Source organism: Nitrosomonas oligotropha, from assembly GCF_009833085.1.
Classification (GTDB): Bacteria; Pseudomonadota; Gammaproteobacteria; order Burkholderiales; family Nitrosomonadaceae; genus Nitrosomonas; species Nitrosomonas oligotropha.
On sequence record NZ_QRBZ01000030.1, the window covers coordinates 1 to 40,583 of the forward strand.

Genomic DNA, 40,583 nt, shown 5'->3' on the forward strand with positions numbered 1-40,583 from the left:
CCCTGAGATTTCTTACAAATAAAGCCAACTTTATGTGAAGTTTGTTTTGGTGTGGACATGGATTAAGAATCAAATGGAAGTGTAAGCGTTCTGCACAGCAGCGAAGCGGGAGGCCTGAAAAATGAGAACGATAAGTGTATTAAGCAGTTACGGTAAAACGCGCGGCATCGATGATAGACCACAGATGAAAAATCCCGGCAATGACGGCAGGAATGATCAGTACCCAGAAAAAATAGCCGACAGCGGTGATCAAAAAAAACAGCAGCGCCGGGAGCACGCGCCCTTGAACCAATTGTCCCAATCCCGGTATAAAAAAGCTGCATACAGCCGCAACGACATTTCCACCCGATCCTTGCCCCGTCATTATTTTTCCTTTGTTATATTTTCATTCGGCTCGACGCGCTGTATTGTAGCTTCATTTTTTAAAGAATGCTCGTATTCGATACCGATCATGTCGCCCGCCATTTTCTTTTCGCGGACCTCTTCCAAATCACCCAATTTACTTAAACGTTGCGATGTATCGTGAATAAGTTCATCCAGTTTGACGGCAGACTCGGGAGTCAAGGTGTTATTTTTTTCGATTTCCAGTTTAAAGAAATACAAATTGTTGAGAAAATTACCGGTGATGTCCTGCACCGTGCGCATCGTCGCTTTCAGCACTCTTAATTTTTCTTCCCGCATTTCGATCTCTTTAACCGATTGCAGATACTTTAATCGCGCTTGATGCAATGCCGCCGTTTTATCCCGCTGTTTCAGCGCTAATATTGCGGTTAGCCAAATCACAAACAATGCCAGAAAACGATTGGTAAAAACTTGATAGAGCGGAATTTCACTGGGCGGCGATCCTAAATAACCGATGCCAACCAATACTGTACAGATGAAAGCGATGATGAGGGTAAAGCGTTTCTCGGGGGATCTTAAAGAAATCAGCACAACAATGACGTAAAGAATACCGTTGGCAATACCGAGCGGAGTCGCAAAATCGATCAATAAAATGATCAGGGCAACCACTCCGCATTCCAGATAAACATTCCATTCGGTTGAATTAATGTTGTCTGACTGTTTTTCATCGCAGCGATTAAGATCTGACATTGAATATCTCAACTTAAGAATGTAATCATATTCTTACATTGCATAGTAAGCTAGAAATTAACCCTTATCAACCACAATATTAATTCTTCGATTCGTCCAGCAATTTAGCTGCCTCTTTCAATAAAAATTCCCTGAAAGCATTGGCGACACTCGATAAGCGCTTATTTTTCCTATTTACGACATGCCAATAGCGGATAATCGGAAAACCTTGCACTTCAAGGATTTTTAAGCGGCCGGTCTCCAGCTCCAATTCTGCGGTATGCTGCGACATGATGCCCAATCCCATACCCGCTTGAACGGCTTGTTTGATCGCTTCCGTGGTATCCGTTTCCATCCCTTTATTAATGTTGATTTTATGCGCGGCAAAAAACCGTTCCATAGCGCTGCGCGTTCCCGAGCCCGATTCACGCACGAGAAAAGTCTCGTTGGCTAGGCGCTTAACCGGAATATTGTGCTCCTGGCATAATGGATGACTTGGCGGAGCCACAACCACCAGCGGGTTCTCCATGAAAGATTCGCTATCGATATCGAGATTCTCGGGCGGTTGCCCCATAATCGCAAGGTCGATCAAGTTATCGGTCAATTGTTTTAGGACGGTTTCCCGGTTGGAAACATTCAAACTGACGGTCACACCGCGAAAGCGCTGACAGAACTTCGCCAATAAATGCGGCGCGAAATAATTGGCAGTGGTTACCACCGAGATATTCAACTTCCCGCGTTCCATGCCTTTCAATTCGTCCAGCGCCACTTCCATGTCGGTCAATTGCTGCGAAATTGCCCGGCTGTATTGATACAGCTCGCGCCCTGCCTCGGTCAGATAAATTCGTTTACCCAAGTGCTCAAAAAGCGGTAAACTGATGTTGTCTTCCAGTTGTTTAATTTGCATGGAAACAGCGGGTTGAGTCAGATGTAGTTCCTCAGCGGCGCGCGAATAACTCAAATGCCGGGCAACCGATTCAAATACCTTTAGTTGTCGCAAAGTAAGATGCAGCATATGTCAGCTCAGTAAGTTTATTATAAGTATAACCTTATTATAAACATCAAAATTACTGATTTGTTCTTATGGATAAATAGCGCTATAGTGCGTTCCATAGATTTGAGTAGTCATGTTTGTTGTTTGTAACGCAATCTCCTCTCGTTTCTGTCTGTACTGTTGGCCGAAGTTGAGTGGAATTTAACTGGAGAAAAATTATGGCCGTAAAAATATATAACGCTGGTGTAAAAGAATATCGCCAAACTTACTGGACCCCTGATTACACGCCACTGGATACCGATCTTTTGGCATGTTTCAAAATTACACCACAACCCGGCGTGCCACGTGAAGAAGTTGCTGCAGCAGTAGCGGCAGAATCTTCCACAGGTACCTGGACCACAGTATGGACAGATCTGTTGACCGATCTGGATTACTACAAAGGACGTGCTTATAAGATTGAAGACGTACCTGGCGATGACACCTGCTTCTATGCTTTCGTAGCTTACCCGATCGATCTTTTCGAAGAAGGTTCTGTAGTCAACGTATTGACCTCGCTGGTTGGTAACGTGTTTGGTTTTAAAGCATTGCGCGCACTGCGTCTGGAAGATGTCCGCTTCCCGATTGCCTACGTCAAAACCTGCGGCGGACCTCCAACCGGTATTCAAGTAGAACGCGATCGCTTGAACAAATATGGCCGCGCATTGTTAGGTTGCACCATTAAGCCTAAGCTGGGTCTGTCTGCTAAAAATTATGGCCGTGCTGTATACGAATGTCTGCGCGGCGGTCTGGATCTGACCAAGGACGATGAAAACGTTAACAGCCAGCCGTTCATGCGTTGGCGCGATCGTTTCCAATTCGTAGTGGAAGCTTGCCAAAAAGCTGAACGCGAAACCGGAGAACGTAAAGGTCACTACCTGAACGTGACAGCACCAACCCCGGAAGAAATGTACAAACGTGCAGAGTTCGCTAAAGAATTAGGCGCGCCGATCATTATGCATGACTACTTGACCGGTGGTTTAACAGCTAATACGGGACTGGCCAACTGGTGCCGCAACAACGGAATGTTGCTGCACATCCATCGTGCAATGCACGCCGTGCTCGACCGTAACCCGCACCATGGTATTCATTTCCGCGTTTTAACCAAAGTGCTGCGTTTGTCGGGTGGTGATCACCTGCACTCCGGTACCGTGGTAGGTAAACTGGAAGGCGATCGTGCAGCAACACTGGGCTGGATCGATACCATGCGCGACAAATTCATCAAAGAAGACCGCAGCCGCGGCCTGTTCTTCGATCAAGATTGGGGTTCTATGCCAGGCGTATTCCCTGTAGCTTCCGGTGGTATTCACGTTTGGCATATGCCAGCACTGGTCGCAATCTTCGGTGACGATGCTTGCTTGCAATTCGGTGGTGGTACTTTAGGCCATCCATGGGGTAACGCTGCTGGCGCCGCTGCTAACCGTGTGGCATTGGAAGCTTGCGTTGAAGCGCGTAACCAAGGCGTTGAAATCGAGAAAGAAGGCAAAGCGATCTTGACCAAGGCAGCGAAAAGCAGTCCAGAACTGAAAATCGCCATGGAAACATGGAAAGAGATCAAGTTCGAGTTTGATACCGTTGATAAACTGGACATAGCCCACAAGTAAGCACTCTATAGCCAAGGAGAAAGGCTGATGATTAAATGCTGCTTTTCTCCTTCATCTCACTAAAGTTAAGGAAAAATAATGAGCGAAGTAATTGATTACAAATCACGTGTTAGTGATCCAGCAAGCCGTAAATTTGAAACATTTTCCTATCTGCCTGCAATGGCCGACAAGGATATCAAGAAACAAGTGCAATATTTAATCAGCAAAGGCTGGAACCCAGCGATCGAACATACCGAACCTGAGTATGTTATGGATTCCTACTGGTATATGTGGAAACTGCCTATGTTTGGTGAAACTGATGTAGAACGCGTGCTGGCAGAAGCCGCCGCTTGTCATAAAGCGAATCCGAACAATCACGTCCGTTTGATTGGTTACAACAACTTTAACCAATCCCAAGGCACAGCCATGGTGATATACCGCGGCAAGACTGTTTAAGTAACAACGGGGTTCGAACCCGCAAGACCCCCTTCACCCTTATTAGGGCAGGGGGTTTTTTTTCACCGGAATTTATTGTGCAAATTTTCGATAAAGATAGTTCTCACAGGAGTTTGTCATGAGCGATATCATCGACCAGTATCGTATTAAAAAAGAACCTTATTACCATTCCGTTGCAGATGAAGTAAAACTCTATGAAGCCGCCTATTCGGTACGCATGCCGATGATGCTGAAAGGCCCGACCGGCTGCGGCAAAACGCGCTTTGTCGAATACATGGCATGGAAACTGAAAAAACCACTGATCACCGTTGCTTGTAACGAAGACATGACCGCGTCCGATCTGGTCGGCCGTTTTCTGCTGGACGCCAACGGCACGCGCTGGCAAGACGGCCCGCTCGCCGTTGCCGCACGTTATGGCGCGATCTGCTATCTGGATGAAGTTGTAGAAGCACGCCAGGACACCACCGTGGTGATTCACCCGTTGACCGATAACCGCCGCGTATTGCCGCTGGAGAAAAAAGGCGAATTGATTCAAGCGCACGAGGATTTTCAGATCGTCATTTCATACAACCCCGGCTATCAAAGTTTGATGAAGGATTTGAAGCAATCGACCAAACAGCGTTTCGGTGCGCTCGATTTCAATTACCCAAGTCATGACATCGAAAGCGAAATCGTTGCCCACGAATCCGGTGTAGCCGTCGACATCGCCGAAAAACTGGTATCGATCGCGGAACGCGCGCGTAACCTCAAGGGACATGGCCTGGATGAAGGGATTTCAACCCGTATGCTGATCTACGCCGGCAGCCTGATCGCCAAGAAAGTCGATGCGCATGCGGCTTGCCGCGTAGCTTTGGTGCGTCCGATCACTGACGATCCGGATATGCGCGATGCGCTGGATGCGGCTGTCAGCACGTTTTTTAATTAAAAACTGCTATCAGCAAATAGGTTGACTGTTCTGAAACGTAAATAGGTGCTGCCATGAGTATCAATCTGGACGATTACAAAGAATTGCTCGAGGATCTGGAGCCGGAATCGATTGAGCTACTCAATCATGCTTGGCCCGAAGTGGTTAAAACTTTTTCAGCGCGTGGATTGGATAATTATCTGAAAGGTGCATCGGCGATTCGCGGATTAGGGCGCGGGCGCAGCTTAGTGGATTGCTGGATCGACGAAATCCCATTAGTCGCTAAAGAAATTGGTGAAGATATTATCAGTGATCTGGCGACCACCGTGCTTTCGCTCGCCTCAAGAACTTCGGGCGCTGTCATTGAATTGGTGTTAGCCACTGCCCCGACTGCCGCCAAGCGTTTGGGCGATACACAGTTGTTCCAGAATTACCTGCAATTCCTGAATACGTTGATCGCCCAGGCACCGCGCGGCATGCGTCCCATGCTTAACAAACTGGATATTCTATTCGGCCAGCTGACCCTCGGCGGCCTGCGCCGCTGGGCCATGTGGGGCGCGCACGCGCATCGCACCGACTACGAAGAGCAAATTCGTTATTTCGGACTCGAATCGAAGGAATCGCTCGCGGTATTGCAGAAAGAACGCAAAGGCACGCTGTTCGTTGATGTGCAACGGCGTATCAATATGTATCTACGCGCCTTGTGGGCACGTGATTTCTTTATGAAACCGACTTCCGGCGACTTTGAAACACGCGAAGGCTACAAACCGTTCATCGAAAACTATTTTATTCACCTGCCCGATGCTTACGATAGCTTCGGCGATATTTCCGCTACCGAAGTCTACCGCGCCGCTGCCGCCCATGCCGCCGCGCATCTGGTCGAAACCAAGGAGCCGATTTCCGCGGAAAGTTTGAATCCGCTGCAAATGGCGGTGATTTCCGTTATTGAAGACGCGCGCATCGAAGAATTATCGATCCGCCGTTTTCCAGGACTGCGCAAAACTTGGTCGGTGTTGCACGACGCAAACCCGGACATGAACGCCACCATGGGCGATTATCTGAACCGTCTGGCACGCGCCCTGCTCGACCCGGATTACAAAGACAAGGATCCGTGGATCGCGGAAGGCCGCAAACTGTTCAAAGCCGCGCACGATAAGCTCAATAGCCACAAAACTTCGTGGGACATCGGCGTGCAGCTCGCACACAGTTTCATGGACAAAAAAATTCCCTACAACCCACGTACCGACGTGCTCACCGCGCCGTACCGCGACGACAACCGGTATTTCTGGGAATTCGAGGAATTCGACTTCAACAAATCGCTGTCCGCCGGATACGATGCGCCGAAACAAATACGCAAATACGTCAATGTGATGGAATTCGCCAACGAACTCGACGTGGAAACCGCCGGTGATGACGCCGAAGAAATCTGGGTCATGGGCACCGAATTCTTCCCGTATGAAGACATGGGTGTATCGTACAACGATATGGAAGGCAAGGAGCCGGTCTCGGCACCCTATCACTATTCCGAATGGGATTACCAGATTCAACTGGAACGCCCGGATTGGGCGACGGTGCAGGAAAAACGCGCCAAAATGGGCGACATGCAATGCATCGACGACATCGCCAACCAGTACAAACGCGAAATCGCGCGCATGAAGTTCCTGTTGGACGCCATGCAACCGCAAGGCACGCGCCGTATCCGCAAACTGGAAGACGGCGATGAAATCGACATCAACGCCGCGATCCGTTCAATGATCGACATCCGCATGGGCATGCAACCCGATCCACGCATCATGATGCGCTCGGTGCGCAAAGTGCGCGACATCTCGGTGCTGGTATTGCTCGATTTATCCGAATCGACCAACGAGAAAGTCGCTGGGCATGATTACTCGGTGCTCGACCTGACGCGCCAAGCGACGGTATTGCTTGCCAACGCCATCAATAAAATCGGCGACCCGTTTGCCATTCACGGCTTCTGTTCGGATGGACGGCACGATGTCGAATATTTCCGCTTCAAGGATTTCGATCAACCCTACGACGAAACCCCGAAAGCCCGGCTCGCCGGCATGACAGGACAACTTTCAACCCGCATGGGTGCCGCGATGCGCCACGCCACGCATTACCTGAAATTGCAAAAATCGGCGAAAAAACTGCTGCTCGTCATCACCGACGGCGAACCGGCCGACGTTGATGTGCGCGACCCGCAATACCTGCGTCACGACACCAAAAAAGCGGTGGAAGAAGCCGGCCGCTCCGGCATCCTCACCTATTGTATGAGTCTGGATCCGCGCGCAGACCAATACGTCTCGCGCATTTTTGGCGAACGCAATTATCTGGTGGTGGATCATGTGGAGCGGTTGCCGGAAAAACTGCCGGTGTTGTATGCGGGCTTAACACGGTAAGGCGTTAGCAGGTTTTAAACATTCATGCGGCGCATTAATGGTACGATTAGGAATATTTAAATCGCCCGTAGCGGCTTTTAAATTAAAAACAATAACGTACCCTATCTTATATAAGAAGTGAGACAACAATGAAAAATAATAAAATTTACTCATCCGTCATATTTGCATTGATACTTTCCGCGGGTATATCGAAAACCCATGCAGGCCCTGAAGAAATACCCGGAACAAACTTAACGGTCGATTTTGCAGAATCAGTGCTTTCCGGCGCCGGCCGCTTGATTCGTGCAACAAACATTCCGGTGCAATCCGCGGGAACCACCGTTTACTACGATGTAGAAATGGATTTCAGTACGTTAGCTGATGGCTCGTTCGGGGCAAAGCTTATTTCAGCGACACCGTCGACCGGCCCTGTTGCTCCGACTTCCGTCAGCACAATGAATTTCTTGCCTGGTACATATGCCGGCATTGTCTCAGGCGCACCAGCCGCGGCACTGCCTTGCTTTTTCTCACTAGAAGCCCCGTCGATCGGTGCGGATGGCCGCCGCACTTACCTACTGACCATTACGTCCAGCGGAACCGGCTGTCCGGCGGGTGTCACTTCATACAGCTGGCAAACTGGCCCTGCAGCTAACAATAGTATTATCAGTTCAGGTTTTTCAAGAGAAGGCAGCAATTTTGAAACACAAAGCTCGCTGACCTATTCTTACGGCACGGAAATAAGCTCGGCAGGAGCGACCGTCAGAACACAGCAAATTGGCAGCACATTAACAATTGAGCAAGTGAATAGCGTCGCATCAACTTTTTCCGGAGCAAAAAAACTTACCCTGATCAAGCAATAATGCGTTGCAAGTCTGCTTGGCATTAGCACGATAGAGTGCACCGACGCCTGAAAGCGCAGCAATCCTGTTAATCGTGCACATCTATATACATTATAGATTCCCGTCTTCGCGGGAATAACGATAGGCACGATAGGTCAATGGAGTAACACCTAAATCGGCGAAAAAACTGCTGCTGTTGATTACCAACGGCGAACCGGCGGATGTCGACGTACACAGCCCTCCAATACCTGCGCTGCGCCACGACACCAAAAAGGCAGTGAAGGAAGTCGGCCGCTCCGGCATTCTGACCTACTGCATAAACCTTGACCCGCGCGCCGATCAGCATGTTTCACGCATTTTCAGCGAATGCAATTATCTGGTGGTCGATCATGTGGAACAGCTGCCGGAGAAATTGCCGGTATTGTATGCGGGGTTGACGAGATAGACTGTGCTTACTGTAACTTATTGGGAGACTTGATATAAAATTGGTGTATGTCAAATTCACAATATATTCCAATACATGACAAATAGTCTCGCAGAGGATCATCCTGAGCTTTTTCATTACACCAATGCCAAAGGTTTAATTGGTATTGTCGAAAGCCAAAGCATTTGGGCTACGCATTATGCATACCTGAATGACTCTGAGGAAATAAGACATTTCTTAAAGCACCGCTTACCTGCTATCTTGCGAACTAACGTCAATCAATATCTTGATAAATTGCTTGAGAAAGGTTCCATTAAACAATCCGATATTGATCGAAAAGGCGGTAGAAAAAAAGTAGTTGATTCATTTATCCAAGAAACCCGTAATGTGAATGAAAAAATTCTTCTTAAAGATGCTCTCGCAGAGCCTTATATTGCTTCATTTTGCACAACATCAGGACTAGAAAAAGAAGTTTGTGTTCAAGTCGCAAAGCACGGTTTATTAAGCCAGTGGCGCGGATATGGACGTGAAGATGGCTATGCGATAGTTTTCGATACTAAACAATTTTTTGAATTGCTAAAAGATGTTGGCAAGAAAATGAAAAATAGCATGTATGCATTCTTTGCAGATGTGGTTTATTCGTCCGATTCTGATTTTAAGTTTATTGAAGAATTTGAAGAAGATTTAATTGTCATTAAGAATTTCTTCGATGCTCATTTAAGTGGAAGAGAGAAAAATTTAGATAAAATTTATTTTTCGCTAATGCATTGTGCATGTAGGTATAAGCATTGGGGGTTCAGAGAAGAGAGTGAAGTTCGTGTTATTGCTTTACCTTATCCCCTGCACCATGAAAAATTTGATGAAGATATGAAAGCGGAAGGAATTACTTTAAATGAAATTTCAAGAAAATATTTTTCCCGCGCTGGAGCGTTGGTACCTTATATCGATCTATTTGATGGAGTAACATCAATACCCAATAAAACTCTGCCAATCAAACGTATCATCGTTGGTCCTACCAAAAACACGCAAGAAAAAAACAGAAGAATCAATGCTGTCAAAATGCTTATCAATCAGCATGGTATTAAAGCGGATGTAACAGCTTCAGATATACCTTTTGTGGGTTAACAATCAGTTTCAGCATGGCAAGTAGTAGCAAGTAGGGTGTGATAAGCGTAGCGTCATCCACCATTAGTCATAGTTCATCATGAATGATTTCGGTGGATGGCGTTTCACTTATCCATCCTACAGTTTAGTTCTATTATCAGGTGTGTGAAAAATCGATCATCATTTTTTTGATACCTGCACATCAAGCGCAATGTTTTCTAATAATTTTACCCACCGCACCAATAATCAACGCCATCGAAACAGCGCCCGGATCCGGTGTGCCGATACTTTTTCCCGCGTGCGGACGCGCACGGCCTATTTTGGGGGTGAGATTTTTGGTCGCTTCGGCGGATTGTCCGGCAATTTCCGCAGCCGCTGTCCAGGCTTCGGTGATTGAAAGACCTTGTGTGGCGCTTTGAGTCAGGGCTGCGGAGAATGGATACAGCACGTCGACCAAGGTTTTGTCGTTCAATTGCGCTTTACCCAAACTGATGACCGCTTCCAATGCAGCTGTTACGCCCGTTGCAAGCGTTACGGCGTCCGGTTTGACTTCATCGCCAATGGCATTGCCAAGGTTACGTAGAATGACACCCCACAACATCCCGGATGTGCCGCCCGCGCGATCGGACCAGGCATCGCCGGCTACCGTCAGCATTGTGCCTGCGCCGGTTTGAGCATCCAATGCCGCTTTGGCGGTTTCAACAGCTGCGGTAAGTCCGCGCTGCATGCCGATGCCGTGATCGCCGTCTCCCGCAATGGCATCCAAACGGCCAAGCGCTTCCTGTTGCAGTGCAATCGCATCCCGGGCCGCTTCAAGTGCGGCTACCACGACTTTTGCAGCAGCTCGTGAATCAATGGAACCGGTTCTTAACGGCTGCTGATCTTGGATAGGTTGAATGGCTACGGCGATATTTTCTTCGGATTGCTCTGCTGGCATGATAGTGCCGCGATGAAACGCGGGTGTATCCGCTGCTGCAATCCAGGTCTGCTCAAGTTCATCGTTAAGCCAGAATAACGTCAGTGAAACGCCGGCCATATCGAAGCTGGTAATCAACTCATCCACCACCGGCTCGACGATGATCAGTCCGTACTGGGATAGCAATTGATCAATTTTGCGGTAAATAACAAACAATTCTTCGTACTTAACCGCACCCAAACCGTTCAGGATCACACTCACGCGCGCACCGGCAGGACTATTAATCGGCGGCGGAATTTCGGCGAGCAATTTCTCCACCAGCATTTCCGCCAAGCCATCGGCAGAAGGCGCATCGATGCGATACAAACCGGGTTCGCCGTGGATGCCCATACCGACTTCCATTTTTCCACTGGCAACTTTGAACAACGGCTTATTAGCGCCCGGCAGGGTGCAACCGGAAAAGGCGACACCCAACGAACGCACACGCTCTTTGGCTGCTGTGGCAATGCGAACCACGTCATCAAGCGGCTTGCCCGCATCGGCGGCAACAGCGGCGGCTTTGAATACCGGTAAAGTACCGGCAATGCCGCGGCGTTTATGTTGCTCAGCAACCGCGGCCGATGCGATGTCATCGGCCACCACCACCGAACGCACATCGATACCTTGCGCACGAAGCTGTGCTTGCGCTTGCTCGAAATTGAGTACGTCACCAGCGTAATTGGCGTAGCAAAACAGAATGCCACCGCCTGCATTCACCGCTTGCGCCACTTGGCAGATTTGCTGTGCCGAGGGTGCGGCAAAAACATTTCCTAACGCAGCACCGTGCGCCAATCCTTGACCGACAAACCCGCCAAAAGCGGGGTAATGACCCGATCCGCCGCCGATGATCATGACGGCCTGTCCCGGTTTGGCTTTATGTCGGCGAATTACGCCACCATTGACACGTTGTATTGTATTCCGGTGCACGGCGGCAAAGCCTTCGACCAGTTCGTCGGCAAATTGCGCCGGATTATTGAATAAGTAAGTCATTTATGCCTTGCCATTTTCATCAAATGTGATCCTGGCAAATCATATAACTACTTCGTGGCGCAGAACAACTATTTAGGAATCGAAAAGGAAGTGAAAGTGATAACAGCTTTTATCATTAACCAAAACGGCTACTGATTGAGTGTAGTGGCGAAATCCAGAACTTCTTGAACGTGACCCGGCACTTTCACGCCGCGCCACTCTTTTCTTAAAATCCCTTGCGCATCGATGACAAATGTACTGCGTTCGATGCCGCGAACTTGCTTGCCGTACATGTTTTTCATTTTCATGACATCAAACAAATTGCAGACTTTTTCGTCTTCATCGCTTAATAATTCAAAGGGAAACTGCATTTTTTCTTTAAAATTCTGATGCGACTTAACGCTATCCCGTGAAACACCCGCAACGATACAATTTTTCTCAGTAAACTCATGCCAGCGATCACGAAAATCCTGACCCTCCAAGGTACATCCCGGCGTATCGTCTTTGGGGTAAAAATAAATAATCACATGTTTTCCTCTATGAGCTGACAACGAGAATTCTTTATTGTCAGTCGAAGGTAGAACAAAATCTTCAACCGGGTGATTAATCGCTAACATTTTTTATGGAACCTGTTTATTGATGACGATCGATATATTATTGTGGCCCAATTTAACGGGTTCGCTGAATCCTTGCAGATCTCCGCTGGCAGTGAATGCCTGCCCGGACTTCGATACTCTGGCTTCGATCACGACTTCCGGAAAGCTCGACATTTTCATGGTTGGCGTCATCGCCATATCATCCGTCAGCGTGAATGTTGCCGGAAGATCGCTGGCTTTCAACCGCAAGATAGCCAGTGGCATTTTCGGCCCCGATTTGGCTCGAGCGTATATGAACAAAGTGTCATTCGCCGAGATTTTCGCTACCAGATCACTGCTAATCGATACCTGACCGGACACTGAAAGCGATGTTGCCGCAGGTGAATCCGAGCTCATGGCTTTTTCCACGGGCTGTGTGCTGGCTTCTTGTTTCGATTCCGCAACTTTAACCGCTTGTTCCGGCGCTGCGGGCTTGCCGCCTGAAGCAAGTAATTTAGCTTCGGCGATACTTTCTTTCACTGATTGGGCTAGTGGGGAATCCGCAGGAATTCCTTCCAGCAATTTTTCCCAATATTCCGCTGCTTGTGCATATCTTTCTTGTTCGAATTCAGCCGTGCCCGCTAAAGCCAACGCTTTAGGATATTTAGGATCAATGCGTAATGCTTCGTAAATCAATTCGGCCGGTTTACCCGACAAATTGCCTTGATTCTTCATTGCCAGAACATCGGCATAATCGCTCAATATCTGCGGACTGTCGGGAATCAGCTCCACCAGCTTGGCATAGGTACTGCCGGCTTCCGCGTACCGTCCCATGATTGCATAGGTACGACCGAGCATAATCCAGCCTTCGATGTCTTCCGGATTGTTATTCAGCCGCGCAATCAAATTATCCAATACGGATGAGAAATTATCATGGCCTGCCGGAGCGCCTCCACCATCGCGATTCATTTGCTGGGTCGCACTGGCAAGTTGCGCTTGCGGCAGCAAACCGCGCGTATCGCCGATCACAAGATACAAACTGATAGCCGCCAATGGCAGCGTCAATGCAATAAAAGTCGACAGTACGACATTGCGGATTTTCTTATTTTTCCCTATTACCAGTTTATCGCGCTCAGTCACATCCTGCAGCATCCGCTGTTGCAGCTCCTGCTTACTTCTGTCGTACTGTTCCCGGCTGAGAATATCGTTCTCCAAGTCGCGATCAAGTTCGGCAATTTGATCGCGATACACGGTAATATTGACTGCATCGTGCTCTAAATTTTTTAACTGATTGTCCCTACTCCGCAGCAATGTTGGGATAATGAACAACAGTGCGGTGACAATAAAAATCCCAGAAATAACCCAAAAAGCCGTCATACGTTTTTACCTTTTTTATCTTCATTCAGTAACGCTTCCGCTTCTTCAAGCTGTGCTTGTGAAAGCGATACATCCTCTATTTGTATACGTCGGCGTCTTAAATAAACAATCAGTGAACCCAATCCAACCACAAACAAAATGACCGGACCAAACCATAACAGGAATGTAGTAGGTTTGATGGGCGGATCATAAAGCACAAAATCTCCATATCGATCTACCAGAAATTGGACAATTTCCTGATCGGTTTTATTGGCTTTTATCTGCTCGCGAATTTCACGTCTGATATCGTTTGAAAAATCCGCACGGGAATCCGCAATGGTCTCATTTTGACAAACCAGGCAACGCAAATTTTCCGTCAGCAACAGCATCCTTTTTTCGATCTCGGGATTTTCCGCAACCGGTACTGCTTCTTTCGACCACCCGGTTAATGGAGCCAGTAGAAATAAAACAAAAACAAGCACTGCGGCTTTCATTACACCATTAAATTGACGTAGCATGACAAAACCAACCTTTATTTATGTGATTCGTACAATCTGTTTATGCTTGTTGCTGCAGTTCTTTGATGAGTGGAATAATGGTTTTTTCAAGCGAATCTACCGTGACAGGTCCAATTTGTTTATGCCGGATGATACCCTTTTTATCAATCACATAAGTCTCAGGAACACCATAAACACCGTAATCGATTCCAACCTTGCCGTCAGAATCGACGATACTAATGGCGTAAGGATCACCGTAGCGTTTTAGCCATTGCAAAGCAGTAGTACGTTCATCTTTGTAATTGAGTCCATAGATTGGAACAATCCCAGTTCTTGCCAATTGTACTAACAGAGGATGTTCATCACGGCACGCAACACACCACGATGCCCATACATTTAACATCCAAACCTTACCCAGATTTTCGTCTGAAGACATTATCTGTTCGGGTTGGTGCAAATGATTTAACTGGAATTTCGGTGCCGGCTTGTCTATCAACGGCGAAGGCACTTGCCGCGGATTCAATGTCAGGCCGACCAGCAAAAATGCTGCCAGCACCATAAAAGCAAATAGTGGAATTAAATAGCGCATCATACTTTGGTTGTTTCCGTTGCCAATTCAACTTTATTCACGGATGGCGCAACAGCCACTGGAGATTCTGCTACTGGACTTTCCGGTTCTTTTTCTTCAACTGTGGCAGCGCCTTTTTTGGTAATTTTCAGTCGATAGCGGCGATCAGTAATTGAGGTAATACCACCGATAGCCATTAATAGACACCCTAACCAAATCCAATCGACAAAGGGCTTATGATAAACGCGAACCACCCAGGCGCCATTAGTCAACGGTTCACCTAAAGCCACATAAAGATCGCGTAAAAAGCCGGTATCGATCGCTGCTTCCGTCATCGCCATACCGGATGCGTTATAAGTGCGCTTTTCCGGATACATATTACGGACAAATTGTTCATCCTTAATAACAGCAATATCGCCGATCACAGCTTTATAATTCGGTCCTACATCATTACGGGTGCCGTTAAACTGAAAAGTATAGCCACCGACGGTTACTTTGCTGCCAACCTCCATACGCACATCTTTTTCGGTTTCGTAACCGTTCACCATAGTAACGCCAATAATGAATACAGCCACGCCGATATGTGCACAGTGCATACCGTAATAACTTCTGGATTGTCTGGCTAACTTGACGAATAAATTGCCTTCGCCGCTATTACTGATACGGTGTTTTAAATTAACGAATGCGCAGACTATGATCCAGAAGGCCAACAATAAACCGAAGCTAATCATCGGTTTCCATTCACCCATATAATAAGGTGCGATCAAAGCAGAAACCACACTTACGGCAAACGCCCAGCGCAAGCGGATCGCCAATGTCGGCAAACTCATTTGCTTCCAGCGTGAAATGGGACCAACGCCGATCAGAAAAATTGCCGGGGTCATCACAGGCACAAAAATCGCCTCAAAATAAGGAGGGCCTACCGACAATTTGCCCAGCCCCAATGCATCGATAATCAATGGATAGAGTGTTCCCAGTAAAACGCTTGCCGCTGCAACCAGTAACAAGATATTGTTTGCTAACAGCATGGATTCGCGCGAAAGCAGATCGAATTTGCCACCCAAACCCACCTTGGGCGCACGCCATGCGAACAATAACAGTGAACTGCTAATCACGATAACCAGAAAAGCAAGGATAAATACACCGCGTGCAGGATCGGTTGCAAACGCATGTACCGAAGTTAAAACACCTGAACGTACCAAGAACGTACCTAATAAACTTAAAGCAAATGCGCAAATCGCCAGCAAAACCGTCCAGCTTTTGAAACTACCGCGTTTCTCGGTCACCGCCAGTGAGTGAACCAAAGCCGTACCGACCAGCCACGGCATAAATGACGCATTCTCGACCGGATCCCAGAACCACCAGCCGCCCCAGCCCAGTTCATAATAAGCCCACCAGCTACCGAGCATGATTCCACAGGTCAAAAACACCCATGCGACAATCGTCCATGGACGCGACCAACGCGCCCAAGTAGCATCCAGTCTTCCGCTTAACAATGCCGCGATAGCAAAAGCAAAAGCGACAGAAAATCCCACATATCCCATATACAACATCGGTGGATGTATCACCATACCGGCATCCTGCAGCAGCGGATTTAAATCGCTCCCTTCAAATGCGGCAGGTAACAGGCGATCGAATGGATTCGAAGTGAATAACATAAACACCAGAAAACCGATGCTGACCAATCCTAAAACCCCGAGAACCCGGGCAACGATATCATCCGGTAATTGCTTGCTAAAGACACTGACCGCAACTGACCAGCCCGCCAGCATCAAAACCCATAATAATAAAGAACCCTCATGCGAGCCCCAGGTTGCCGCCAAGCGGAAATGAAAAGGCAACTCCGTATTTGAGTTCTTCGCCACATTCATGACTGAGAAGTCACTGCTGACAAAGGAGTAAGCCAAACACACGAATGCAATCAGTACGAACACGAATTGTCCTTGTACCACCGGTCTTGCGAGTGCAATCCACGAGGGAATACCGCGAGCCGCACCGATAATCGGCAGTGTTCCTTGGATAGTGGCTAATAATAAGGCAAGAATTAAAGAAAAATTACCAATTTCTGGGATCATGATTTTTTCTTACAAATGAATGGTTATTAAGAATTTGGAAATGATATGCTCAGGCTACATCAGAAAAACCGGGAAAAATTTACTGTGTTAAGGATGCCTTCTGTGCTTTGGCAGCTTGTTCCAAAGCCTCGGCTGCTTCCGGCGGCATATAGTTTTCATCGTGCTTGGCCAGCACTTCATCCGCTACAAAAATGCCATCCGAGGATATTTTCCCTTGCGCAACAACACCCTTACCTTCTCTGAATAAATCAGGCAGTATGCCGGTATACACAACCGGTATTGCTTGGGCGGTATCCGTTACCGAAAAGCGAACCGTCGTCGTGCTGTCATCACGTTTAACACTGCCCTCTTCAACTAATCCGCCAATCCGGAAACTTTTTCCAATCGGAGCTTCTTTTGCGACGACTTGAGATGGGCTGAAGAAGAAAACCAGATTACTTTGAAATGCATTTAATACGAGTACGGCGGCAACGCCTAATGCCGCAACGCCGGACACTATCACTACAAGTTTTTTATGACGTGGTTTCATTTTTTATCTCTTCTTTATTGATGCCGTAAATGAGACTGTATTGTTTTTCCAAAGTTCGGTGGCGTCTTGAAATTAATAAAATCTCACCCACGATACAAATCAGCGTCACAACGTATGAACCCCACACATAAAGTCCATACCCACCCATTGAAAAAAACTCCGACCAGCTTGACCAAATCATCATATCGCTCCGTTCTTATGTAACTCAGCCACCCATGCTGTATGGCTCTCGCGTTCCAGAATGATCACGCGCGTACGCTTCAATATTACTGCAATGGAATACATCCAGCTTGCAAATACCATAATCAGCATGCCTGTCAGCATGGTGCTCGCCATCGCGGGTGCTTGATTGACACTGACGGATGCGCCTTGATGCAAGGTATTCCACCATTGCACTGAGAAATAAATGATCGGAACATTCACCACGCCAACCAAGGCAATAATCGCACCCGCTTTATCTGCGCGACGCGGGTCATCAATGGCTGCTTGCAATGACATGAAACCGATATAGAGAAAAAACAGGATTAATTCGGAAGTCAGCCGGGCATCCCATACCCACCAGGTTCCCCACATCGGTTTGCCCCATAATGCACCCGTCCAAAGCGCTATAAAGGTAAACATCGCACCAGTTGGAGCAATGGCTGTTGCAAACATGGAGGAAAGCCGGGTATTAAACGCCAAGCCAATGCCCGCCCAGAACGCCATCACGACATACAGAAACATCGACATCCACGCTGCGGGGACATGAATGAAAATAATCCGGTAAGCTTCACCTTGCTGAAAATCCGTAGGCGCAACAAAAAAACCGACATACAGTCCCGCGCCTAAAAGTGCTACCGCAGCAAAAACGAATATCGGAATCATTTTCCCCGCCAGTGAATAAAAACTGGCTGGAGAAGAATATTTGAACCAATTAATAGCCATATTTAAATTTTATAATTCTTCACGTTAAATTTCAGTCCCGATTCAGCCCTAAATTTTTAGCCGCCAATTCTATACCAAATCGATACGAAAATGACAAAATCCAGAATTGACTTTCAAGAAGTGATTTCGATATCTTGAGTGATCTTGCAGAAAAATTTGCACAGATAATGCAAAAACTTGCTGAAATTATCTTCTGCGAGTTAAATCAACTTCACTACTGCCAGCGTTTGTTCTACTCCAGTGAAACACGCAAGGCTGAAGCAGCTGCCCAGGGTGCGAAAACAACAGACACTAAAAGAAATGCACCAATTAAGGACAAGTGCGCATCAAATTCCATTCCGGACATATTCGCTTCCACCGCACCCGCGCCAAAAATCAACACTGGAATATAGAGTGGCAGCACCAGTAACGAAACCAATACACCACCACCGCGCAGCCCTAAAGTCAGTGCCGCGCCAATAGCGCCTATTAAACTCAGCACCGGGGTACCGAGTAATAAAGCCGCAGTTAAAACAAGCAATGCTTCCCCCGGCAAGTCATATTGAATACCCAGAACCGGCGCCATCAATACCAGCGGCACACCGGTTACCAGCCAATGCGCAGCGGCTTTTCCCAGCACTAACAGCGATAGCGACTGCGGCGACAGCAGCATTTGCTCCAACGTGCCATCCAAATAATCATTAGAAAACATCCGGCCCAGCGACAACATCGAAGCCAATAATGCCGCAACCCATACCACACCCGGCGCCATGGTACGCAGCATATTCATTTCCGGCCCGACGCTAAGTGGAAACAGGCTCACCACGATAATGAAAAAAAACAGCGTAGTCAGCACATCGGCTTGACGCCGCACCGCCAGTAAAAGATCACGTTTAATTATCCACATAAACATATCAGGCCAGATGCAATTGCGTTGTTGATGTTGCTGTAATATCAATCTCTTGGTGTGTCGTCATGACCACCATACCGCCTTCCCGCAAATGCTGTTCGAGCAGCTCCTGAATCAATTTAACTGCTGCCACATCCAATGCAACCAAGGGTTCATCCAGAATCCACAAAGGGGTTTTACATACCAGCAAACGGGCCAATGCAACACGGCGCCGCTGGCCTTGCGATAATACCTTTACCGGCAATGCTTCCCTGCCCCGTAAACCAATATGTCCGAGCGCGTCTTTCGCTTGATCAACGCCGATGTCAAAACCCGCTAACGCGCTTGAAATACGCAAATTCTCAATTACCGTTAAATCATCTTTCGTGCCGCTTAAATGCCCGATATAAGTCATTGCACCATAATATTCGCCATCCAGCGCGCGAATCGAAGTCCCGCTCCAGCGAATCTCACCGGCGGCGGGGTTGGACAACCCGCACAGCATGCGTAATAAACTGGTCTTACCGCTGCCATTGGGACCGCGCACTTGCATCAGGCCACCCGCCTCAAGTGAAAAATTGACATCTCTAAAAAGCTCGCGATCACCGCGAACACACGCGAGATTGATACCTTGTAGCATTATTTTATCGATCGATGGAATAGACTGCTGATTATAACGCATTGAGGATACCTATGGCACCGTAGATCATTTAGCGAGTTATTCTGCGATTCCCGATAACTTTATCAAAAACATCAAACCTGACCGGCGAAATTTTAATCAGATCTCTTCATTTCCAATATACTTTATCGAATCTCAGATCCGGGAATTGCAATAAAGGAGAGTGATTTGTTTTTTACGCGCGATGATCGAAAAATCAGCATTATAGGTGGTTTATTATTGCTGGGACTTACGCTGACGACGGGCATTACCGTATACACTGCCATGCGACAGGAGATCGAGTCGGTGCTGGGTAGAGGATTGGCTGTCGCCTTGCAGGGGAAGTCATTTTTGCTGGAGTCTCAAATTGAAAAAGGCTTGGCGGATGCTCGCGCACTATCGCTGCGCCCTTTTATTGTTCAATCGATGCAGCAACTCACCGCCGAACCAGGCAATCTCAGTGCGTTACACGATCTGATGCGAAATGTTAACTCGCTGCCCGAAGCGGGCTTCTCAGCAGCCATCGTTCACGATATGCACGGTAAAACGCTGTCACAGGTAGGTGAATTCTCCAAAAGTAAAGAAGCGCTCCGGTTAAACAAAGATACATTCCTCATATGGGATAAACAACTCATTCTTCACACCACGAATGATGTGCTCGATCAAGATAAACACCGCATTGGCAGTATCACAACACAAGTTATATTGCCGCAGCTCACGAAGCGATTCATAGGTATGAGATCGATCGGTGAAACCGGTGAATTCGTTTTGTGCGCAAAACCGGAGGAAGGAAAATATGAAGTGGCATGTCTGATGAGCCAGATAAATGGCGTCCAATTCAAGCATCTACTTCCGAATGAAAGTGTACCATCCAAATTTCTGACGATTTACAGGAAAAGCGGTGTTGCCGCCACCATGGATTATCGCCAGGTACCCGTCATAGAAACCTATGCTTCTTTGGATTCCATCGGTCTTAACATGATTCTCAAGCTGGATGAAGAAGAATTATTTAAACCGGTTACTGAAAAGCTGCAAGATATCAGCATTTATCTTGCGGCACTGATTATCGCTGAAATATTGTTATTAAACTGGTTTGTACGCAAGCTTATCAAATCGGAAAGAGAAGCCCGGAAAGCCAAAGAAACAGCTGAGCAATTTTCCATTGAATTAAGCCGCAAAGAAAGTGAGTTACGGGAACGCTTAAAAGAAATCACGTGTCTTTATGAAATTCGCCGCAGTATCGGATTGGAGTTATCGATAGAAGCAGTCTGCCAGAATATCATTAAGTTTTTAATTCCCGCAATGCAGCATCCGGAACATACATCGATTACGATTGAATTGGATGGAAAGCGTATTTCTTCCTCGCTTCAGGCTGAGGATTCCACACATGAATTAACCTCGGATATCTGTATTAATGGTGAGAATCATGGCCAATTAAGTGTTCTTTACCCTGAAAAAAAACCTTTCTTAGTCATAGAAGAACAAAGGCTTATTAATGCGATTACAAGTGATTTGGCGCTATGGCTTGAACGAAAACAAGTTGACGAGCTATTGCACGCACGCCTTAAAGAAATCACATGCCTGTATGAAATCCGCCGTAGTATGGGAATGGAGCTTTCGCTGGAAGATGTTTGCTTCAGCATATTCAAATACCTAATACCTGCTTTGCAGTATCCGGAAATTGCTACTGCTGTTATCGATATCAATGGCAAAAATTTCACTTCTCTCCATGAGGATTCCAGTCATACCAACCAACTTCAGTCTATTAGCAAAATAGATACTAACGATTCCGACGTTGAGCCCCCTCATAAAATGGATGAAAATAAATCTGCTTTGCAATCGAAAATCCGTGTCAATGGAAAAGAATGCGGGCATTTAATTATTTTTTACTCTGAAAACAAACCATTCCGGTTGCCGGAAGAACAGAAGCTTGTTAATGCCATCGCCAATGATTTAGGCAGCTGGCTTGAACTTAGAAGATTAGAGCAAGCATTGGTATCCGTGGCTGAAGAGCAGGCGCATACAATCGGACAGGAATTACACGATAATGTCGGACAACAAATCGCTGCGATTGGTTATCAGGCCAGAGTACTCGAAAAGAAAATTTCCGCGTCGACGATCGGAAATGAAAATTTGACCGCATTGGCAGCCTCGATTGCTTCACAAACACAAACTGCGGTGATTCATATCAAGCAGCTTGCACAAGGATTACTGCCATTTGAATTGGAAGCCAATGGCTTGATTCAAGCATTACAAACCTTGGCCACCAGAATCTCAACAACGTATAATATCGACTGTAATTTCTCGTGGCATAACATTAGTATAATCAATGACAATAGCGTAGCGCTCAATTTGTACCGAATTACGCAGGAAGCTGCAAATAATGCCATCCGGCATGGTAAGGCGCAGCATATAACCATTACCTTAACATCGGATGAAAAAACGCTTCGCTTATCAATCTGTGATGATGGGTGTGGCTTTACTGGAATTGATATCAATCATCCGTCGACGCCGGGAATGGGCATTAAAATCATGCAATACCGTGCGAAGCAATTGGGCGCGAAGATGGAAATTTTAGCCCGCAAAGAAGGCGGCACGGAAGTTCGTTTAAAAACACAATTAACTAAGAATGTCGATAATGAAAGCAAAAGTAATGCTCGTTGATGATCATGCCATGTTACGGCATGGCCTTGCAATGCTCATCAATATGGAACCGGATATGGAAGTATTTGCTGAAGCGGGTGATGGCGCTGAGGCAATGGAAATACTCAAGAAAAATAATTCGATCGATATTATTTTATTGGATGTAACACTCAAAACGGTATCGGGACTTGAAGTCATCAAGAGTATCCATGCATTGGTTCCGGATTTACCGGTGCTTTTTATATCCATGCATGATGAATCGGTTTATGCTGAACGCGCACTTCGTTCCGGTGCCCTGGGTTATGTCATGAAACACGAACCGGGTGAAGTACTGCTTGAAGCTATCCGTGAGGTTTTAAAAGGCAATGTTTATCTCAGCAAACAGATGCACAAAAAGCTTTTAAAACGAATGGTCATGAAAAGCTCTGAACCAGAGCATCTCATTAATACGCTGACGTCTAGTGAACTGGAAGTTTTGCACTTAATAGGACAAGGGCATAATAGTCACGAAATTTCTCAGATGCTGTGCCGCAGCATTAAAACCATCGACACACACCGCTTTAATATCCGATCGAAATTAAACCTGAAAGATGGCGCCGATTTGATTCGCTACGCCACACGCTGGATCTCTCAGCAACAGTAATAATTCAAATGCTATGAAGCATTTCCGGGAAGAAGTCTGGACAAAGACAATACCTGCTTCTCTCAAGAGCCCTGCGGCTAAAAATAAATCATGCGATGAGCGTTCCGTTTGGCCGTTCTGCCACTTGTATCAGTAAGAAATAGTAATAAAACCAATAATCCAGTTGAAATAATCAACGCGCATGATTCAAAAATAACCCCGCTGATTACAGCGGGGCTTTCAATTTTCTCAAAGCTGAAGTGTGATGTTTCTTGAAGGGTGGCAATTCATTTTTTGAGATATTTCTAGTGCACATCTCAAATCGAATAATAAAGAAAAAATAACTGCAGAAATTTAAACATAGAACCCAATTCAACACGCCCATGACCTCCAGGATCATTGTGACATTCTTAAGAAATATTTTCTTAAGAGTGCTTGGGTTAAGCGGTACATTTACAATAAATAGGGATTGTAAATACTTAAAGATGAGGCAAAATATATTGTTTAAATCAAAATGTAAGTTAAAAGCCCGTAAAATAAAATTACGATAAAAAACTTAATTTCTGTTTAAAGATGTTTCATACCCATTGACGTATTTCTTTTTGCTTGCCGTCTTTCCGAATTTTAAAGCGATCACGATGTAAGCGACAAAAAAAGCTAATCCCAATTGGCCATCGGTAATAATCCAGTTAAAGATATACTGGGTTAGTTCAAACATCGATAGCAGGCTAGCTCCTATAGCGATAATTGCAATAGTAAATATCTGTTTTGTTGACATGATAATTTCCTTTGTAATAAAAATAATTGTTTAGAAGATTCTGCGCTTACTTCATCGACTCTCGTTAGGCGCGCTACCTATCACTCCAAAATAAACATACAGATTTAATTTCCTGTTTTATTTTGAGCGTACCAATAATATTGAAGAGTCGACTTTAGCAACCAACTGCTCGGCAACGGAACCTACATAGAAACGTTCCAATCCACGACGATTGGACGTTCCCACTACGATCAGATCCGCTTTCCAGTCATAAACAGCGGCAGCAATAGCATCGGCGATACCATTTAATCCATATTCAGCTTCGGCATTGAGGAGGCGTGTTTCGACACTTAAAACATCAGTGTCGGATTTAGCTTTCTCAAGAATTTCATTGCCTTTGTTCTTATCGGTGTCATTTTCACCACCGATGCAATGAACAATGCACAAAGTTGCGTTATAAGTGTTAGCAATATTGATTCCTTCCGCTAACGCTTGCTGAGCTATCTCGCTACCATCGACTGCCACCATAATTCTTTTGTACATACACTATTCTCTTAATGAATTCCTGCTGGGTTTGTTAACCAAGTAATAATACTTTTAGTTCTTAAACACCATCGGATTACGACAAATTATGCGACGGCAATTTGTCTTGCAGATTATTGCTGTGCATTTTTTTCAAATAAACAAAATACTGTTTAATTACAGAGACTAATAATTTTTTAAACATGACAAATTCTCCTTAATGTATTTCAATACGTTTTTACGGTAATGCTTTGATTCATTTACTTATGAATGACTAACAGTTTACAAAAAGTCATACATTCAACATGTTTACTGCAAATTACTATTATCTTTTCTCAGGCTATCGAAATAACGTTTGATAACTGATTTCCCAGGCATATTCTCGTGTTTGGTATAAACCAGATAGTGCACTACACCATGGATCACCATTGCAACCAACAGACCTTCAAAAATACCTACTTTATAAACCAAGCCCGCTGTCAAGAAAGCCAATATCAGCGCATAAGGACCATAATGTGTGACGTGTACCAACCCGGCAATCATCTTATAACCGGTAAACAACATGATGGCCGCCAAAGCAAATTTCGGTAAATAGTCGAGGTAATGCGTATTGAACGTAAAGAAGCACACCACGGAACCAATAACCAAGACCGAGAATTTGGTCATCGCGCCAGCAAGCTTATTGGTCGTGCTCTTAGCTAAGCCATCCAAATTCGTCATACCACCGAAGAAACTCGAACCTAAATTAGCAATCCAGATTGCAAGCAAACTATTATTACTATTGGTTTTACGTTTTAACGGGTCAATTTTCTCGATGGCCGCATTACTCATCACCTGTTCAATCACATCCACGATTGCCAGCATGGCGCAGAAAAATATCATATAAGCCAGCATCAAAACTGTTGTGTCTTCACTCGGTAATGGCAATTTCAATTGCAGCTCAATATCTTCTACAGAAATCATGGGGACAGTCATAAACTGCGCCAAGATCACACCACCGATGATAATCGCAAAATACGGAACTGCCGGTTGTGTATCTTTAAACTTAGCAAATAGGAGTAGAAACAGACCAAGACCGCCAGCTGAAATCGCCGCCATCTGAATGCGTGCTTCATTCCAGAAATCTTCTGTTACCAGTTCAGCAGGTATCTCGTAGGTAAATTCCGAGAATTTCAGCAAAATCTTCAATCCGACACCAGCCAGTAAGCCTTCAACCAGATATACCGGAACCGCAACCAGCAAATAGCGTTGCCAATTAAATTTCCAAATAATGGCTTGCATAATGGCAGTCATACATATACAGAATGCCATATTCTGAATACCAAAAGCAGCCACACCCATCGCCAACACTGGGGCCAACCCGGCCGCAATACCCGGTGATCCAATAAAATTGCCCGGCTTGAACCAGGCATTTATCCATCCAATCAAGGAAGCAAAGGCTACTGTAGCCAAGCCTACTTTGATCGGATAATTCGACATAATTGCAATACCAATCGTTAATGGAATCGCCATTGCGCCAGTGATTAAACCCGCAGCAGTATCACGAAAAACATACTGCGACTGAAAAGCAGCTGAGCCCTCTTTTTTAACAGTCTCTACTTTCTTTTGCTGCGAGACTATCGATTCATCATCTGACCGTGTTGCCATAAAAATACCTCTCTCGTAAACTGTTAGTGATAAACTTTATAAAATCTTTTTGTTCAACTAAAAGTAAATTTAATCTTCATAGTCAAACAGCTTGTTGAAGAATTTTTCGTCGTTGAAATAAACCGGCATCCTGCGATCCGTCATTTTTCTGCAACGTATACTTCCAAGATCACAAAACTTCTTTATCTCAGCTTTCGAGATAGCGATTCTTCAAAAAATAAGCTTAGGCAAATCGTATCGCGCCGGGATTGCCTTGTATATTAGTAAAACCATTATTATTTAATGGGAAAAAATGCCAATCGTTGCAGATAATTTCATTACAATTCAATAGCAAATGGATTGTATTTTTAAAGACAAAAAACTTACTTAGATTAAGTAAATTACTTACATTAAATAAGTAAAAGCTTTAGATTTTTCCTAATTTAGTTTCCGCATAAATTCACTCAAGATAGCTTTATATTTGAATTTAATTTAACATATTCAATAAATTAGACGACTCTAAAAAACCTAATCGATAAAAATCCAATAAAGCTTATTTTCAATGAAGAGAATAGATATAAAAAAAGAGATCGGCTGCTGAACCGCTTACGGATAGCTACAACAAGCCGAGGTAGGAAAAGTGATAAGAAATCGCTATGGGTAAAACGGAGATAAGTGACACAACATTTTACTTATATCGTTCTAAGTATCCGCTTGATATACGGATTAGACTGCAAGTTATTGAAAAATTATAATAATACAGAAATAATTACAGATTGAATCGATTTTTGATACCGGAGCAAGACTGCGAAGTAATGGCAAAAACCGCACTCCGCTACATTAGTATCACATCATACTGCTCTTGCGTATACGATTCCTCGACCTGCAAGCTGATCGGTTTCGCAATGAAATCACCGAGTTGAGCTAAGCTTTGCGATTCTTCATCCAAGAACAAATCGATGACTTGCTGTGATGCCAGAATACGGAATTCATTGGCTTCAAATTGTCTGGCCTCGCGCAGCAGTTCACGCAATATTTCGTAACAAATGGTTTGCGCGGTTCTGATTTCCCCCCGCCCCTGACAAGTCGAACAGGTTTCGCATAGCACGTGCGCAAGACTTTCCCGGGTTCGCTTGCGTGTCATTTCAACCAACCCCAGCGCACTGAATCCATTGACGGTTATGCGCGTGCGATCCTTGGATAGTGCTTTGTTGAATTCCGCCAGAACAGCCTGCTTATGTTCCTCGGAATCCATATCGATGAAATCGATAATGATAATGCCACCGAGATTACGCAGACGTAGCTGTCTGGCAATGACCTGAGCGGCTTCCAGGTTGGTTTTAAAAATAGTGTCGTCAAAATTGCGTACACCGACAAATCCGCCAGTATTGACATCCATTGTGGTCAGTGCTTCGGTCTGATCGATGATCAAATATCCACCGGACTTTAGATTGACACGTTTGGCCAACGACTTTTCGATTTCTTCTTCCACACCGTACAAATCGAATAACGGACGATCTCCTGTATACAGCACGATACGTTCGGCGATGTAAGTCATGTAACTGTGTGCAAAGCGAATCAGCCGTTGATAATTCTCCCGCGAATCCACAAGAATCCGGGTGGAATCTTCATCTACAAAATCACGCAATACCCGGTGACTAAGATCCAGATCCTGATAAAGCAAAACAGGCGCTGCGATCGTCACCGACTTCTGTTGAATGTCGCGCCATAAGCGGTGCAGATACTCCAGATCGGCACGCAAATCGGCCTCGTCAGCAGTTTCCGCCATGGTGCGGATAATATATCCACCTTTTTCTTCCGCCGGTAAAATCTGCTGCAGCTTTTCGCGCAACAACTCGCGTTCACCTTCAATACGTTGAGAAATACCGATATGAGATTCTTGTGGCAGGTACACCAGCAAACGGCCCGCCAGGCTTATTTGCGTGGACAACCGCGCGCCTTTGGTGCCAATCGCGTCCTTGATCACCTGCACCAGGATGCTGTTCCCTTCGTATAACAGTTTTTCAATGGGCTTGGCCGCATCGCCTTCCGGATTGGAATCACGGATATCCGCCACATGTAAGAAAGCAGCGCGATCCAAACCAATATCGACAAAAGCCGATTGCATCCCCGGCAAAACGCGGCTGACACGGCCGTTATAGATATTCCCGACAATGCCTCGGCCGCTTGTCCGTTCAATGTGAAGTTCCTGCGTCACTCCTTGCTCTAAGATTGCTACCCGGGTTTCTTGCGGCGTGATATTAACAAGAATCTCATTGCTCATAGTCAATACAATTAGCTCTCAAACAAATCAGACTTAAGATCGTGCTGCAACAATCTTATTGGAAAATTTCTATACCGGCTTCTGCCAGCAACTGCGCTGTTTCATAGAGCGGCAAACCCATAATACCGCTATAACTGCCTGACATCTCAACAATAAAGGCGGCCGCCATACCTTGAATGGCATATGCGCCTGCCTTATCCAGCGCATTATTATTCGCTAAATAACTACGAATCTCCCGTTCGCTGATTTCACGAAACCGTACCGTTGACGCCGACAACCGCATTTGCACATCATCCTTCACGCCGACACCGATCGCCGTCAGAACCTGGTGCGTGCGGCCTGACAAGATTTTCAGCATTTCTTCGGCATGTGCATTGTTCTTTGGTTTCCCGAGAATACATCCGTCAATTGTCACAATGGTATCAGCCACCAATACCGGCAGAACCGGTAAGTGGCGTTGCATAATCCGCTTCCAGCCGGCATTCGCTTTGGCCCGCGCCACCCGGTAGATATAATCGGACGGAGCTTCATCCGCCAGCGGCTGTTCATCGATATCGATGGCGCGCCCTAGTGTTTCGCGCATCATCAATAAATTGAACTTCACCCCAATTTGCCTTAACAATTCACGTCGTCTGGGACTTCTCGATGCAAGATAAATCTGGTTCTCAGTGAGCATTACAGTCAACCATCGCTTTCAATCGGAATTTCATCATTTCGTTCATTGTATTTTAAAACCTGATCACCATGCAGCACGCGTTCACATTGCCGTGATCCAGTTCATGCGCGATGGTAAGGATGGTTTTTGTTAATCGACACGGCGCGATAGATCTGTTCCGCCAGCAGCACACGAACCAGACCATGCGGTAATGTAAACTTCGACAATGCGATCAGTTCATGTGCGGTTCGCTTGATATCACCATGCAATCCATCGGCGCCGCCAATGACGAATGCAATGGCTTCACCTGCTGCCATCCATGTGTTGATCACATTGGCGAATTGCACTGTTGTCCACTGCTGGCCCCGTTCATCAAGAGCCACAATGTGGCAGTGCGGCGGTAAAACGGCTCGAATCCGTTGGGCTTCCGCTTGCAGAAGCTGTTCGACCGGTTTTCCGCCACCCCGCTTTTCCGGCTTAATCTCGATTAAGTTGACATTAATTTCATGCGGCAAGCGTTTGGCATATTCGGCATAACCTGCTTCTACCCAATCCGGCATTTTGTTTCCAACCGCGAGTATAAAAAATTTCATGACTCGAAGAAATCGATTGATCGTGCTTTAGCGCGTTAATTGCGCTCAGACCATAGTGCTTTCAGATTGTAATATTCGCGTACAGCGGGCAGCATGATATGCACAATCACATCGCCCAAATCAACAAGCAACCACTCCCCGGTCTGCTCCCCTTCCATGCTGTAAACCTTTCCCCCGGCGGCTTTAACTTTTTCTTGCACATTATGGGCCAGCGCTTTGGTCTGACGGGACGAATCGGCACTGGCGATAATGATATATCCAAACATTGAAGTGATTTTGGATACATTGAGCACATCAATATCGTGTGCTTTGATTTCCTCCAAAGCATCGACAATGACAGGTACCAGTTTCTCTGAATTCATAGGTTCCCAGTGTATAAACGATTGAATTTAATATACTCAGCAACGTTATCGGGCAGCAGGTAGCGTATGCTTTTCCCGGCGCCGATCAACAGCCGTATTTGTGAAGCCGATATTTCCAGCAGCGATGTTTGCGCCATATAAATAAAACCGCAGGATTGCGATTCCAAGTCGCTGACATCGTTGACGCAGCGGGAAGACAACACCTTCCGCACCTCGTCGGGCAAATTCTGATCTTCCTGGATGGCAACAAAGCCTGGCCGGGTAACCACGATGAAATGACACAAATCGAATAACTCATGCCATTCAGACCATTGATTAATCTTAGCAAAGGCATCGATTCCCAATACGAAGCAAAGCGCGGTGTTATCTCCCAACTCGCGCCGGTATTCCCGCATCGATTGCACCGTTGTGCTGACTCCGGGCCGGTTGATTTCCCGTTCATCGAGCGAAAACCGGTTGTTATCCTGGATGGCCAGCCGCACCATGGCTGTGCGATGCCCTCTCGATGCCGTGGGCGCAGTACGTAACCGGGGCGCGCCCGAAGGAACAAAAATCATGCGCTTTAAACCGGCGATATCCAGCAGTTCTTCAGCGACGCGTAAATGTCCGTAATGGATAGGATCAAATGTCCCGCCATAAATGCCAATCAGAGGAAACTTATCGGTAACAGCCATGGTTGTGAATAAAGAAATTAACGATACGGATCATAGCAACGCCAAACGCATATCGGTCAACACTTCCGACAGATGCGTCGTGAAACGGGCCGCCGTTGCGCCATCGATGACACGATGGTCATAGGACAGCGACAAAGGCAGCATTAAGCGGGGCACAAATTGGTGATCGCGATAAACCGGTTTGATACTGGCCTTGGAAATACCCAAAATGGCCACTTCCGGTGCATTGATGATGGGTGTAAAAGCTGTCCCGCCAATACCACCCAGGCTGGAGATGGTAAAGCTCGCGCCTTGCATGTCAGTGGGTTTTAACTTGCCATCGCGCGCCAGTGCCGACAATCTCGCCAATTCTTCGGCGATGACGATGATTCCTTTCTGATCGACATCCTTAATGACCGGCACCACCAATCCATTGGCGGTATCCACGGCAAAGCCAAGATGGTAATAATGCTTGACGATTAGATTAGCTTCACCATTGCTATCGTTATCCAGTGACGCGTTGAATTCGGGAAATTTCTTCAAAGGCGCGATTAACGCTTTCATCAAGAAAGCCAGTAAGGTCAGTTTGACTCTATTTTCTTTACCGCTATCGTTGGATTCTTTCCGCAATGCTTCTAAATCGGTGATATCCGCTTCGTCAAACTGCGTCACGTGCGGAATCATCACCCAGTTGCGGTGTAAATTCGCGCCGGAAATTTGTTTAATACGCGTTAACGGTTTTAGCTCAACCGGACCAAACTTGGCAAAATTCACCTGCGGCCAAGGCAGCAGATTCAATGCCGCACCCGTTCCGGCGCCACGGGATTTTGACAATTCGGCTTTTACATACGCCTGCACATCCTCTTTGAGAATGCGGTGTTTGGGGCCGCTGCCGGTAATCAAATCGAGATTGACGCCGAGTTCCCGTGCAAAGCGGCGGATCGACGGACTGGCATGCGCTTTGGATGGAGCATTGCTCACTGTGGATACGATTTGCGGCAGGTTCTGCGGTGGCTGGTTTACAACCGGTTTGGCGTCGTGTTGCGGCTGCGGTGCGATTTCCTTTTGAACTGAGGCAGTCTCAGCAACATCAAAGTGTGTTTCCGCTCGATTGTCATCGGAAACTTCCAGGGTCAACACGGTGCTGCCTTGCGATACCTTGTCACCCGCTTTGACCAATATTTCCTTCACCAAACCGGGATAAGGCGCTGGAATTTCAATCGTCGCTTTGTCGGATTCGAGCGTGATCAGGGAATCTTCGGCCTTTACCCTATCGCCCGCTTTAACCAGCACTTCGATAACCGGCACTTCTTTAAAGTCGCCGATATCCGGAATGAGCACTTTTTTTAATTCAGCCACACGCTTTCCTCACACACCTTCGAATGGGAGAATGCAATGACGCACATTCATTGTTGTTGATCCATCACCGGTCTAGCTGGTCGCCGGATTGGATTTTTCCGGATCGATACCATACTTCTCAATGGCTTGAGTGACTTGCTGCTGGGTGATTTTTCCTTCTTCCGATAATGCCTTGAGTGCCGCCACGGTAATATAGAACCGGTCCACTTCAAAGAAATGGCGCAGTTTCTGGCGCGTATCCGAGCGGCCGAAACCATCGGTTCCTAACACGCGATACCTGCCCGGCACAAATTCACGAATCTGATCCGCATAGATTTTCATATAATCCGTCGCGGCCACTACGGGGCCTTTTCTGCCGTTAAGACAATTTTCCACGTGCGATTCTTTTGCCGGTTGTTGCGGATGCAGCATATTCCAGCGGGTGACAGCCAGGGCCTCGCGTCTTAATTCATTGAAACTGGTCACACTCCAGACATCGGCGTGCACGGCATAGTCTTGTTTCAGTATTTCCGCAGCGGCAATCACTTCGCGCAGGATTGTCCCGGCGCCGAGCAATTGCACACGCAGCGTTTCAGCATTCGCATCCGCTGCACTGAATAAATACATGCCTTTTAAAATGTCTTTTTCGGCACCGGCCGGCATCTCGGGGTGAGTGTAGTTTTCATTCATCACCGTGATGTAATAATAGATATCTTCCTGTTCCTGATACATCCGGCGCAGTCCATCCTGGATAATCACAGCTAGCTCATACGCAAATGCCGGATCGTACGCTACACAGTTGGGAATCGTCGAAGCAACGACATGACTGTGCCCGTCCTCGTGCTGTAACCCCTCGCCATTCAATGTCGTACGCCCTGCCGTTCCGCCCAGTAAAAAACCGCGGCAACGCATGTCACCGGCGGCCCACGCCAAATCACCGATACGCTGAAACCCGAACATGGAATAAAAAATAAAAAACGGGATCATTTGGATCCCATGCGTGCTATAGGCTGTCGCTGCGGCGATCCAGGATGACATGGCGCCCGCTTCGCAGATACCTTCCTGCAAAATTTGCCCATGCTTGTCTTCCTTGTAATACATCAGCTGATCCGCATCCTGCGGTGTATACAATTGACCGCTCGAAGACCAGATACCCAATTGCCGGAACATTCCCTCCATGCCAAACGTACGCGATTCATCCGCGACAATCGGTACGATATGCCGGCCGATTTGCTTGTCTTTCACCAGAATATTCAAGATGCGCACAAACGCCATCGTGGTCGACGATTCGTGCCCTTCGCCGCTGGCCTTCAACAGCGCTTGAAAAGCGGACAACGGTGGCACCTGCAATGCTTCCGCGCGCGTTTTACGGCGGTGAAAAGTGCCGCCCAACGCCTTGCGCCGCTCGCGCATATAGATGAATTCCGGCGAATCCTCGGCAAACGTCAAATAAGGGATTTCGTCGATCTTGTCGTCGGGAATATCCAAACCAAAACGATTGCGGAACGCTTTTAACGAAGTCGTTCCCATTTTTTTCTGTTGATGGGTAATATTCTGCGCCTCACCGGCTTCGCCCATGCCATACCCTTTGATCGTTTTGGCCAGAATGACGGTCGGTTGCCCGGTATGTTTGGCCGCAGCCGCATACGCCGCGTAGACTTTATAAGGATCATGCCCGCCACGATTCAACCGCCAGATATCGTCGTCCGACATATTGGCGACCATTTCCAGCAATTCCGGGTATTTGCCGAAGAAGTGCTCACGCACATACGCACCGTCTCTGGCCTTGAAGTTCTGGTATTCGCCATCGACGCACTCCATCATGCGTTTTTGCAATAAACCCTTGGTATCTTTAGCTAATAATGGATCCCAATACGACCCCCAGATCACCTTGATGACATTCCAACCGGCGCCGCGAAAAGCGCCTTCCAGTTCCTGGATGACTTTGCCGTTACCGCGCACCGGCCCATCCAGACGTTGCAGATTGCAATTGACGACAAAAATCAAATTATCCAATTTCTCGCGCGATGCCAATGGAATAGCGCCGAGCGACTCAGGTTCATCCATCTCGCCGTCGCCCATGAAAGCCCAGATTTTACGGCCGTCGGTATTGACCAACCCGCGACTGCCCAGGTATTTCATGAAGCGCGCCTGATAAATCGCCATTAACGGTCCAAGCCCCATGGAAACGGTGGGAAACTGCCAGAAATCAGGCATCAGCCATGGATGCGGATACGAAGACAAACCATTTCCACCGGTTTCCTGGCGGAAATTATCCAGTTGCTCCTGGCTTAATTCGCCGGATAAAAACGCATAGGCATAAGCACCAGGGGAAGAGTGCCCCTGCACGTAAACCAAATCGCCGCCGTGCGTTTCACACGGCGCATGCCAGAAATGATTGTAACCCACGTCGTAAAGCGTCGCGGCCGAGGCAAAACTGGCGATGTGTCCGCCGACATTGGTATTTTTGTTGGCGCGCAACACCATCGCCATCGCATTCCAGCGGACATACGAGCGAATCCGGTGTTCAATTGCTGTATTGCCCGGCAAATGCTCTTCTTTACCAGGCGGTATGGTGTTGATATATGCAGTCTTTGCGCTATAAGGCAAGTAAGCCCCGGAACGGCGCGCCTTTTCGATCAGTTTTTCCAGCAGAAAATGAGCACGTTCACCACCGGCATTTGCGATGACGGAATCCAGCGCATCCAGCCATTCCTGTGTTTCCTGCGGATCAATGTCCGGTTGCTGTTCCATGTGCATGCACGCTCATTTAAGTTTTTTAACTTGCTTACCCGATTTTAAGACCGGCCTGGGTCCGTTCCGCCGCCAGTATGGTATTACATAGCAGCATGGTGATGGTCATAGGCCCGACACCTCCCGGAACGGGTGTAATAAAACCCGCTACTTCCTTGACGGTGTCGTAATCGACATCACCGCAGAGCTTCCCATCCGGCAATCGGTTGATACCGACATCAATGACAACAGCACCGGGCTTTACCATCTCCGCAGTAACCATGCGCGGTTTTCCGGTCGCCACAACCAGAATATCCGCATTCTTGGTAAATTGCTGCAAATTACGTGTTTTTGAAGTGCAGATGGTCACCGTAGCGCCTTGCTCCAGCAACATGAACGCCATTGGCTTACCTACAATGTTACTGCGCCCGATCACGACCGCATGCTGTCCTTCAATCGGAATCCGGTTTCTTTCCAGCATTACCATCACGCCGTACGGTGTACAAGGAGAAAAAATGGTATTACCGGTAACCAATGCGCCGACGTTATACAGATGAAAACCATCGACATCTTTTTCAACGGCGATGGATGCGATGACGCGGTTATTCTCAAAATGCGCCGGCAACGGCAGTTGAACCAGAATACCATGGATGTGCGGATTCTGATTGAGCGCTTGAATACACTGCAATACTTCATCTTGATGGGCATGCTGCGGAAAGTTATGCACTTCGGAATAAATACCGATTTCGCTGCACGCTTTGACTTTATTCCTGACATAGAGACTGGATGCCGCATTATCGCCAACGATAATGACTGCCAACCCTGGCTTGACACCTGATTGAGTCAGCTTTTCCGCACGCGCGCTCCATTCAGTCCGCACCAATTCGGCCAATTTCTTACCATCGATAATCTGAGCACTCATTTTTACACCAGCAGCCGGTTGATCAATCCACGTGAATTTGCTATATACCGAACAATTAGAACACCTTGATTCCGCGAGTAGTGCTAACTCGCTTGTTTTGCTTTTTTGATCTTTGTGCGATAGATGAAAATACCGATCAAAAATACCGGAATGACAAACAGCGCCGCAGCAATAAGGCCGGACGCAAGTATCGCAATTGTGGTATTTCCCGGCATAAATAAGGTAACAAACCAGATCACTAAGAAAGCTATCAATAAGCCGCCATACAGCATGATTTTTCTACCGCGGTCATACAAGCGCCAGAACGCGCCGGATACTTGCGTATCATCCACGTAATGATCGAATACTTCCGCCAGACTGTTATCACCGGGCTCAGATTCATAACCGATGGCGACCGCCAATGCATTGTGATCTTCTTCAATCTTGGACATTTTCCTGAGAAACTCAATACGCTTGGCGATTTTCTGCTTGGGCATGCGCTCTTGCACGAAAAATTCCGCCAAAGCCGCGAACGCCAATTCACGCGCATCGTCAGCGCTTCCCAAGTTTTCCGCGAACTTCCACATGACACCAAACAAATACAGTTGAATGGTCATGTCTTTGAATTCAGGCGCAAAGTCATAACCCTTGCTCTTAATAAGCTCAAGTTGCGTAGCCTTGACTTCTTTGGCATGCGCGATACAGGCTTCCATGATTGAAACATCCGGACCTGTCTTATCTGCAACCGCTAACTCCTCAGTAGTCTTATCAGAAGCAGCTTTCTTCTTTGTCATTTCAAAACCTCATGCTTTTTTATTTTAATCAGAATATTGATGCGCATTATATACTGGCTGAGGGAATCAGGAAAAAGATCATTCCGGTTTCGCGGCTTTTCCGCCATGAATCCGCATCGGGAGATTTCGTGGATATGCTGTTCTACTAATGCGGAATAGCTGATAAAACAAAGCACTGCTACGGGTTGATTGTTAGTGCGCGTGAAGATTAAGGCGTTGCCAAATAGCGGATGTCAAGTTGGCGGAGTTCAACGTATAAAAATGCAATCCCGGCGCACCGGCTTGCAATAACTGTTCACATAAGCCGGTGACAACATCCAATCCAAAAGCTTGAATCGATTCGCTGTCATCTCCATAGCTCTCGAGTTTTTTACGGATCCAGCGCGGAATTTCAGCGCCGCAGGTGTCCGAGAATCTCACCAGTTGCGAGAATTTATTGATCGGCATGATGCCGGGAACAACAGGAATATTCAAACCGGCTGACTCGCATAGCTCGACAAAGTGAAAGTAAGCATCGGCATTATAGAAATATTGCGTAATCGCCGAACTAGCGCCTGTTTCAATTTTACGTTTGAAATTGTCAAAATCCGCTTGCGCAGACCGCGCCTGCGGATGGTATTCCGGGTAAGCCGCCACTTCGATATGGAAAGAAGATCCGTATTCCTGCCGTATAAAAGCCACCAGTTCGCTGGCGTAACGAAATTCGCCGGCTTGTGCCATCCCTGAAGGCAAATCACCGCGCAATGCGACAATATGACGGATTCCCGCTTCATAATACTTTTCCAGAATGGCGCGAATGTTCTGCTGCGTTGAGCCGATGCACGATAAGTGCGGCGCAACCACATGACCTTCCGCTTGGATTTCCAGCACGGTCTCGAGCGTCCGCTCGCGCGTCGAACCGCCTGCACCGAAGGTTACCGAAAAGAACTTGGGATTGAATCGCGCCAGCTGCTGGCGTGTCAACCGGAGTTTCTCAACACCCTCGGGGGTTTGCGGTGGAAAAAGTTCAAAGCTAAACGTAGGAGGAAATTTTTTTTGTGATTCCATTTTTGCAAGCTCTATGGATACGGAATTAGTACGACTGCTGTCGTAGCCACGCAAATATTAATCAGTATTTTCTGACTGGAAGAACCAGCAAAGCGGATACAAACACTTACGCCAGTTCTTCCAGAAAAAAGAAAAACGATTAATACCGGTACATTTCAGGTTTGAATGGACCGTTTTTGCTCAATCCCAGGTAGTTAGCCTGTTCATCGGTCAATTCAGTGAGTTTCACACCCAATTTACCGATGTGCAAACGCGCCACTTTTTCATCCAGGTGTTTAGGTAATACATAAACATTTTTCTGATAATTTGCGCCGTTCTGCCATAGCTCCATCTGCGCCAATACTTGATTGGTAAACGAGCTCGACATCACAAAAGATGGGTGGCCGGTCGCACATCCCAGATTCACCAACCTGCCTTGCGCCAGAACGATAATGCGGCGTCCGGTCGGGAATATGACATGATCCACTTGCGGTTTGATATTTTCCCATTGGTATTTTTGAATGGATGCGATATCAATTTCCGAATCAAAGTGGCCAATATTGCAAATGATCGCCTGATCCTTCATTTTCAGCATGTGATCATGCGTAATGACGCGCAGATTACCGGTTGCGGTAACAAAGATATCCGCTTGACTGCACGCATCGTCCATCGTCACTACGCGATACCCTTCCATCGCCGCTTGCAGCGCGCAAATCGGATCAATTTCAGTGATCCAGACAGTTGCTCCCAAACCTCGCAATGATTGCGCACAACCTTTGCCGACATCGCCATATCCGCAAACCACAGCGATCTTTCCGGCAATCATGACGTCCGTGGCACGCTTGATGCCATCTACCAGTGATTCCCTGCAACCGTACAAATTATCAAACTTTGACTTTGTGACGGAGTCATTCACGTTGAAAGCGGGAAACGGCAGTTCGCCATTTTTTTGCATTTCATATAAACGATGCACCCCAGTCGTGGTTTCCTCGGTTACACCGCGTATCCTAGCCAGATTGGTTGAATACCAATTGGGTTCGGTTGCCAATTTCTTTTTGATCGATGCAAATAATGCAGTTTCTTCCTCGTTGCCCGGATTCGCAATAATCGCAGGATTTTTTTCGGCTTTCGTGCCCAGAATCAACAATAATGTTGCATCTCCGCCATCATCCAGAATCATGTTGGCGCCGACCGATTGACCGGCAGCCGTCCATTCAAAAATCTTGTGCGCGTATTCCCAGTAATCTTCCAGCGATTCACCCTTATAGGCGAATACCGGAATATTTCTGGCAGCAATCGCAGCAGCCGCGTGATCCTGAGTAGAAAAAATATTGCAGGAAGCCCAGCGCACTTCGGCACCGAGCGCGACCAGTGTCTCGATCAACACCGCCGTTTGGATCGTCATATGCAAAGAACCGGCAACCCTGGCGCCTGCCAGTGGTTTCTGGCTCGCATATTCTTTACGTAATGCCATTAAACCCGGCATTTCCGTTTCAGCGATCGCAATTTCTTTACGTCCCCATTCCGCCAATGCAATATCGGCAACTTTATAGTCGGTAAAGAAACTACCATCGGAATTAAGCACAGCGTTCATAATAATCATCTCCTCAATTTATGAACGAGCGCCGTTGTGACAAATACCCGCCTATGCTGAGCCTCACGGAACCAGCCGCTGCAGCGCTCCTCACCATAGGGGAAAACCAATTAAAGGTTATTGATGTCGGCAAAGATTACAGAAAATTTAGAGACCGGCATCAGCACGTAATTGTGCGGCCTTATTCGTAGCTTCCCAGGTAAACTCTGGAAGTTCACGTCCAAAATGCCCATAAGCAGCTGTTTTGGCATAGATAGGACGTAACAGGTTAAGCGCATGTATGATACCGCGAGGACGTAAATCAAAATGCTTTTCGATGAGTTGAACAATTTTTTCATCGGCAATTTTACCCGTACCGAATGTATTGACCATCAATGAAACAGGACGTGCAACACCAATGGCATAAGCAACCTGCACTTCGCATTTACTGGCAATCCCTGCGGCCACGATATTTTTAGCTACATAACGTCCGGCATAGGTCGCGGATCGATCTACCTTGGATGGATCTTTACCGGAAAAAGCGCCGCCGCCATGATGCGCTGCACCACCGTAGCTATCGACAATGATTTTGCGCCCGGTCAAGCCGCAATCGCCCATCGGACCACCTACCACAAAACGCCCGGTGGGGTTCACCAAATATTGAATACGGCTACTGATCATCGAAGCGGGCAATACCGGTTTAATGACTTCTTCAATAACCGCTTCGCTTAAATCGGAATGGGAAATATCCGGATCATGCTGCGTGGAAATCACCACCGTTTCGATTTGCTGCGGTTTACCGTTTAGATAACGCACCGAAACTTGTGATTTGGCATCGGGGCGCAACCAAGGTAATTGGCCTTTTTTTCTCAATTCGGCTTGCCGTTCAACCAAACGATGCGCATAAAAAATAGGCATCGGCATTAATTGTGGTGTTTCATCGCAAGCGTAACCAAACATGAGACCCTGATCGCCCGCTCCTTGCTCCATTTCTTCTTCTTTGGAACGATTCACACCTTGGGCGATATCCGGCGATTGTTTGTTAAATGCGGTCAATACGGCGCATGTGGTCGAATCGAAGCCGATATTTGAACTGGTATAACCGATATTCTTGACCGTTTCACGCGCAATGATATTGTAATCAACCGATGCATGGGTCGTTATTTCGCCTGATAATACAATCAACCCGGTACTGCATAACGTTTCGCACGCAACCCGCGCGTTAGGATCTTGACTCAGAATTGCATCCAATACAGCATCAGAAATCTGATCGGCAACTTTGTCAGGATGCCCTTCAGAAACAGACTCAGAAGTAAAAAGATATTCACTCATAATTTAACCAATAAAGTAATGATAAGTTTTAAGTATAGCGGATTGTGTCTTTGAAAATAGAACTCTGTCAATTTCGACAATGCTATTGTGACGGAAGAATTAAGCCATGCATCATGGAAATAGACCGTGATTAGCTGATCTATTTCATTGCGCTGTCAATAACAACGTGCTTTATGCTTACATTTATTTGCTGGGCAAATCGGCGATTCAATTTCTTTCCGAAAATGAATTCTCTATTGGATCCAGCTTATACATAAACATAATCAGCCTCGTAGCGTGTATTACCCATTCGCACCCGTAGCTGTAAGAAATTCTAACCCAATTTGTTAAAAATATCGAATAAGGGACGGTAGAGAAGCGAAGAAGTGTATTTTCTTATCGAAAAAGTGTTGTTAAAAATAAT

At 46.7% G+C, this 40,583-nt stretch carries 37 protein-coding genes, 1 pseudogene and 1 riboswitch; of the genes and pseudogenes, 9 read left to right on the top strand and 29 right to left on the bottom strand.

Annotation, left to right across the window (positions count from 1 at the left end; all coding sequences use genetic code 11):
- Positions 1-139 precede the first annotated feature (139 nt).
- The 3 genes from ABD07_RS09640 to ABD07_RS09650 form a co-directional block, all read right to left on the bottom strand.
- Complete coding sequence (locus tag ABD07_RS09640) at positions 140-364, bottom strand: hypothetical protein (RefSeq protein ID WP_108697099.1); 225 nt, start codon at positions 362-364, stop codon at positions 140-142.
- Positions 364-1,092, bottom strand: a complete 729-nt coding sequence (locus ABD07_RS09645; RefSeq protein ID WP_160818102.1) for a hypothetical protein — start codon at positions 1,090-1,092, stop codon at positions 364-366. Before ABD07_RS09645 ends, ABD07_RS09640 begins: the two co-directional genes overlap by 1 nt.
- A gap of 79 nt (positions 1,093-1,171) precedes the next feature.
- The gene (locus ABD07_RS09650; RefSeq protein WP_160818103.1) at positions 1,172-2,086 is read right to left on the bottom strand and encodes a LysR family transcriptional regulator; all 915 of its coding nucleotides are present in this window, start codon (positions 2,084-2,086) and stop codon (positions 1,172-1,174) included.
- 197 nt (positions 2,087-2,283) lie between these two features.
- Here ABD07_RS09650 and ABD07_RS09655 point away from each other — a divergent pair, with 197 nt between their 5' ends.
- The 7 genes and pseudogenes from ABD07_RS09655 to ABD07_RS09685 all read left to right on the top strand — a co-directional run bounded on the left by ABD07_RS09655 (position 2,284) and on the right by ABD07_RS09685 (position 9,813).
- The gene (locus tag ABD07_RS09655; RefSeq protein ID WP_108697096.1) at positions 2,284-3,705 is read left to right on the top strand and encodes a form I ribulose bisphosphate carboxylase large subunit; all 1,422 of its coding nucleotides are present in this window, start codon (positions 2,284-2,286) and stop codon (positions 3,703-3,705) included.
- Positions 3,706-3,783: 78 nt separating this feature from the next.
- Positions 3,784-4,140 (top strand): ribulose bisphosphate carboxylase small subunit, encoded by a 357-nt coding sequence (locus tag ABD07_RS09660; protein WP_107803688.1) that lies wholly within the window; start codon positions 3,784-3,786, stop codon positions 4,138-4,140.
- Positions 4,141-4,258: 118 nt separating this feature from the next.
- Positions 4,259-5,065 (top strand): CbbQ/NirQ/NorQ/GpvN family protein, encoded by an 807-nt coding sequence (locus ABD07_RS09665; protein WP_160818104.1) that lies wholly within the window; start codon positions 4,259-4,261, stop codon positions 5,063-5,065.
- A 53-nt stretch (positions 5,066-5,118) separates the two neighbouring features.
- Positions 5,119-7,446 (top strand): nitric oxide reductase activation protein NorD, encoded by a 2,328-nt coding sequence (locus ABD07_RS09670; RefSeq protein WP_160818105.1) that lies wholly within the window; start codon positions 5,119-5,121, stop codon positions 7,444-7,446.
- Between the two features lie 128 nt (positions 7,447-7,574).
- A complete protein-coding gene (locus ABD07_RS09675; RefSeq protein ID WP_108697092.1) occupies positions 7,575-8,285 on the top strand; it encodes a hypothetical protein in 711 nt (236 codons plus the stop codon).
- A 151-nt stretch (positions 8,286-8,436) separates the two neighbouring features.
- Positions 8,437-8,709, top strand: a pseudogene (locus tag ABD07_RS09680) (VWA domain-containing protein); the annotation flags it as partial.
- A 75-nt stretch (positions 8,710-8,784) separates the two neighbouring features.
- Positions 8,785-9,813 carry a DUF2971 domain-containing protein gene (locus tag ABD07_RS09685; RefSeq protein ID WP_160818106.1) on the top strand — a complete coding sequence of 343 codons (1,029 nt, stop codon included), beginning with the start codon at positions 8,785-8,787 and terminating at the stop codon, positions 9,811-9,813.
- A 181-nt stretch (positions 9,814-9,994) separates the two neighbouring features.
- On the opposite strand, the gene ABD07_RS09690 is transcribed toward ABD07_RS09685, so the two are convergent.
- The 11 genes from ABD07_RS09690 to ccmA all read right to left on the bottom strand — a co-directional run bounded on the left by ABD07_RS09690 (position 9,995) and on the right by ccmA (position 19,748).
- Entirely contained in the window at positions 9,995-11,737 is a 1,743-nt protein-coding gene (locus ABD07_RS09690; RefSeq protein ID WP_160818107.1) for a dihydroxyacetone kinase family protein, read from the bottom strand.
- Positions 11,738-11,865: 128 nt separating this feature from the next.
- Positions 11,866-12,333 carry a peroxiredoxin gene (locus tag ABD07_RS09695; protein ID WP_160818108.1) on the bottom strand — a complete coding sequence of 156 codons (468 nt, stop codon included), beginning with the start codon at positions 12,331-12,333 and terminating at the stop codon, positions 11,866-11,868.
- 3 nt (positions 12,334-12,336) lie between these two features.
- Positions 12,337-13,668, bottom strand: coding sequence for a c-type cytochrome biogenesis protein CcmI (gene ccmI / locus ABD07_RS09700; protein ID WP_160818109.1), 1,332 nt, complete (start codon positions 13,666-13,668; stop codon positions 12,337-12,339).
- The gene (locus tag ABD07_RS09705) at positions 13,665-14,165 is read right to left on the bottom strand and encodes a cytochrome c-type biogenesis protein CcmH (RefSeq protein WP_108697087.1); all 501 of its coding nucleotides are present in this window, start codon (positions 14,163-14,165) and stop codon (positions 13,665-13,667) included. Before ABD07_RS09705 ends, ccmI begins: the two co-directional genes overlap by 4 nt.
- A gap of 40 nt (positions 14,166-14,205) precedes the next feature.
- The gene (locus tag ABD07_RS09710) at positions 14,206-14,736 is read right to left on the bottom strand and encodes a DsbE family thiol:disulfide interchange protein (RefSeq protein ID WP_108697086.1); all 531 of its coding nucleotides are present in this window, start codon (positions 14,734-14,736) and stop codon (positions 14,206-14,208) included.
- Positions 14,733-16,787 (bottom strand): heme lyase CcmF/NrfE family subunit, encoded by a 2,055-nt coding sequence (locus tag ABD07_RS09715; RefSeq protein ID WP_108697085.1) that lies wholly within the window; start codon positions 16,785-16,787, stop codon positions 14,733-14,735. Before ABD07_RS09715 ends, ABD07_RS09710 begins: the two co-directional genes overlap by 4 nt.
- Positions 16,788-16,866: 79 nt before the next feature.
- Positions 16,867-17,316 carry a cytochrome c maturation protein CcmE gene (gene ccmE, locus ABD07_RS09720; protein WP_108697084.1) on the bottom strand — a complete coding sequence of 150 codons (450 nt, stop codon included), beginning with the start codon at positions 17,314-17,316 and terminating at the stop codon, positions 16,867-16,869.
- Positions 17,300-17,500 carry a heme exporter protein CcmD gene (ccmD, locus tag ABD07_RS09725; protein WP_317538056.1) on the bottom strand — a complete coding sequence of 67 codons (201 nt, stop codon included), beginning with the start codon at positions 17,498-17,500 and terminating at the stop codon, positions 17,300-17,302. Before ccmD ends, ccmE begins: the two co-directional genes overlap by 17 nt.
- Complete coding sequence (locus ABD07_RS09730; RefSeq protein ID WP_160818110.1) at positions 17,497-18,240, bottom strand: heme ABC transporter permease; 744 nt, start codon at positions 18,238-18,240, stop codon at positions 17,497-17,499. Before ABD07_RS09730 ends, ccmD begins: the two co-directional genes overlap by 4 nt.
- A gap of 232 nt (positions 18,241-18,472) precedes the next feature.
- The gene (gene ccmB / locus ABD07_RS09735; protein ID WP_160818111.1) at positions 18,473-19,132 is read right to left on the bottom strand and encodes a heme exporter protein CcmB; all 660 of its coding nucleotides are present in this window, start codon (positions 19,130-19,132) and stop codon (positions 18,473-18,475) included.
- Position 19,133: 1 nt separating this feature from the next.
- Positions 19,134-19,748 carry a cytochrome c biogenesis heme-transporting ATPase CcmA gene (gene ccmA / locus ABD07_RS09740; RefSeq protein ID WP_160818123.1) on the bottom strand — a complete coding sequence of 205 codons (615 nt, stop codon included), beginning with the start codon at positions 19,746-19,748 and terminating at the stop codon, positions 19,134-19,136.
- A 207-nt stretch (positions 19,749-19,955) separates the two neighbouring features.
- On the opposite strand from ccmA, the gene ABD07_RS09745 reads away from it, so the two are divergent.
- Both ABD07_RS09745 and ABD07_RS09750 read left to right on the top strand, forming a co-directional pair.
- Positions 19,956-22,430, top strand: coding sequence for a sensor histidine kinase (locus ABD07_RS09745; protein WP_240142507.1), 2,475 nt, complete (start codon positions 19,956-19,958; stop codon positions 22,428-22,430).
- Positions 22,396-23,052 (top strand): response regulator transcription factor, encoded by a 657-nt coding sequence (locus ABD07_RS09750; RefSeq protein ID WP_108697080.1) that lies wholly within the window; start codon positions 22,396-22,398, stop codon positions 23,050-23,052. The genes ABD07_RS09745 and ABD07_RS09750 overlap by 35 nt, the downstream gene beginning before the upstream one ends.
- Positions 23,053-23,587: 535 nt before the next feature.
- On the opposite strand, the gene ABD07_RS09755 is transcribed toward ABD07_RS09750, so the two are convergent.
- The 15 genes from ABD07_RS09755 to metK form a co-directional block, all read right to left on the bottom strand.
- Positions 23,588-23,809 (bottom strand): hypothetical protein, encoded by a 222-nt coding sequence (locus ABD07_RS09755; protein ID WP_108697079.1) that lies wholly within the window; start codon positions 23,807-23,809, stop codon positions 23,588-23,590.
- Between the two features lie 117 nt (positions 23,810-23,926).
- A complete protein-coding gene (locus ABD07_RS09760; RefSeq protein ID WP_108697078.1) occupies positions 23,927-24,331 on the bottom strand; it encodes a universal stress protein in 405 nt (134 codons plus the stop codon).
- Positions 24,332-24,619: 288 nt separating this feature from the next.
- Positions 24,620-25,957: a SulP family inorganic anion transporter gene (locus ABD07_RS09765; RefSeq protein WP_108697077.1), complete on the bottom strand. Its 1,338-nt coding sequence runs from the start codon at positions 25,955-25,957 to the stop codon at positions 24,620-24,622.
- An 814-nt stretch (positions 25,958-26,771) separates the two neighbouring features.
- Positions 26,772-28,220: a ribonuclease G gene (gene rng / locus ABD07_RS09770; RefSeq protein WP_160818112.1), complete on the bottom strand. Its 1,449-nt coding sequence runs from the start codon at positions 28,218-28,220 to the stop codon at positions 26,772-26,774.
- 55 nt (positions 28,221-28,275) lie between these two features.
- On the bottom strand, positions 28,276-28,896 hold the full coding sequence (locus ABD07_RS09775) for a Maf family protein (RefSeq protein WP_160818113.1): 621 nt from the start codon (positions 28,894-28,896) through the stop codon (positions 28,276-28,278).
- A 101-nt stretch (positions 28,897-28,997) separates the two neighbouring features.
- Complete coding sequence (rlmH, locus tag ABD07_RS09780; protein ID WP_160818114.1) at positions 28,998-29,468, bottom strand: 23S rRNA (pseudouridine(1915)-N(3))-methyltransferase RlmH; 471 nt, start codon at positions 29,466-29,468, stop codon at positions 28,998-29,000.
- 35 nt (positions 29,469-29,503) lie between these two features.
- Positions 29,504-29,830, bottom strand: coding sequence for a ribosome silencing factor (gene rsfS, locus ABD07_RS09785; RefSeq protein ID WP_160818115.1), 327 nt, complete (start codon positions 29,828-29,830; stop codon positions 29,504-29,506).
- Positions 29,827-30,504 (bottom strand): nicotinate-nucleotide adenylyltransferase, encoded by a 678-nt coding sequence (gene nadD / locus ABD07_RS09790; RefSeq protein WP_160818116.1) that lies wholly within the window; start codon positions 30,502-30,504, stop codon positions 29,827-29,829. The genes rsfS and nadD overlap by 4 nt, the downstream gene beginning before the upstream one ends.
- A gap of 30 nt (positions 30,505-30,534) precedes the next feature.
- Positions 30,535-31,842: a dihydrolipoyllysine-residue acetyltransferase gene (aceF, locus tag ABD07_RS09795; RefSeq protein WP_160818117.1), complete on the bottom strand. Its 1,308-nt coding sequence runs from the start codon at positions 31,840-31,842 to the stop codon at positions 30,535-30,537.
- A gap of 72 nt (positions 31,843-31,914) precedes the next feature.
- Positions 31,915-34,575 (bottom strand): pyruvate dehydrogenase (acetyl-transferring), homodimeric type, encoded by a 2,661-nt coding sequence (gene aceE, locus ABD07_RS09800; RefSeq protein WP_160818125.1) that lies wholly within the window; start codon positions 34,573-34,575, stop codon positions 31,915-31,917.
- A 34-nt stretch (positions 34,576-34,609) separates the two neighbouring features.
- The gene (gene folD / locus ABD07_RS09805) at positions 34,610-35,476 is read right to left on the bottom strand and encodes a bifunctional methylenetetrahydrofolate dehydrogenase/methenyltetrahydrofolate cyclohydrolase FolD (RefSeq protein ID WP_160818118.1); all 867 of its coding nucleotides are present in this window, start codon (positions 35,474-35,476) and stop codon (positions 34,610-34,612) included.
- Between the two features lie 83 nt (positions 35,477-35,559).
- A complete protein-coding gene (locus ABD07_RS09810; RefSeq protein WP_160818119.1) occupies positions 35,560-36,249 on the bottom strand; it encodes a hypothetical protein in 690 nt (229 codons plus the stop codon).
- Positions 36,250-36,441: 192 nt separating this feature from the next.
- Positions 36,442-37,296, bottom strand: coding sequence for a methylenetetrahydrofolate reductase [NAD(P)H] (gene metF / locus ABD07_RS09815; RefSeq protein WP_160818120.1), 855 nt, complete (start codon positions 37,294-37,296; stop codon positions 36,442-36,444).
- 139 nt (positions 37,297-37,435) lie between these two features.
- Entirely contained in the window at positions 37,436-38,869 is a 1,434-nt protein-coding gene (gene ahcY, locus ABD07_RS09820) for an adenosylhomocysteinase (RefSeq protein WP_108697067.1), read from the bottom strand.
- Between the two features lie 19 nt (positions 38,870-38,888).
- Positions 38,889-38,967: riboswitch (S-adenosyl-L-homocysteine riboswitch) on the bottom strand.
- Positions 38,968-39,016: 49 nt separating this feature from the next.
- Positions 39,017-40,180 carry a methionine adenosyltransferase gene (gene metK, locus ABD07_RS09825; RefSeq protein WP_160818121.1) on the bottom strand — a complete coding sequence of 388 codons (1,164 nt, stop codon included), beginning with the start codon at positions 40,178-40,180 and terminating at the stop codon, positions 39,017-39,019.
- Between the last annotated feature and the right edge of the window lie 403 nt (positions 40,181-40,583).

Coding starts and splice junctions, on each gene's coding strand:
- ccmE (WP_108697084.1), bottom strand. CDS start 17,316: ATGAAACCACGTCATAAAAAACTTGTAGTGATAGTGTCCGGCGTTGCG.
- ABD07_RS09760 (WP_108697078.1), bottom strand. CDS start 24,331: ATGTACAAAAGAATTATGGTGGCAGTCGATGGTAGCGAGATAGCTCAG.
- ABD07_RS09690 (WP_160818107.1), bottom strand. CDS start 11,737: ATGACTTACTTATTCAATAATCCGGCGCAATTTGCCGACGAACTGGTC.
- ABD07_RS09650 (WP_160818103.1), bottom strand. CDS start 2,086: ATGCTGCATCTTACTTTGCGACAACTAAAGGTATTTGAATCGGTTGCC.
- rng (WP_160818112.1), bottom strand. CDS start 28,220: ATGAGCAATGAGATTCTTGTTAATATCACGCCGCAAGAAACCCGGGTA.
- rsfS (WP_160818115.1), bottom strand. CDS start 29,830: ATGAATTCAGAGAAACTGGTACCTGTCATTGTCGATGCTTTGGAGGAA.
- ABD07_RS09705 (WP_108697087.1), bottom strand. CDS start 14,165: ATGCTACGTCAATTTAATGGTGTAATGAAAGCCGCAGTGCTTGTTTTT.
- aceE (WP_160818125.1), bottom strand. CDS start 34,575: ATGGAACAGCAACCGGACATTGATCCGCAGGAAACACAGGAATGGCTG.
- ABD07_RS09710 (WP_108697086.1), bottom strand. CDS start 14,736: ATGATGCGCTATTTAATTCCACTATTTGCTTTTATGGTGCTGGCAGCA.
- ABD07_RS09675 (WP_108697092.1), top strand. CDS start 7,575: ATGAAAAATAATAAAATTTACTCATCCGTCATATTTGCATTGATACTT.
- ccmI (WP_160818109.1), bottom strand. CDS start 13,668: ATGACGGCTTTTTGGGTTATTTCTGGGATTTTTATTGTCACCGCACTG.
- ABD07_RS09755 (WP_108697079.1), bottom strand. CDS start 23,809: ATGTCAACAAAACAGATATTTACTATTGCAATTATCGCTATAGGAGCT.
- ABD07_RS09655 (WP_108697096.1), top strand. CDS start 2,284: ATGGCCGTAAAAATATATAACGCTGGTGTAAAAGAATATCGCCAAACT.
- ABD07_RS09665 (WP_160818104.1), top strand. CDS start 4,259: ATGAGCGATATCATCGACCAGTATCGTATTAAAAAAGAACCTTATTAC.
- metK (WP_160818121.1), bottom strand. CDS start 40,180: ATGAGTGAATATCTTTTTACTTCTGAGTCTGTTTCTGAAGGGCATCCT.
- ccmB (WP_160818111.1), bottom strand. CDS start 19,132: ATGTTTATGTGGATAATTAAACGTGATCTTTTACTGGCGGTGCGGCGT.
- ABD07_RS09695 (WP_160818108.1), bottom strand. CDS start 12,333: ATGTTAGCGATTAATCACCCGGTTGAAGATTTTGTTCTACCTTCGACT.
- ABD07_RS09640 (WP_108697099.1), bottom strand. CDS start 364: ATGACGGGGCAAGGATCGGGTGGAAATGTCGTTGCGGCTGTATGCAGC.
- ABD07_RS09660 (WP_107803688.1), top strand. CDS start 3,784: ATGAGCGAAGTAATTGATTACAAATCACGTGTTAGTGATCCAGCAAGC.
- metF (WP_160818120.1), bottom strand. CDS start 37,296: ATGGAATCACAAAAAAAATTTCCTCCTACGTTTAGCTTTGAACTTTTT.
- ahcY (WP_108697067.1), bottom strand. CDS start 38,869: ATGAACGCTGTGCTTAATTCCGATGGTAGTTTCTTTACCGACTATAAA.
- ccmD (WP_317538056.1), bottom strand. CDS start 17,500: ATGATGATTTGGTCAAGCTGGTCGGAGTTTTTTTCAATGGGTGGGTAT.
- ABD07_RS09730 (WP_160818110.1), bottom strand. CDS start 18,240: ATGGCTATTAATTGGTTCAAATATTCTTCTCCAGCCAGTTTTTATTCA.
- folD (WP_160818118.1), bottom strand. CDS start 35,476: ATGAGTGCTCAGATTATCGATGGTAAGAAATTGGCCGAATTGGTGCGG.
- ABD07_RS09765 (WP_108697077.1), bottom strand. CDS start 25,957: ATGGCAACACGGTCAGATGATGAATCGATAGTCTCGCAGCAAAAGAAA.
- ABD07_RS09775 (WP_160818113.1), bottom strand. CDS start 28,896: ATGCTCACTGAGAACCAGATTTATCTTGCATCGAGAAGTCCCAGACGA.
- ABD07_RS09810 (WP_160818119.1), bottom strand. CDS start 36,249: ATGACAAAGAAGAAAGCTGCTTCTGATAAGACTACTGAGGAGTTAGCG.
- ABD07_RS09670 (WP_160818105.1), top strand. CDS start 5,119: ATGAGTATCAATCTGGACGATTACAAAGAATTGCTCGAGGATCTGGAG.
- rlmH (WP_160818114.1), bottom strand. CDS start 29,468: ATGAAATTTTTTATACTCGCGGTTGGAAACAAAATGCCGGATTGGGTA.
- ABD07_RS09750 (WP_108697080.1), top strand. CDS start 22,396: ATGTCGATAATGAAAGCAAAAGTAATGCTCGTTGATGATCATGCCATG.
- ABD07_RS09715 (WP_108697085.1), bottom strand. CDS start 16,787: ATGATCCCAGAAATTGGTAATTTTTCTTTAATTCTTGCCTTATTATTA.
- ABD07_RS09645 (WP_160818102.1), bottom strand. CDS start 1,092: ATGTCAGATCTTAATCGCTGCGATGAAAAACAGTCAGACAACATTAAT.
- ABD07_RS09685 (WP_160818106.1), top strand. CDS start 8,785: ATGACAAATAGTCTCGCAGAGGATCATCCTGAGCTTTTTCATTACACC.
- ccmA (WP_160818123.1), bottom strand. CDS start 19,748: ATGCTACAAGGTATCAATCTCGCGTGTGTTCGCGGTGATCGCGAGCTT.
- nadD (WP_160818116.1), bottom strand. CDS start 30,504: ATGGCTGTTACCGATAAGTTTCCTCTGATTGGCATTTATGGCGGGACA.